The sequence below is a fragment of the Kitasatospora sp. NPDC096140 genome (assembly GCF_040303045.1).
Taxonomy (GTDB): Bacteria; Actinomycetota; Actinomycetes; order Streptomycetales; family Streptomycetaceae; genus Kitasatospora.
In genome coordinates this window covers 113,974-162,135 of record NZ_JBEOUW010000020.1, presented here as the reverse complement: position 1 = coordinate 162,135, position 48,162 = coordinate 113,974, and the positions used below count along the sequence as shown (strand labels likewise).

The following is a 48,162-nucleotide window of genomic DNA, read 5'->3' as shown; positions in this document are numbered from 1 at the left end:
GGCCCCCGCACCGGGCCCCCCCCCACCGGGGGGTATTTTGCCGTTCCCCACCCCCCCCCCCCGGCGCCGGGGGGGGGGGGGGGGGGGGGCCGCGGCCCCCGCCCTCCCCGCGCCCTGCGCCGCCCGCTCCGCCTCGGCCGCCAGCTGCGCCAGCTCGGCCCGCTCAGCCGCCGCCCGCTCGGCCTCGGCGACCGACTCCGGGTCCGGCTCGATGTCGCGCGGGGTGAACTCCACCGGCAGCGCCGTCAGATGGCGGGAGATCCAGGCCGAGGTCCAGGTCAGGTCCTCCTCCTCGACGGCGAGCCGGAGGTCCGGGAGCAGGGTGAGCAGGATGTCGATGCCGGCCTCGGCGACGTGCCGTCCGATGTCCTGGCCGGGGCACTCGTGCGGCCCCGCGCCGAAGGACAGGTGCGAGCGGTTGCCGTACAGCGGGGTGGCCAGGTCCGGGCGGACCACCGGGTCGACGTTCCCGGCGGCGAGCCCGAGCAGCAGCAGGTCCCCGGCCTTGATCTGCTGCCCGCCCAGCTCGGTGTCGGCGGTGGCCCAGCGGCCGGCCACCAGGGACATCGGCGGGGAGTCCCACAGCACCTGGTCCAGCGCCTCGCCCAGGGTCATCTGGCCGCCGGAGAGGTGGGCGCGGAAGCGCGGGTCGGTGAGGACCATCTTCAGCGAGTCGGCGATCAGGTTGACGGTGGTCTCGTTGGCGGCGAGCAGCACCACCCGCAGGTGCTCCATCACCTCGTCCTCGGTCAGTCCGGCCGGGTGCTCCAGCAGACGGCTGGTCAGGTCGTCGCCGGGGGCCTCGCGCTTGATCGCGATGGTCCGGCGCAGACCGGCCACCACGTACTCGTTGCTGGCGATGGCCGTCTCGGTGCCCTTCATCAGGTCCCGTGCGGCGTCGACCAGTTGCGGCCCGTACTCGTCGGGCATGCCGAGCAGCTTGGTCATCACCAGCATCGGCAGGTGCTCGGCGAACTGGGTGATCAGCTCGGCCCGGCCGGTCGGCCCGACGACCTGGACCAGGTCGGTGGTGAACCGCCGTACGTGGCGGCGGATGCCGCGCCGGTCGAAGCGGTTCAGGCCGTCCAGGACGGCGCCGCGCAGCCGGCGGTGCTCCTCGCCGTCCGCGAACACGCAGATCGGCTGCCAGGCGATCACCGGCAGCAGCGGGGAGTCCATCGGCAGCTCGCCGGAGCGCATCGCCGTCCACAGGCGCGAGTCGCGGGAGAAGAGCGACGGGGTGCGCATCGCGGTGATGTTGGCGCCGTGGCTGAGGACCAGCCAGGCCCGGTGGTCGCCGTGCAGCAGCACCGGGGCGACCTCGCCGTACTCGGCGCGCAGCTTCTCGTAGAGGCCGGCCGGGTCGGCCTCGGCCTCCGGTCCGTAGAGGCGCCGCAGGCCGCCGGGGCCGATCGGGCCGGGCGTCCCGATCGGGCCGGGCGTCCCGGGGGAGGCGGTGGGTCCGGAGGGGCCGGTCGTCGCGGCCGGCGCGGCGGCGCGGTCGTGCGCCGGGCAGCCGGGCGGCGGGGTGGGGACGGCGTCGTCGGGGAGCGGGGTGGTCACAGGATCTCCGGTCACGGGGGTCGGTCGAGGCGTTCGCCAACGGGTTCGGGACGGGCGGGCGCCGGTCGGGAGCCGGGCCACGGGCGGCAGCCGGGCCGCGGCCGGGCGCCGGGCGTCGGTCCGACGCCGGTCGGGGCGGCGTCAGCGGACGGGCGGCGCGGCCAGCTCGTACAGGTAGTGCATCAGCGTCATCAGGGTGTCCCGGCTGGACTGGCGGCTGCGCGCGTCACAGGCGACGATCGGCACCTCGGTCGGCAGGTCGAGCGCCCCGCGCAGCTCCTCCAGGGGGAAGCTCGGTGCCTCGGGGAAGCCGTTGACGGCCACCACGAAGGGCACGCCGCGCTCCTCCAGCCGTCCGATCACCTCGAAGCTGACCTCCAGCCGGCGGGTGTCCACCAGGACCACCGCGCCCAGGGCGCCCTCGAACAGGCCGTTCCAGAGGAACCAGAACCGCTCCTGTCCGGGGGTGCCGAAGACGTACAGCACGAGCCGGTCGCTGATGCTGATCCGGCCGAAGTCCATGGCCACGGTGGTGGAGGTCTTGGCCTCGACGCCGGTGGGGTCGTCCACGCCGACCCCGGCCTGGGTCATGGTCTCCTCGGTGGTCAGCGGGCGGATCTCGCTGACGGAGCCGACCAGCGTCGTCTTGCCGACGCCGAAGCCGCCCACGATCACCACCTTGACCGCCGTGCTGACGCTGTCCGGCAGCAGGTCCGCGCCGGCCGGCCCCACCACCGTGTCAGAGCCGCTGAAGTCCATGGATCACCGCCTCCAACAGGGCCCGGTCGGGAAGTTCCGCCGCCGGTACGGCGGCGCGGGCCTCGATCAGTTCGTCGTCGAGCAGGTCCGCCAGCAGGACGATGACCACGCTCGTGGGCAGCTCCAGGTAGGCGGAGACCTCCGCCACCGAGAGCGGGGAGCGGCACAGCCGCAGGATGGCCGCGTGCTCGGGCTGCAGGGCGGGCGTCGGCTCCCCGCGGGAGACGATCAGGGTGACCAGGTCGAAGACGCCCGGCCCGGACGGACCGCTGCGGCCGCGGGTGATCACGTACAGGCGGTCGGGCTCGGGGCCGTCCCAGCCGCCCTGGTCTGCCGTCATGCAAGCGCCTCACTGTGCTCGTTCATGCGGCCGTCCCGCCGCCGGGCCGGTCCGGGGTCCGGTTCACGCGACCACCTCGGGGTTGCGCGGCGGCGTGGACAGGTGCTCGCCGATCCGGGCCACCAGGTCGCGCATCTGGTGGCTCACCAGCCCGGCGTCCACGCCCTCGTCGGCGAGCACCGCCAGGTAGGCGCGGTCGCCGGCGGCCATCAGGTAGAAGTAGCCGCCGTCGACCTCGATCACCACCAGCCGCATCGAGCCGTCGCCGTGCGGGAACTCGTGCCCGACGGCGGCGGCCAGGCTCTGCAGCCCGGCGCAGGCGGCGGCGAGGCGGTCGGCGGTGTCCGGGTCGGCGCCGTACTGGGCGATCCGCAGCCCGTCGGCGGACAGCACGATGATGTGGCGTACGTACGGGACACTGTCCGCGAGGTCGTTGAGGATCCAGTCCATGTTGCTCCGGTGCGGAATCACTGCCAATCGCCCTTCCCTGCAGTCTCTTCACTGGTGTGTCCGGTCGGACCGGTGGCCGGGCCGTCGCCGTCGGGGGCCGTCCCGGTGCCCTTGTAGCCGTCCATGAACGCCTCCAGCCACAGGCCCGGCTGCTTCGGCTCCTTGGCCGGGCGGGGCGCCCGGGCCGCCGGTCCCGCCATCGGTCCCGAGGTCGGCCCGGCCGGCTGGGCGGCGGTGCGCGCCGGTCCGGCGGGGCCGGTCCGCGGCACCGGCCGGTGGCGGCGGCGCTGCGGGAGCCCGTTGGCCGTCCGCTCGGTCACGATCACCTCGTCGTCCCCGGCGGGCGCCGCCGCGGTGGACGGGGACCCCCACGGGTTGGTCGAGCCGTAGGACGGGCCGACGCCGGCCGAGGTGGTCGGGGCGCCCCAGGGCCGGGCCGGAGCCGCGTGCCGGGGCGGGTTCGCCGGGAGCGGGCGCGGGCCGGAGAAGGCGCCGATGCCGTGCGCCCGCCCGGTCGGGGGAGCGGTGGTGAGCAGCTCCTGCGGCACGACCAGCACCGCGCGCACCCCGCCGTACGCGGAGCGGCGCAGCGACACCTGGAAGCCGTACGCCTGGCAGAGCCGGCCGACGATGGCGAAGCCCAGCCGGGGGGACTCGGTGAGGTCGTCGAAGTCCTTGGAGACCATGGCCTCGCGCATCGCCTGCTCGGCGCGGGCGCGGGCCTCGTCGGTGAGGCCGAGGCCGCCGTCCTCGATCTCGATCGCCATCCCGCTCTGCACCTCGGACGCGCTCAGGTGCACGTGGGTGTGCGGCGGGGAGTAGCGGGTGGCGTTGTCGAGCAGCTCGGCGACGGCGTGGATCAGCGGTTCGACGGCCGGTCCGGTGACCGAGATCTGGGCCACCGGGTGCAGGTCCACCCGCTGGTACTCCAGGATCCGGGACATGCCGCCGCGCAGCACGCTGTAGAGCGCGATGGGCCGGGTCCACTGGCGGCCGGGGCGGGCGCCGGACAGGACGGCGATGCTGTCGGCGAGGCGGCCGGTCAGCGCGTTGCCGTGGTCCAGGCGCAGCAGGTCGTCGAAGACGGCCGGGTCGTTGCCGTGCCGGTCCTCCATCTCCCGCAGGTCCTTGGCCTGCCGGTGGATGATCGCCTGGACCCGGCGGGCGATGTTGACGAAGGCGCGCTCGGCGGAGTCGCGCCGGCTGACCTCGTCGTCGACGGCGACGGCGATGCCGTGCGCCACGGACACCAGGGACTTGCGGAACCGCGGCGAGACGGACGCGTCGCCCTGCTCGATCGGCTTCAGCAGGATGTCCATCGAGTACCCGTACCGGGACCCGGAGACGACCCGGCGCAGCTCGACCTCGGCCAGCCGCGCGAGCTCGTTCTCCTGCCCGGCCAGCCGGCGTTGCAGGTCCTCCGCCTGTCGGGCGCTGCGGTCCCTCAGCTCGGTCAACGCACGCCCCCGGCGGGCCGATTCGGCGGCCACCACGGCCACCAGCACGGTGCCCGTCGCCCCGCACCACAGCACCCCGGCCCGGGCCCCGGCGCCCACCACCGCCGCGGCGACCGCGACGGCGGCCGCCATCACGGCCGTCGGCAGCAGCCAGCCGAGCAGGGGCGCGGGGCGCCGTCTGGCGGGTGACGATCCAGGTCGAAGCATTCAGCATCCTCAAACGATCGGAACAGTACGGGGACGGACGGCGACCGGCTCCGGAGGCGTGGTGCTGCAGCATAGCCAAGTTCAGGACAATCCTGATCAAGACTCAAAAATACTGTCTCTCAACCGACTTGTGGCAACTTGCCGGACATGCCCGACATCTCGCACACCAGTCCCACACCCGGCGGATCGCCGCCCCGCACCAGGCTTCTCGCCCTGCCGCCCGCGCACCGGCAACCCGGCCCGGATTCGCCCATGTGAAGGGTTTCCGGCCCAAGTCCCCGCGCGGCGAACCGAGTTCGTGCTACAGGACGCCGATGTCGGTCAATGTCACGCCAGTTGATCACCCGGACGAGGGGTCGTCGGCGGTGTGGTGCGCTCCGGCGCGGCCCGGAGCTGTTCGGTGCCGTCGTCGAAGCGCGGATTCGTCTGCGTGTCGAGTGCCTCGCCTCCTAGGGTCATCGCATGACCGACCACGGACACCGAAGCCCGGACCCGCTGGGCCAGACCCTGTGCCACCTCATGGGCCACGGGGTCTGGACGGACATGCTGGAGGACGCGTTCGAGCGCCGGCACCCGATCGGCGCCACCCTGCTGCGGCAGGGCGAGCCGGGCACCCATGTCCTCGCCCTGCTGGCCGGGGTCGCCAAGGTCTGCCGCCGGGAGCGCAACGGCGACGTCCGGCTGCTGGCGTTCCGCGGCCCCGGCGAACTGCTCGGCGAGGTGGCGGTGTTGGACGACGGCGCCCGCTCGGCGAGCGTGCACGCCATATGCCTCGCGGCCAAGCCCGTCTGCCGGTTCCTGCGTACCCGCGGCCTGCTCATCGACGACCCCGACCTGCACCGCGACCGCGACCTGGTCTGGATCGACAGGGTGCTGGCCGCGCTGCCGCAACGTGTCGCCGAGGAGGTCCGGACGTGGGCGGACGTGCTGCGCACCCAGGGCCCGCGGGAGGACGAGCCTCGCAGCTGGGAGAGCATCCGCAGCTACCTGACCCACCTGCGGCCGGCCCTGACCGCCTGGGCGCAGGCCGGGATGACCAGCCTTCGGGAAGCCACCGCCGACCACCTCCAGGACGCGCTGGACGACCTGGACGGAGCCGCCCGGCGCCAGCTCACCATCGCGTTGCGCAGCCTGTTCAAGGCGCTCAAGCGCGAGCGCCTGGTCTTCCGCGACCTGGCACGCCACCTTCCCGTGGGAGATCTGACGGGCATTCCGCGGCCGGTCCCTCCGACGTGCCGGCCGGCCTGCTCGACCACGCCACCACCGCGTTCGCGCGGCTCGCCATCGCACTGGCCGCTGTCCACGCCGTCCCGGCCTCCGAGATCCGCACCGCGCTCGCCGCCGATCTGAACCTCTCCCGCGGCACCCTCGTACTGCGCCGCGGCATGCGGCGGCACACCCTCTACCTGGAGGAGTTCACCCACCGCCTGGCCGCCGACTGGCTCACCTACCGCCACCGGCGCTGGCCCACCAGCGTCAACCCCCACCTGCTGGTCACCCAGAAGACGGCCCTCGACCCGGACCACCCAGCTGTAGGCCGGATCACCATGCAGCTGAACCTGGTCCTGCCCAAGGGGCGCACCCTCGACAAGCTCCGCCAGGACCGCATCCTCGACGAGGCGTTCGCCACCGGCGACCCGCTCAAGCTCATGCGGCTCTTCGGCATCACCGAAGACACCGCCATGCGCTACGTCACCACCGCCCACCCGGAACGCACCACCAAGCTGCCCCGGTAGCCTCACCGCCACCAGCTGCTCGGCCGGCGCGCCGACTCAGCCGGCGGTGTCGGGGCCGGCGCGGGTCGCCCGCCGCCACCCGTCAGTGATGTGGGCCCCATCCCGTGGCCGGCGAGGTGGCGCTGAAGGCGCTGGCCGCGGAGGCCGCGGCGAACGAGGCCCGCTACCGGGCGCGGGTGCGCACGGTGCTGCGCTCGTCGTACTCGGGGCACTGGCGGCGGATGCTCTCCCCGCTGCTCGGGGCGCTGGAGCTGAAGTGCAACAACACCGCCTACCGGCCGGTGATGGACGCGATCGACCTGCTGAAGCGGTAAGCAGACTCGGTAGAGCTTGAGATCGCAGGCCCGCGAGCGGCCGGTCGATCAGCGGGGCAGGATGCGCATTACTGCCTCGCGTTCGCCGCTGAGCCGCAGGCCTTGCTGTACTGCGGCGCTCAGATCGAGGTCGCCGAGCAGAGTCGCAGCCAGCAGGTGCGGCGGTCCGGTCAGTGACGCGGTGGGGTGGTCGACCCGGCCGGCGTGTGTGTGCACCGAGCCGTCCTTGACTTCGATGACCAGGTCCTCGCTGCCGTCGGCGTGCAGTTGCAGGGCGATTGCCGGCTGGTCGGGGCGGTGGTCGGTCAGTGCCCGGGCGGGCACGTCCAGCCAGTGGGTGCGGAAGGTCTCGTTGCCGCCCGGCTCACGCAACAGCGGCACGCCCCACCGGCTCAGCTCCTGCAGCACCGGCTCCAGCGCGCGGCCACGCTCGGTGAGGGAGAACAGGGTGCTGGCCACCGGCGGCGGGGCGGCCTCGCGGTGGATCAGGCCGGCTTCCTCGAGTTCGCGGAGCCGGTCGACCAGCAGGTTGCTGGCGATCCCGGGCAGCCCGTTGCGCAGGTCGGTGTGCCGGCAAGGACCCAGGGCGAGCAGTTCACGGACGATCAGCAGGGTCCATCGGTCGCCGATGGTGTCCAGTGCTTTCGCGATGCCGCAGTACTGCCCGTAGGTGCGCATGCCACCATTCTACATCGTGGTGTTGAGATTCAAAACTCTCTTGTTGACTTTCTCAACAAGGTCGGTCTAGCGTCGCTGCCCATGACCTCCACCCTTTCCGTGCGTCGGCTGGCCTGGGCCGGCGTCGAGATCCGTCTCGGCGACACCCGCCTGCTGATCGACCCGCTTGAGAACGTCGCTCCGCTGGCGCCGGTGATGGGGCCGCCGCACCGGCCGGTCGACCCGGTCGATACCCCGCCCGGCACCCACGCCCTCATCACCCACCTGCACCCCGACCACTACGACCACGACCTGATCGCCCGGATCGCGGCCACCGGCACGATCGGCTGCCACACCCCGAGCGCGGCGGCGCTGCACGAGGTGGGCATCACCCCCGTCGCCCAGGACCTGGGCCAGTCACGCCGCATCGGAGAGCTGACCGTCACCCCGGTGACCTCGCTGGACTGGCGCGGCAACGACTGTGACCAGGTCGCCTGGGTCGTCGAAGGCGCCGGCCGGCGGGTCATCCACTGCGGCGACACCCAGTGGCACGGCAGCTGGTGGCAGATCGCCCGCGACCACGGCCCGTTCGACGTCGCGTTCGTCCCGGTCAACGGCGTCATCGCCCACTTCGAGGGCTACGCGGCCAACGTCCCGGCGACCATGACCCCCGAGCAGGGCGTCGAGGCCGCCGTCGCACTCGGCGCCGGCACCGTCTGCGCCATGCACTACGGCCTGTTCCACAACCCGCCGTTCTACACCGAACAACCCGACATCGAGCAGCGCTTCCAGCATGCCGCCGACGAGCGCGGCATCACCGCGGCCATCATCGCCGACGGCCAGCCCGTCCTCTGACCATCAGAAACAAGGAGCAACACATGAAGATCGTCCTGTTCGGTGCCAGCGGCAACATCGGCCGGCCCACCACCGAGGAACTACTGCGTCGCGGCCACACCGTCACCGCGGTCACCCGAGCCGGCCACATCGACGGACTCAAGCACAAGGCCCTGACCGTGACCACCGGTGACGTCACGGACGCCGCCGCGGTCGCCGGCCTCGCCGCCTCCCACGACGCCGTACTGTCGGCCGTCGGCCCCCGGATCGGCCAGGAGAACGACCGCGCCACGATCCTCGGTGCCGCCCGTGCGCTGATCGACGGACTCCGCCGAGCCGGTGTCACCCGCCTGGTCACCATCGGCGGTGCCGGTAGCCTACGCACGCCGACCGGCGCCCGGGTCATGGACGACCCGGACTTCCCCGCGCTGTGGAAGGCCAACGCCGAGGCCCAGTCCGAAGCGCTCGACCTCTACCGCGGCGTGCACGACCTCGACTGGACGTACGTGTCGCCCGCCGCAGTCATCGGAGCGGGCGAGCGGACCGGGGCCTACCGCAGCGCCGGGGACACCCTGCTCACCGACGACGACGGCAACAGCCGCATCTCGTACGCCGACTACGCGATCGCCTTGGCCGACACGATCGAGAGCGGCACCGCGATCCGCCGCCGCATCACCGTGGCGTACTGAGCCATGAGCAACGACGCCGCCGGCCGGCAAACCCGATTCATCGTCCTGCTCGCAGCGCTCGTGGCCCTGGGACCACTGTCCATCGACGGCTACCTGCCCGGACTGCCGGACCTCGCCGGCGACCTGCGCGCCAGCGCCGCGGCCACCCAGCTCACCATCACCGCCTGCCTGGCCGGGCTGGCCATCGGGCAGCTGATCGCCGGGCCGCTGAGCGACACCTACGGCCGGCGGCGTCCGTTGCTGGCGGGCCTCGCCCTCTACACGATCGCCAGCGCGCTCTGCGCGGTGGCGCCCGACGTCCGGACCTTCGTCGGCCTACGCCTGGTCCAGGGCATCGGCGGGGCGTTCGGCATCGTCATCGCCAACGCCATGGTCCGCGACCGCACCTCCGGAACCCGCACCGCACGTCTCTTCTCCGCACTGACCTTGATCACCGGCCTGGCGCCGGTGTTCGCGCCGGTCCTCGGCGGCCAGCTACTGCGCGTCACGGCCTGGCCGGGGATCTTCGTGGGCCTGGCCGTACTCGGCGCCGTGATGCTGGCGGCCTCCGCCACAGGACTGCCGGAGACCCGGTCCTCCGCGGCACGCCAGCCGCTGCCGGCTGTCGTCGGGCAGCTGCTCAGCGACCGGGTCTTCACCGGGTACGTCCTGGCCAACGGCCTGGTCTTCGCGGCGATGTTCGCCTACATCTCCGGCTCGCCGTTCGTCCTGCAGGAAATCCACGGCCTGTCACCGCAGCAGTACAGCGCCGTGTTCGCCGTCAACGCCGCCGGACTCATTGCGGCCGCGCAGATCAGCGGCCGGCTGGTGGCCCGGGCCGGCGCCCGCGTGCTGCTGCTCGCCGGTCTGCTGGGCGCGACAGCCGGTGGCACCACGGTCCTGGGCGCCGTGCTGACACGGGCACCCCTGCCCGCGCTCCTGATCGGCCTGTTCGTCCTGGTCTCCAGCGTGGGCCTCGTCATGCCGAACGCCGCGGCCCAGGCCCTGGCCGACCACGGCGGACACGCCGGGTCGGCCGCCGCTCTGCTCGGCTTCAGCCAGTTCATGATCGGCGGGGCACTTGCTCCGCTGGCCGGCGCGGGTGGCGCCACCGACGCCTTGCCGATGGGAATCATCGTCGCCGTGCTGCCGGCGCTCGCTCTGCTCACACTCGGCGTCCTCACCCGGTCGGTGCCCGGTGAGCGCACTCGCAGGCCGGCTCGCCAAGGACCTGCCGGGCACCGGCGACCGCGCCGGCACATCGATCGCAGACGCGGCAAGGTCCACTAGCAGCTGAAGGGTCGGTGGCCCAACCGTCGCGAACCGCGCCTGCCTGGCACACCCTCCGCCAGGCCGAAGTTTGACGCGCGGTGGATAGAACACCACCGGCATTCGGACTGACACTACTCAAGAACGGTGTCGTCTGCGCTGAAGATCAGATGTCGTTCAACGGAAACGAGCCCCCAGGACCCTCAACAACTCCTTCAAAAAACCCGCCTCTTCAAGAACCTCGCAACACCCTTTGATGAGGAAATCCCGGGACGATCGGGCCGCAAGGCATGACCGAACGTCACCTCAGTTACAGAGCGCTACTTGTCACTTCGCCGTAGCTTCGGGAGGACAGGGCCTGGACGCAGGGCACGGCGTCCAGCCAGGGCACGGTCTTGCGGTCGGTGAACCAGCACACTTCGATCCCGTCCGCCCGGTAGCGGGCGGTGCGCGCCTCGATGCCGGTGATGGCGATGGCTGCCATCTGGGCTTCCAGGGCGGCGCTTGCCGTCCGGGGAGGTGGCCAGCACGTCCGCTCGCCAGGAGCCGTCGGGTGAGGGGACCTCGGACTCGGCGTTCCAGCCGGCCGCGCGGGCGTGGTGGGCCAGGTCGAGCTTGAGGAGGTGGTGCTGCATGCCCTCGCCGGCGGCCTTGGCCTCGCAGTGGGGCGCGTTGTTGGCGTGGCACAGGAACCATAGTTCGTAGGCTCCGTGGGTGCGGTGGACCAGGTGCAGCCGCCACTCGCACTCGTAGCAGGTCAGCGGCGAGGGCGTTTTGGTCTTGTAGATGCTCTCGCGGTCCTGGCCGCAGCCCAGGTCGGCCTGGGTGACGTCGACGCGGCCCCACTGGCCGTGGACTCCGACGAAGACCATCGTGTTTCCTTCCTTGTCGAAGGGGCCGGTGAGGTGCCGCTGCTACAGCCGCCCGGAGGGTCAGACCGGCCGTAGCGGCGGACGCTCTTCCTGCCGTGCCGGGCCGTGGCCTCCGCCAGGTGCGGCACGCATGTGCTGGCACTGACGGGCATTGGCGGTGAAGGCGGCGCTGGTGGTCCGGGAGTAGGACTCGCAGCCGCGCATCGCGCGGACCAGCATGCGGGTGGCGTAACCGCGGCGCTGCCAGCCGTCGGTGACCCGGATCTTCACAACGAGTCCGAGTTCGCACTGCTGGCAGATCTTCCAGGTCAGGCGCGCGAAGTCGTAGCCAGTGGCGTCGACGACGCGGATCTGCTGCCAACCGCTGTCGCTGATTGACGGCAGGTAGAGCCAGCGCTCCTGCTGAGGTTCCGGAGCGCGGTCTGGGACGGCAACGTCGACTTCGTCGCGTCGGCCGGTGAACGCCGCGCGCAGGCGCGACACCAGGTCTGCCACGCTCCGCATCGTCCCATCCGGACAGCCCTGGTGGGGGCGGATCCTCAACTATCGACTGGGCGAGTATCGAACCCGTATGCGTGTCTGGATCGATCCGCAGATCACGGGCGGGTTCCGCCGTATCCATGTCCAGGATTTCGCGAACCCGCGCGCTTCCGTGCGGGCCGACACCAAGGCGGCGGTGTTCCTGGCGTTCACGGGCGCGGTGCTCGCGACCTTCATCCCCTTGGACACCGGCGGCACCGCTCCCGGGGGCCGGCTGCTGCGGTGGACCGCCGTGGCGAGCGCGCTGCTGGCCGTCGCCTGCTTCGTCTCCGCGCTCGTGCCGCGTCACCGCAAGGGGCGTGGCGGAGACCCGCCCGGCCCGGGGTACTTCGAGCACATCGCCCCGGGCGCGGGCCCGGACCGTCTGCGCCGCGCGTTCGCGCGGGCCGGGCGCGACCCGGCCGGCCCGCTGCTCGCCGCGCTGGCCGGGACCAGCGCGATCATCCGGGCGAAGTACCGCTGGATCGAGGCGGGGACCGTCCTGCTCCTCCTGGCGCTTCCCCAGTTCGCACTGACCCTCCGGCCGTTGTAGAGCGGAGGCCCCGGCCGCACCACGGCCGGGGCCGCGGCGGCCCGCCGAGGCAACAACTGTTGCGTTCCGTGGCAACAGTCATTGACGGACCGCGGCAGCGATCCCTACAGTGCGGTCCCATGGAGACGGACGATCTTGGTCGGCGGGTGGCGGAGGACGTGGCCGGTGGGGGCGGGGTGGCGGGGTTGCGGCGGCTGTCGGGGGTGATCGAGGCGTTGGAGGAGCGGCGGACCGAGCTGGTGGAGGAGTTGCGGCGCGGGCAGGAGGCGACCTGGGAGGAGATCGGGCGGGCCTGCGGGATGACCCGGCAGGGGGCGACGCGGCGGTGGGCGGGGCGGCTGCGGGCGCGGTCGTTCGGCGTCGCGGCGGCCGCGTACCAGGCCGGGCGGCCGGGGTACCCGCAGGCGCTGATCGGATCGGCGGTGCCCCGGGAGGCCCGGCGGGTGCTCGACCTGGGCGCCGGCACCGGCAAGGCGACCCGGCTGCTGGTGGAGGCGGGCCTGGACGTGGTGGCGGTCGAGCCGGACGCGGGCATGCGGGCTCAGCTGGCCGCGGCGGTGCCGAAGGCGGCCGTGCGCGCCGGTTCGGCGGAGCGCATCCCGCTGCCGGACGGGAGCGTGGACGCCGTCGTGGTGGCACAGGCCTGGCACTGGTTCGACCCGGCGGCCGCCGTCCCGGAGATCGCCCGGGTGCTCGCCCCCGGCGGGACGCTCGCCCTGGTGTGGAACGTCCGGGACGAGTCCGAGCCCTGGGCCGCCGAACTCGGGGCGCTGATGCACCGTCCGGCCCGGCAGCGGATCGACACCCGGCCCGTCCTGCCGGCGCCGTTCGGGCCGCCCGAGCGGCTGGAGATCGGCTGGGAGCACGAGACCACGCCGGCCGGGATCGTCGAGATGGTCGCCTCGCGCAGCTACGTCATCGCGCTGCCGGAGGCCGAACGCGCCCGCCTGCTGGCCGACGTCGGGCACCTGCTCGCCACCCACCCGGACCTGGCGGGCCGGGACGTCATCCGGCTTCCGTACCTGACGAGGTGCACCCGTGTCCGCCTCGGCTGAGCCCGTCGCCGGGAGCGCCCCGGCGACCGTCGCCATCCGCCGCCTGGGGCGCGCGGACGCCGAACCGTACCGGGCGTTCCGGCTCACCGCGTTGCGCGAGACGCCGAGCGCCTTCACCTCCGGCTACGCCGAGGAGTGCGCCAGACCGATGGCCGCGACGCTCCGGCGCCTGGCCGAGGCCGAGGACGGGCCGGGCGCGCTGCTCGGGGCCTTCGACGCCGACGGCACCCTGGTCGGCACCGCCGGGCTCACGGTGGCGCGGCGGAGCCGGGAGCGGCACAAGGGCACGCTGTACGGCATGGCGGTGGCCCGCGGCGCGGCCGGGCGGGGGACCGGGCGGGCCCTGGTGCGCGAGGTGCTGCGGACCGCCGCCGCGGACCCGTGGCTGCAGCAGGTGCTGCTGACCGTCTCGGAGGGCAACGAGGCGGCCCTGCGGCTCTACACCGCCTGCGGGTTCGAGGTGTGGGGGCGGGAGCCGAGGGCCGTCCTGGTGGACGGGCGCGCCGTCGCCAAGCTGCACATGGTCCGGCTGCTGGACACCGGGCCGACGGACGAGCGCGGCCGGCTCTGAGCCCGGGACGGGGCCCGGCCCGGGCGATTGTCGGTGCGAGGGCATAGTTTGGGGTCGTCGGAGGGCCTGAGCCGCCCCCGCGCTTCCATCTCCGTTGCCCGAAAGGGGTCTTCGCCGTGTCCGTCGCCGTGGGAGAGCAGGTCACCTACCTCGAACTGTCCGAGGACGAGGGGAGTGCGCACAAGTTCTACGAGGTGCGCATCGCCGGTGCGGTGGTGACGGTCCGGTACGGGCGGATCGGCGAGCCCGGTCAGAGCAAGGCCACCAGCTACCCCAGCGCCGAGAAGGCGGCCGCCGCGGCCGCGAAGAAGATCGGCGAGAAGGTCCGCAAGGGCTACGCCCCCGCCGTCCAGGGCGTGCGCCAGCGCCGCGCGGTGACCAGGCGGCAGATCGTCAGCACCCGTTCCACCGCCCGCCAGGCTCCGCTGCTGTGGCGGTTCCGCTCCGGCTCGCCCGCCTTCGGGATCTTCGTCGGGGAGGAGCACGCCTGGGTCGGCAACGAGCGCGGCGACGTCTACACCCTCACCCACGACGGCGAGGTCACCGCCCGCTACGGCCTGCCGGACGGCGTCAAGTGCATCGTCGCGGACGACTGGTGGATCTACGCCGGCTGTGACGACGGCAAGGTGTACGACCTGGGCGGCAAGGTCCCGCGGGTCGCCTACGAGATAGCCCAGGACGTCGACATCTTCTGGCTCGACATCCACGACGGCGTGCTCGGCGTCGCCGACGAGCGCGGCGGCCTGACCACGGTGGACCACGAGGACGAGTTCCAGTGGCGCCGCCAGGCCGACGGCCGGGCCGGCTGGATGGTGCGCTGCGACGCGGACGGCGTCTACCACGGCCACTCGCGCGGCGTCGCCCGCTACGACAACCGCAGCGGCGACCCGCGGTGGCACACCCCCACCAACGGCGAGGTGCTGTTCGGCTGGCAGGAGGCCGAGGAGGTGTTCGCCGGCACCGGGCGCGGCTGGGTGCACCGGCTGCGCAAGTCGGACGGCGCCGAGGTGGCCGCCTACCGCTGCGACGCCGCCGTGTTCTCCTGCGCGGCCTCCCCGGACGGCGAGTACGTCTTCGCCGGGGACAACCACTCCTCGGTCTACTGCTTCGCGGCCGACGGCACCCGGCTGTGGAAGCTCGCCACCGGCTGCGGCTCGGCGTACAGCATGCAGTACCGGGACGGCCGGCTGTACCTGGTGACCACCGACGGCTCGCTGGCCTGCCTGGACGCGAGCGAGCAGGCCGTCCGGGCGGCCGAGGGCGGCACGCTGCCGAGCACCGCCGAGGTCGGGAGCGCGGGCTGGGAGCCGGTGCTGGCCGGCGCGGAGCTGGAGACTGTCGTGGTGGCCCCGGGTGCGGGCACCGGCGGCGGGATCGAGGTGGAGTGCGTCCAGGACGGCGCCCGGCTGCGGGTGCGGGTGCTCTCGCAGGGCTACGACCCCACGTGGCGGGTGCAGTTCCCGAAGGACATCCGGGTCCCCGGGGCGCGCTACGTGGTCGCCGAGGTGCGGGAGTCCGCGTCCGGCGGCTTCTACCGGGCGCGCGGCGAGATCAAGCGCCTGCTCTGACAGCCGGGCCCGGGCCCCGGGCCCCGGGCACGGGGCCGGAGCCGCTGTCCGGGGCGCCGACTGCGGGGCGCCGACTCCGGGGCCCCGGCGCGGGGGCCCCGGGCGGCCGCCCGGGGGAAGCGGCCGCCCGGGGAGTCTCCTCGCGCGGGGCTGATCCGTGGCAGCGGATCAGCGGAGGCGGAGCACCAGCTTGCCGGTGTTCTCGCCGCGGAACAGCATCTGCAGGGTCTCCGGGAAGTCGTCCACGGTGCCCTCCACCACCTGCTCCTTCACCTTGATGCGGCCGTCGCCGATCCAGCCCGCGATCTCGGCGGCCGCCTCCGCGTACCGGCGGGCGTAGTCGAACACCACGAAGCCCTCCATCCGCGCCCGCCGCACCAGCAGTGACAGGTAGTTGGACGGGCCCTCGACGGTGCTCTCGTTGTTGTACTGGCTGATGGCCCCGCAGATCACGACCCGGGCGTGCATCGCGAGCCGGGTCAGCGCCGCGTCCAGGATCGGCCCGCCGACGTTGTCGAAGTAGACGTCGATGCCGTCCGGGGCGTGCGTGCGCAGCGCCTTGCGGACGTCCTCGGCGCGGTAGTCGATCGCGGCGTCGAAGCCCAGTTCCCCGGTGAGCAGCGCGCACTTCTCGGGACCGCCGGCGATGCCGACCACCCGGCAGCCCTTGACCTTGGCGATCTGCCCGACCATGGTGCCGACCGCCCCGGCGGCGCCGGAGACCACCACGGTCTCGCCCTCCTTGAGCGCCCCGACGTCCAGCAGCCCGAAGTAGGCCGTCATGCCGGGCATCCCGAGGGCGCCGAGGTAGGTGGACAGCGGCGCGAGCGCGGGATCGACGGTGATCGCGCCCTTGCCGTCCGACACCGCGTACTCCTGGACCCCGAAGGCCCCGACCACGTGGTCACCGACCCGGAACTTCGGGTGGTTCGACGCGACGACCTCGACCACCGACCCCGCCCGCATCACCTCGCCCAGCGCCACCGGCGGCAGGTATGACGGCCGGTCGTCCAGCCACCCGCGCATCGCCGGATCCAGCGACACGTACCGGGTCCGCCCCAGGAACTCGCCGTCCCCGGGCACCGCCACCGGCTCGCTCCCGTGCGCCCAGTCCTCCGCCCGGACCTCCCCGACCGGCCGACGGCCGAGGCGGATCTGGCGGTTGACTCCGGTGTCTTCGGTGTCTTCGGTCATGACGTCTCCTGGGTGCGCACTCGGCTCGGGAAGTTCGACGGCCCGATTCTAAGCAAGCGCTTATTCATCTGACCAGAGCCTGCCACCTCCCGGAGTCCGGCAGCAGCCGGCGCCGGCGTCGGTCAGTAGCGGTCGAGGAGGTGGCCGTAGCCGCCCGTCTGCCAGACGATGCGGCGGAACTCCCGGAGGTCGAGGGCCGCCGTGCCCAGGCCGACGGCGGCCGGGAAGTGGACGGTGCCGCAGCGGGCGCAGTACCAGGCCTTGGCCCACAGGCGTTCGGCCTGGGGCCGTCCGGCGAGTTGCTCGTTGGCGGACACGTGGAGCAGCGTTGCGGTCAGGAAGAGGATGCCCGCGAGGATCAGGGCGACGGCGGGCACCATGGGGGAGATCTCGAAGGCGTGGTGGTCCTGGAAGGTGGAGAACTGCGGGTCGTCGTCATTGAACTCGCCGGCGAAGGTTCCGGCGAGGAAGGTGAAGACGGCGATCATGAGCAGGGCGACCCCGACGCCCACCGCGGTCCGGACGGGCGCCCGGTTGTCGATCGGCGCGGGCGCCAGGGCGCGGGACAGGTCGGACACGATCTCCCGGGTCCGGGAGTGGTGGTGGTCACCGTGCGGGTGCCGGGACGTCACGGTGCTGCGCCCGGCGTGGTACACCGCCGGGACGCTGCGGACCTGGTCGGTGAGCCCGCAGCGCGGGCAGGGGCGCAGGGCCGGTTGTGGCGGCGGCGGTGGCGGTGTGGGTACGGCGTCGTGGGTCCCCATCGTGATCTCCCCCGTGGCGGCGTCCGGCCGGGGCGGCCGTCCGTCCGTACCGGCTCAGGACGCCGAAGCTGCCGCCGTGGTTGCGGTCAACTCGCGCCGAGTGCAAGCTTGTTGGAGATACCCGGCGGGTGACGGGTCCAGTCGGCCGGGGCGGGGGTCGCTCGGTCGGGGCAGGTCGGTCACCCGGTCGCCCGGTCACCCGGTCACCCGGTCACCCGGTCGCGTCCTCGTCGGCCGCCGGAGCGGGGTGGCCCGGCTGCCAGCCGAGCGCGGGCCCGAGGCGGGTCGCCAGATCGGTGAGGATCTGCACGTAGTCCCGGTGTTCGAAGGTGAACGGCAGGGCGAAGGCGACCTCGTCGACCTCCCGGTACCCGGCGTGCGCGTGCAGTCGTTCGACGAGCTGCTCGGACGTGCCGACCAGGTCGGGGGCGAACAGCAGCCGGGCCGGTCCCTGCGGGGCGAGCGTGCGCGGGGTGCGGGCGAGGGCGTACGCCTCGTACCGGGCGCGCTGTTCGGGCGTGGCGCTGTCGGTCGGGATGACCACCAGCCCCTGGGAGACCCGGGCCCGCTCGCCGTCGGGGTGGCGTTCGCGGAAGGCGCGGATCTGTTCGGCCTGGATCGCGGCGAAGTCGGGCGGCCCGTCGTCCGTCCCGGCCTTCACCACGCTGCTGGTGAGCAGGTTGATCCCCTGTTCGCCGGCCCAGCGGGCGGAGCGCAGGCTGCCGGCGCCGTACCAGAGCCGGGCGGCGAGGCCGGGGGAGTGCGGCTGGACCCTGCGGGAGTACGCCTCGATGCCCTCGGTGCCCTCGAAGTCGGAGGCGTCCTCGCCGCGGAGGAGGGCGAGCAGGCGTTCGGCGCGGCGGGGGCTGAAGTCCTCGTGCCCGCCGGTGTCGGGGTAGAGCGCGTCGCGCACGTGCTCGTAGTGGACGGGCGGGCCGACGGAGAAGCCGGGGTTGAGCCGACCGTCGGACAGGACGTCCAGGGTGGCGAGGTCCTCGGCGAGGCGCAGCGGGTTCTCCCAGCCGAGCGGGGTGACGGCGGTGCCGAGCCCGATGCGGCTGGTGCGCTGGCTGGCGGCGGCGAGCACGGCGACGGGGGAGGAGATGCCGTACTGGAGGTGGCGGTGGCGCAGCCAGGCGTGGTCGAAGCCGAGCTGCTCGCCGAGGGTGATGAGGTCCAGGGTGGATTCGTGGCCGCGGCGCGGGTCGGCCTCGTCGAAGAGCCCGATGGTCAGGAAGCCGAGCTTCCGCAGGGGGCGAGGGTCCGGCGACATGGTGGGCGGCTCCGCGGGTTGTGGGACGGCCCGGGGGAGGGCCGGAGCGGTGGTGCCCCTCGAACGTAGGCGTCCCGGTCCCGGTCCGACAAGATCGGCACGCGATCCGGACACCCGACCGCAACGGGCCCGCAACGGCGGGCAACGCCGCGCGACACGGCGTCGTGCGTTGCGGGGCCCGCGCCCGGGTGCGGCGCGGGCCCCGCGTGCAAACGCCGGTCAGCAGCTGCGCAGCTCCGGGCTCTGGTTGCGGATCTGGTTGCGCAGCGAGGTGAACTCGCGGTACGCCTCGCTGTCCTCGGCGCCGGGCCGGAAGGCGCCGACGCGGTGGCAGTTGACGAAGGCGAGCTTCACGCCGAAGTGGTCCTCCAGGCTGCCCCGGATGGCGTTGCTGGCGAGCGCGCGCAGCAGCTGGGCCCGCTGCTCGTCGCTGGGCGTGGTGTTGTCGGTGGTGAACTCGTCGTCGCCGGCGGCGAGTTCGGTGCTGAGCCCGGCGACGACCTGGTAGGCGTACGGGAGCGAGTCGCGGACGGTGGCGAGGAAGTCGGCCTGGTCGACGCGGCCCTCCCGGGCCTGGGCGAGGAGGGCGGGGGAGACGTCGAGCGACATGGGTGTCCTCTTTCGGGGGTGTGGGGCGTGTCCGGGCGTCGGTGGGCAGCAGCCACCGGCCATGGTTATCGAAGATGAAAACCATTACGGGTAAGCGTTGCGCCCACCCTGATGCCCTGTCAAGCACCGCCCCCCGAAGGGCTGACGTCCGCCGCCGGTCGGCGGACCTTGATGACCAGCGTGGCGATCACGACCGCGAGCGCCGCGAAGACCAGGCCCATCTGGAAGGCGCTGGCGATGCCGTGCACCAGGACCTGTGAGGAGTAGGGCTCGGGGAGCTGTCCGGTGGCCTTGAAGCGCAGGGCCTCCTGCGGAGTCGCCTGCTGCAGGAACGCGCTGACCTGCTTGCCGGCCTCGTTGCGGCTGGCGGTGCCGTAGACCGTGACCAGGATCGACAGACCCAGGGACCCGCCGACCTGCTGGGTTGTGTTGAGCATGCCGGTGGCGGCGCCGGTCTCGTGCGGGGCGACGTGGGAGACGGCGGTGAGCATCACCGGGACGAAGATCGAGCCCATGCCGAAGCCGAAGAGCAGGGTCGGGCCGAGGATGCCGCCGACGTAGGTGGTGTTGATGTCGATCTGGGTCGCCCAGGCCACGCCGGCCAGCACCAGGACGGAGCCGGTGACCAGGAACGGCTTGGGGCCCCACCGCAGTTGGTTGCGGGCGGCGAACTGGGCGGCGGCGATGATGGCCACGCTGATCGGCAGGAAGGCGAAGCCGGCCCGCAGTGGGCTGAACCCGAGGATCTCCTGCACGAACAGGGTGATGAAGAAGAAGATGCTGAACATCGCCGCGGCCACGCAGAGCATCAGCCCGTACGCGCCGGAGCGGTTGCGGTCGCGGAACAGGTGCAGCGGGGTGATCGGTTGCGGCACGCGCCGCTCGTTGAGCAGGAAGGCGGCCAGCAGGACGACGGCGAGGCTGAACGCGGTCAGCGTCACGGGGTCCGTCCAGCCGTGCTCGGAGGCGCGGATGAAGCCGTACACCAGGGAGACCATGCCCGCGGTGGCGGTGAACGCACCGGTGAGGTCGAAGCGGCCGGGGTGCCGTTCGGACTCGTTGATGTAGAGCGGCGCCAGCAGGGCGATCGCGATGCCGATCGGCACGTTGACGAAGAACACCCAGCGCCAGGACAGCCAGGACGTCAGCATGCCGCCGAGCAGCAGCCCGATGGCACCGCCCGCGCCCGCGACGGCGGAGAACACGCCGAAGGCCCGGTTGCGCTCCGGGCCCTCCTTGAAGTTGGTGGCGATCAGCGCGAGCGCGGTCGGCGAGGCGATCGCGCCGCCGAGGCCCTGCAGGGACCGCGCGGCGAGCAGCCAGGCGGAGGACTGCGCGACGCCGCCGAGCAGCGAGGCCAGGCTGAAGACCAGGACACCGACCATGAACACCCGGCGCCGGCCGAGGATGTCGCCCGCCCGGCCGCCGAGCAGCAGCAGCCCGCCGAAGGTCAGGGTGTAGGCGTTGATGACCCAGGACAGGTCGGTGGTGTTGAACCCCAGCGCCTGCTGGATGTGCGGCAGCGCGATGTTCACGATCGTGATGTCGAGGACGACCATGAGCTGGGTGGCCGCGATGACGGTGAGGGCTATCCCTGGGTGCTGGCCCCGACGTGCGGTCGCGGGCGGAGTCTTGGCCAGGGCGCGCGAGGTGACCATGGCAGGTTCCCCAATGACTCGGGGGTGAACGAGGGGAGGGGACGGATTCGTTCACCTCCACCGACACTAGTCCGGGGAGATAGGGAACACAACCGTTCATTACGGACAAGCGGCGATTTCCGGACACCGGGGACGAACGCCCACCGACCGCTCGACCCGGGTCTCCGGCCGGCCCGTCCCCGGGTCTCCCGTCCTCCCGTCCCCGGGTGTCCGGTCGTCCCGACCCCGGGTGTCCGGTCGTCCCGCTCAGACCAGCCCCGCACCCCAGGCGCGGGCGCGGTCGAGCTCGCCGGCGCGCAGCGGGCCGTCGTTGTCCTCCACGATGAAGCCCTCGGGTTCGGCGACCACGTCGAAGTGGCGGTGGGCGAGCCGGTGGGCGATGCCCTCGGCCGCTCCGCCGGACCGGGCCATGTCGACCCTGGTGTCGAACGCGGCCGCGTGGGTGCCCGGTTCGGTCGTCGGGAGGTCGTGGAACCAGGACCGCAGGCCGGGGCCCGCGGCGGTCTCCCGTGCCTCGGCCGCCGCCGTCTCGCGACCCTCCTGGCGCCCCTCGACCGCCGCGGCCATCCGGCGGCTGAGCCCGGAGGACATGCCGTGCATGTGGGTCGGGCCGCCGACCACCAGCAGGTCCGCGGACCGGGTCTGCTCGGCGTCGGCCTCGGCCACCGCGAGGCAGTCCACGGCGGCCCCGGGGTCGGCCCGGCGGACCCCCTCGGCGATCGCCTCGGCGATCTCCCGGGTGTTGCCGTACATGCTCTCGTACACGATCACGGTGTGCATGGTCTCCACCTTTCGTCGCCTCCAGCCTCGCGCCGGAGGCGTCCGGCGGCGGTGGGCCGTTCGGCCCGGATCGGGGCCGTCAGGCCCTCGTGGGGACGGCGGTTCGGCCCGGCGGCCGCACCGGGCGCACCGGCCGCACCGGGCGCACCGGGCGCAGTGCAGGCGCGCAGGCAGGCAGCCAGGCGGGCGCCGAGGGCCGCGCGCCCGTCAGAGGTGGAAGCGCCGGGTCTCGCCGGGCCGGATCGTCGCCTCGGTGCCGCGCAGGCGGACGCGGACCGGCTCCTGGCGGTCCGCGCGCAGCCGCACCGTGACCGTGCGGCGGTCGACGGCGATGCCGAGGCCCCAGTGGCCCCGGTAGCGCAGGTCCAGCTCCAGGCGGCCGAGCGCGGAGGGCAGGTGCGGGTCGAGCCAGAGCGCGTCCTCGCGGACCTCCAGGCCGGTGTAGCAGCGCTGCAGCAGGTCCACCGCGCCCGCCATGGCGCCCAGGTGGACGCCCTCCGCCGTGGTGCCGTGCTGGCTGTCCCGCAGGTCGGCGACCAGGGCGTCGCGGAAGTACCGCCAGGACGCGCGGCGGTCGGAGCGGGTGAGCACCCAGGCGTGCACCACCGAGCTGAGCGTCGAGCCGTGGACGGTGCGCCGCAGGTAGTAGTCGGTCGTACGGCGCAGCAGCTCGTGCCCGGCCGGGTGGCCGAGGCGCCGCAGCAGGTCGCGCACCTCGCGGGCGGAGAACAGGTACCAGAGCATCAGGGCGTCGGCCTGCTTGGAGGCCTTGTAGCGGTTGACGCTGTCGCCCTCGGCCTCCAGGATCCGGTCGAGCCGGCGCAGGTCCGGGTAGCGGCGCCGGTAGCCCGCCCAGTCGAGCTCGGCGAGCCGCTCGTAGCCGTCGAACTGGCTGAGGACGCCGTCGTGGAAGGGCACGTGCAGGTGCCGGCCGACGTCCTGCCAGCGCTCCAGCTCCGCGGTGTCGAGGGCCAGGCGCTCGCGCAGCTCGTCGCGGCGGTAGCCGGGCAGGGCGTCGAGGGCGTCGCGGGCGCGGGCCAGCACCCAGGAGGCCAGCATGTTGGTGTAGGCGTTGTCGTCCAGGCCCGGCCGGTCCGCCCAGGGGTAGGCGTCGTGGTACTCGTCGGGGCCGAGGACCCCGCGGATCGACCAGCGCTCCCGGGCCCGGTCGTAGTCGGCGGCGGAGGACCAGTAGCGGGCGATCTCCAGCAGCATCTCGGCGCCGGCCGAGGCGAGGAAGTCCCGGTCCCCGGTGGCCTGGTAGTACTGCCAGACGTTGTAGGCGACGGCCGAGCCGACGTGCCGCTGCAGGTGGCTGTGGTCCGGCAGCCAGCGGCCGGACAGCGGATTGAGGTGCAGCTGCTGGGACTCCTCCCGGCCGTCGCCGGCGCTCTGCCACGGGTAGACCGCCCCCCGCAGGCCGAGCGCGCGGGCCTGCCGCCGCGCGGCTTCCAGGCGGCGGTGGCGGTGGCGCAGCACGGCCCGGGCGAGCTCGGGGAAGCGGAGGTCGAGCAGTTGCAGCACGAACAGCTCGTCCCAGAAGACGTGCCCCCGGTACGCCTCGCCGTGCAGCCCCCGGGCCGGGATGCCGACGTCCAGGTCGACGGAGTGCTCGGAGTACGTCTGGAGCAGGTGGAACAGGTCCAGGTGCAGCGGGCCGGCGCCGTCGAAGTCGGCCTCGATCCCGCAGCGGCGCCACAACTCCGCCCAGCGCAGGGCGTGTTCGGCGAGCAGCTGCCCGAAGTCGGCGGCTTCGGCGGCGAGCAGCCGGGAGGCGCGCAGCGGGGTCCCGGTCGCCCGGTCGCGGGAGGTGTGCACGGCGACCGTCTTCGTGACGGTGACGGGCCGCCCCGCAGTGGCCTCCAGGGCGAGGAGGTGGGCCGTCCAGCCCTCGCGCTGCTCGGTCGTCACCGTGTGCGCGCGGTCGGCGCTCGTGCGGGCGCACAGGGCGATCCGCAGCGGCGAGTGGAGCGCCTCGGCTTCGAGCCGGAGCAGCCCCGTGCCGTCCACCCCCTGACCGGCCGGGACGAGGTGGCGCCCGGCCAGCCCCCGGTAGCGGGCGACCCCGGTGTTGGCGACGTCGCCGTCCAGGCCCGAGCGCACCTCCAGCAGGCCGGACCAGTTCTCCGGGGTGAAGGTGCTCTCCAGGGCCAGCAGGTGCGGCCGGGCCTGGCTGGCCAGGCGGCGCTGCACCAGCCTGGTCCGCCGCCCCTGCCCGTCGACGACGAGGGCGGTGCGGGTCAGCAGTCCCCGGCGCAGGTCCAGCTCCAGCGTCTGCTCGGTGGGCGGCCCGGTGAACCACGCCCCGCCCGCCGGGCGGAAGGTCAGCGGCAGCCAGTTCGGGCAGTTGACCAGGTCCTCGTTGGTGACCACGCGCCCGGCGACGGCCGACTCCGCCCGGTCGTAGCAGCCCGCCAGGTACGTCCCCGGGTAGTGCACCCCGTCCGCCACCGCCTCAGGCGCGGCGCCCCGGCTGACCACGTACCCGTTGCCGACCGCGCACAGGGCCTCCCGCAGCCCCTCCTCGGCCGGGTCGAAGCCCTGGTAGCGGAGGGTCCACGGGTCCGGCATGTCGGGATGCTCCGCTGGTGGGTCCGCTGCCACGAGGTGACCTCCGTGCCGACCGGTGTGCCTCCAGTCTGCGCATCCCGCCGCCGGGCCGCCCGCCTGCCGCCTGCCCGCGGCCGGGCCGCCCGCCACCTGCCGGCTGCCGCCCGCCCGCCGCCGTCCGGCCCGCGGGCGGGGCCGATCGGTCCTTCCCCGGGCCGGGGCGGGGTGGCGAGGCTGGATGACGGAGACAGGAGGTGCGCCATGACCGCTGCCCACCCGTCGCTCACCACCGCGGAAGCCCTGCTGGCCGACGGCACCACCGTGGAGCTGCGGCCACTGGGGCCGGACGACCACCGGGCGGTGCTCGACCTGCACGCCGCCGGGATGTCCGAGGAGAGCCGCCGGATGCGGTTCTTCGGGGTCAGCCGCAACGCGCCCGCCCAGGCCGCGGACCGGCTGTGCGGGCCGTCGCGCACCGGCGTCCTGGCGCTCGGCGCCTGGGCGGGGGACGAACTGGTCGGGGAGGCGGACTGCGAACTGCTGGACGAACCGTCGCGGACCGCGGAGCTGGCCCTCGCGGTGGCCGACCGCTGGCACCACCGGGGCGTGGCCACCCTGCTGCTGGAACACCTGGTGCACGCCGCCCGGGCCGCCGGGATCCGGTTCTTCGAGGCCGACACCCTCTACGGCAACCAGGCCGTCCACCAGGTCTTCGCCGACCTCGGCCTGCCCGTCCGCCGGCACCACGCCCGGGGCGAGGTGAGGATCCGGGTGCCGCTGGACGAGGGCGACGAGCACTACCGCTCGGCCGTCGACGAGCGCGGGCGCCGCGCCGACGTGGCGAGCCTGGCCGCGCTGCTGCGCCCGGCCTCGGTCGCCGTGGTCGGGGCGTCCCGGCGGGAGGGCTCGGTCGGCGGGACCGTCCTGGCGAAGATCCGGCAGGGCGGGTTCGCCGGCCCGCTCTGGGCGGTCAACCCGCACGCACGCGAGATCGGCGGCGAGCTCGCGTACCCGTCCGTCTCCGCGCTGCCCGCCGTGCCGGACCTCGCCGTGCTGGCCGTGCCCGCCGGAGCCGTCCCCGGCGTGGCCGAGGAGTGCGGCGAGGCGGGCGTGCGGGCACTGGTGGTGCTCACCTCGGGCCTCGGGCCGCAGGAGGCCGGCCGGCTGATCCGGGCCTGCCGCCGGCACAGCATGCGGCTGGTCGGGCCGAACAGCCTGGGCCTGGCCCAGACCGATCCCGCCGTCCGGCTGGACGCCGAGTTCGGCGGCGCCTTCACCCGGCCCGGCACCGCCGGGGTGGCCGTGCAGAGCGGCGGCGTGGGGATCGCCCTGCTGTCGCGGCTGACCTGGCTGGGCATCGGGGTGTCGAGCTTCGTCTCGCTCGGCGACAAGTACGACGTCAGTGGCAACGACCTGCTCCAGTGGTGGGAGGCGGACGGCCGCACCGACCTCGCGCTGCTCCACCTGGAGTCCTTCGGCAGCCCGCGCGCCTTCGCCCGCACCGCCCGGCGGGTCACCCGCACGATCCCGGTGCTGACCGTCGACGCCGGCCGCTCGACCGCCGGCCGCCGCGCCGCCGCCTCGCACACCGCCGCGGCCGCCACCCCCACCGTCACCCGGGAGGCGCTGTTCCGGCAGGCCGGCATCACCGCCACCCGCAGCATCGACGAACTCGTCGCGGCCGCCGCCCTGTTCCACGCCCAGCCGCTGCCCGCACCGCGCGGGGCGGTCGCCGTGGTGTCCAACGCGGGCGGCATCGGGATCCTCGCGGCGGACGCCTGCGCCGAGGTTGGTCTCGCGCTGCCCGAACTCCCGCAGGGTCTCGCCGAACTGCTCCCCGCCGGCGCGTCCGTGCGGAACCCGGTGGACACCACGGCGGCCGTCACTCCGGTCGAACTCACCCACCTCCTCCGGGCGTTGGAGGAGGAACCGGCCGTCGACGCGATCCTGGTGTGCCTGGTGCCGACCGCGCTGGGCGCCGCCACCGGCGAGGACCCGGTACGCGCCCTGGTGGAGGGCCCGGCCCGCCGCCGCGTCCCGGTCGTCGCCGTGCTGCTCGACCAGCAGGTGCCCGTCCGGTACCGCAGCTGCGCCGACGGCGGCGTGCTGCCGGCCTACTCGGACGCGGTGGCCGCCGCCCGGGCCCTCGTCCACGCCCGGGACCGCGCCCGCCGACTCGCCGAACCGCCGTCCGCACCCGTCGCCGCCCCGGACTGCGACCGGCAGGCGGCCCGCAGCCTGGTCGACGGCTACCTGACCGCCCACCCCGGGGGCGGCTGGCTGGACCCGCTGTCCACCGCCGACCTGCTGGCGGCCTACGGGCTGCCGCTCACCACGACCGTCTGGGTCCGGGACGAGCAGGCGGCGGTGGCCGCAGCCGACGGGCTCCGCGGGCTCGGGCACGACGCGAAGGTCGCCCTGAAGGCGTACTGGCCCGGGCAGGTGCACAAGAGCGCCGTGGGCGCCGTCCGCACCGGCCTCGCCACGGACGCCGACGTGCGCGAGGCCTACCGCGAGTTCACCAAGCGCTTCGGCGCGGAGCTGGTCGGCGCCGTCGTCCAGCCGATGGCCGCGCCCGGGCTGGAGCTGCTGGCGGGCGTGGTGCAGGACCGCGTCTTCGGCCCGCTCGTCGTCCTCGGACTGGGCGGCACCGCCACCGAGGTCCTGGCCGACCGGGTGGCCCGGCTCGCCCCGCTGAGCGAGCGCGACCTGACCACCATGGTCACCGAACTGCGCAGCGCCCCACTGCTGTTCGGCCGGCACGGCGGGGCGGCCGTCGACCTCGCCGCCGTACGGTCCGTCCTGACCGGGCTGTCCCTGCTCGCCGAGGACCTCCCGGAACTCGTCGAGGCCGACCTCAACCCCGTCATCGTCCGCCCGGACGGCGCGGTCTGCGTGGACGCCCGGGTGCGCCTCGAACGCAGGCCGTCCTTCGACCCCTACCTGCGGCGGCTCCGGCGCCCCGCGGCCGCCGGGCCGGCCTTCGAGGAGGAGTGACCCCGGAGCGGCGCCGCACGGGGCCTGCGGGCCGGGTCGGCAGCCGCGGCCGGAGGCGCCGCCGCCCGTGCGCAGCGCTTCGCGGCGGCGCAGAATCGGTGGTGTCACCGCCCGCGCACCCCCACGGAGCAGGCCATGGACACGCCCCGGCCCGTACGCGTCTTCCTCCTGGACGACCACGAGGTGGTCCGGCGGGGCGTCCGGGACCTCCTGGAGGCCGAGGCGGACATCGAGGTCGTCGGCGAGGCCGGCACCTGCGCGCAGGCCCTCGCCCGGGTGCCCGCGCTGCGCCCGGACGTCGCCGTGCTCGACGTACGGCTCCCGGACGGCGACGGCGTGAGCGTCTGCCGGGAGCTCCGGGACGGGCTGCCCGGCCTCGCCTGCCTGATGCTGACCTCCTTCGACGACGACGACGCCCTGCTGGACGCGATCATGGCCGGCGCGGCCGGTTACGTGCTCAAGGAGATCAAGGGCGCGGACCTGGTCGGCGCGGTGCGTACGGTGGCTTCCGGCCAGTCGATGCTCGACCCGGCCACCACCCGCAAGCTGATGGAGAGCCTGCGCCACCACGACGAGCAGAGCGAGAGCGACGCGGCCCTCGCCGGTCTGACGCCCCGCGAGCGGGAGATCCTCGTCCTGGTGGGGGAGGGCAAGACGAACCGGCAGATCGGCCGGGAACTCTTCCTGGCCGAGAAGACGGTGAAGAACCACGTCTCGCGGCTGCTCGCCAAGCTGGGCGTCGAGCGCCGCCTCCAGGCCGCCGTCCTGGCCGCCCACGCCGAGCCGCCCGAGCAGCACCATCCCGGCCCGCACTGAGCCCGCCGGGCCCGAACCCGACCCCGTCCGGGCCCCGGAGACGGAGCCGAACGGCCCAAGCGGCGCGCCGGCCCCCGGCCGCATGCTGGAGGTGATCCATCTCCCTGGAGGCGGCCATGCCCACCCTCACCCTCGACGCCCCCGCGCTGGAGAAGCTCGTCTCCGCCGCGGTGGCGGCACCCTCGATCCACAACAGCCAGCCCTGGCGCTTCCGGCTCCAGCCGGACACCTCGACGCTGGAGGTCCGGGCCGACCCCAGCCGGGCCGTCCCGGCCGTCGACCCGCAGGGCCGGGCGCTGCACATCTCCGTCGGCGCGGCCGTCCTCAATCTGCGGGTCGCCGCCCGCCACCTCGGCTGGGCGCCCGAGGTGAGGCTGCTCCCGGACCCGGCCGAACCCGGACTGCTGGCCGCCGTCGAGCTCGACACTCCGGCCGGCGCACCGGTGCCGGGCACCGAGAAGCTGTACGAGGCGATCTGGCGCCGCCACTCCAGCCGCACCCCGTTCACCGGCGAGCCCGTTCCCCCGGCCGTCCTGGACGAACTGGCCACCGCCGCCCGGTCCGAGGACGCCCTGCTCCACCTGCCCGACCACGCGGAGACCGCCCGACTGCTGCACCTCACCGCCGAGGCCGAGCGCCGCAACACCACCGACGAAGCCCAGCGCACCGAGAGCCGCAGCTGGATCCGCAGCGGCGAGGCACCGCCGTACGGCATCCCGGTCGGCGCGCTCGGCCCCCAGGACGCGGCCGGCCGGCTGCCGATGCGCGACTTCTCCGCCATCCACGCCGACGAGCACCGGGCCCCCGCGCGCTTCGAGGCCGAGCCCCGCATCGCCGTCCTCGCCACCGAGCACGACGCCCCGCGGGACTGGCTGCAGGCCGGCCTCGCCCTGGAACACGTCCTGCTCGCCGCCACCGTCCACGGCGTCCGCGCCTCCCTGCTGCACCAGGCCATGGAGTGGCCCTACCTGCGCTGGGAGGCCCGCGACCCGCACCGCGGCCCCGGCCACGTCCAGATCCTGATCCGCCTCGGCTACGGCCCCGAAGGCGCCCCGACACCCCGGCTGGCCCCGGGCGAGGTGCTGGACCGGCCCTGATCCCGGAGCCCTGGGACCCGGCGTTGAAGACGGACCCTAGGACAGCGGAACCCGCCAGACCAGCTCGGTGCCGCCCTCGGGGCGGGCCCGCGCGGTGAAGGCGCCGCCCAGGGCGGTGGCGCGGTCGGCGAGGTTGGCCAGGCCGCTGCGGCGGCCGCCCTCGGGCAGGCCGACGCCGTCGTCGGTCACGGTGACGGTCACGTCCGGGCCGGCCGCGATGGTGGCCTCGACTGTGGTCGCCTTCGCATGGCGGGCCGCGTTGGACAGCGCCTCCTCCAGGACGGCGACGGCCGCGTCCGCGACCTCGGCGGGCACCGTGACGTCGAGCAGGCCGGTCATCCGCAGGGCCGGCGCGAAGCCGAGCGAGCGGGCCGCGCGGTCGACCACCTCGACGACGCGGCTGCGCAGTCCCTCCGCCGCCGGGCCGCGCTCGCGCAGCCGTAGGCCGAAGATGGTGGCGCGGATGGTCCGGACGGTCTCGTCCAGGTCGTCGATCGCCCGCAGCACCCGGTCGGCCGCCTCGGGGTGGTCGATGAAGCGGGTCGCGCCCTGCAGGGTCATCCCGGTGGCGAACAGCCGCTGGATGGCCAGGTCGTGCAGGTCGCGCGCGATCCGGTCGCGTTCCCGCAGCAGCGCGACCTGCTCGGAGTCCCGGCGCCGCTCGCCCAGTTCCATGGCCACCGCCGCCTGCCCCGCGAAGCCCAGCAGCGGCCCGGACCCGCCCTCCTCGAACAGCGCCGCCCCGGCGGCCCTGGCCAGCATCAGCACCCCGCGGATGCCGCGCTCGGCGGTCCCGACGGGGACGGCCACGGCCGGGCCGAGGCCCTCCCAGCGCGGCGGCCCGGCGGTGATCCTCGGGTCCCGCCGGACGTCGGGACTGACCACCAGCCCGCCGGTGCGCACGGCGGAGCCGACGAACGACCCCTCGACCGGCAGCACCAGACCGCGGTGCTCCTCCGCACGCAGCCCGACGGCGATCCGCACCTCCAGCTCGCGGGCCTGCGGCACCGGCACGGCGAACACGGCGAGGTCCGCGCCGGCGATCTCGGCCGCCCGGGCGAGCAGCAGGTCCAGCACCTCCTGCTCCGCGCTGCCCGAGAGCAGGCTGCTGGTCACCTCGGCGCTCGCCTCCAGCCAGCGCTGCCGCTGCCGGGCCCGGGCGTACAGCCGGGCGTTGTCGATGGCCACGCCGGCGGCGACGGCGAGGGTGGCGAGCACCGCCTCGTCCTCGGCGTCGAAGTCGTCGCCGCCGCGCTTCTCGGTCAGGTAGAGGTTGCCGAACACCTTGTCGCGGATCCGGATCGGCACGCCCAGGAAGGTCCGCATCGGGGGGTGGTCGGCCGGGAAGCCGTAGGAGGCCGGGTGGTCGGAGAGCCGGGAGAGCCGCAGCGGCTCGGGGTGGCGGATCAGCTCGCCGAGGATGCCGTGCCCGGACGGCAGGGCGCCGATCAGCGCGACCTGTTCGTCGGTGACCCCGACCGGGATGAACTGCGAGAGGCGCTGGTCCTCGCCGATCACCCCGAGCGCGCCGTACTCGGCGTCCACCAGGGTGACGGCCGCCTCCACGATGTGCTGCAGCACCTGGGTCAGCTCCAGGTCGCGCCCGACGGCCAGCACCGCCTCCAGCAGGCTGTGGACGCGGTCGCGGGTGCCGCGGGCGGCGTCCAGGCGGGCCTGGAGTTCGTCCAGGAGCTCGTCCAGCCGCAGCTTCGGCACGGGGGCGCCCGGCTGCGACGCACCGGCCTCCGACGCGCTGTCCAAGGGAACCTCCCTGGCTCGCCCCCGATGGCCCACGGACCAGCGTAGGCGCGCGGCCCGGGCCGCGTCGGGCGGAAGGGGGGTCCAACGGCCCCGTCGGAGCACCCCAACGGCCCCCTGGCGGCGGGTGGGGCCGCGGATGACGCTGGAAGGGCGAGCGGGACCGCCACGGCTCCGCCGTCCGAGAGGAGCGACCGCAGCATGAAAGCGCTCACCTACCACGGACCCGGCCGCCGCACCTGGGGCGACGTCCCCGACCCGGTCGTCCGCGACCCCGAGGACGCCGTCGTCCGGGTGGACGCGGTCACCATGTGCGGCACCGACCTGCACATCCTCAAGGGCGACGTCCCGGAGGTCGAGGAGGGCCGCGTCCTCGGCCACGAGGCCGTCGGCACCGTCACCGAGACCGGGCCGGGCGTGCGCACCGTCGCACCCGGCGACCGCGTCCTGATCTCCTGCATCTCCGCCTGCGGCCGCTGCGCCTACTGCCGCGCCGCGAGCTACGGCCAGTGCACCGGGGGCGGCGGCTGGATCCTCGGACACCTGGTCGACGGCTGCCAGGCCGAGTACGTCCGCACGCCCTTCGCGGACACCTCGCTGTACAAGCTGCCCGACGGGGTCCGCGACGAGGACGCGCTGCTGCTCGCCGACATCCTGCCCACCTCGTACGAGGTCGGCGTGCGCAACGGCCGGGTCGGGCCGGGCGACACCGTGGCGATCGTCGGCGCCGGGCCGATCGGGCTCGCCGCGATCCTCACCGCCCGGCTGTACAGCCCGGCCCGCATCATCGCGGTCGACCTCGCGCAGAGCCGCCTGGACGCCGCCAAGCGCTTCGGCGCCGACACCACCCTGACCGTGGCCGAAGCCACCCCGGAGGCCGTCCGGGGCCTGAGCCGGGACGGGCTCGGCGTGGACGTCGCGATCGAGGCGGTCGGGGTGCCCGAGTCCTTCGAACTCTGCACCCGACTGGTGCGCCCCGGCGGCCGGGTGGCCAACGTCGGCGTGCACGGCAGGCCCGCGACGCTCCACCTGGAGGACCTCTGGATCCGCAACGTCACCGTCACCACCGGCCTGGTCGACACCCACAGCACCCCGATGCTGCTCGACATGCTGGCCGTCGGCCGACTGGACGTCGGGGGTCTGGTCACGCACCGGTTCGGCCTCGGCGAGATGCAGGACGCGTACGACGCCTTCGCGGACGCGGCCGGCACCGGGGCGCTCAAGGTCGCCCTCTTCCGGACCTGACCCGCCTCCCTCCGTCGACTCCCGCCCCGTCCCGGCCACGCCGAGTGCCGGGCGTGGGCAGGGCACGCGCCGCCGCCCCGGAAGCCCGTTCCGGGGCGGCGGCGCGAGTCGCGAGGGGCTCAGCCCGTGATCGCCTTCATGGCGGCGGTCATCGTCGCGGCCATCGTGGAGGTGCCGTTGTAGGAGCCGACGGTGGCGTCGTTGAGGGCGTTGACGATGTCGTCCCCGGCGACCTGGTTGTTGTCGCCGACGATCACCGTCCCGTAGTTGCCGCCGGTGGCCTGGGCGGCCTCCATGGCGCCGGTGGCGACCCCGGCCGTCGTCCCGCTCGCGCCGTTGTGGGAGCCGACGGTGGCGTCGTGGCCCGCGTTGATGATGTCGTAGCCGGCGACCTGGTTGTTGTCGCCGACGATGACCGTCCCGTGGTTGCCGCCGGAGACGACCTCGGCGCTCGCGGCGGTCGGCACGGCAGCCAGGCCGGCGGCGGCGAGCAGGATCAGCGTCCGGGTGAGGCGACGGTTCATGGGTGTTTCTCCGCTTCTGTCGGTTTTCGTCCCCGGTCGGGGCGAAGGCGACAGTAGGCGTCGCCCCCCGGGGCGGCGGGCGATGGTCCGCCGCCCGTGGCGTGTCGGACCCGGGCGGAGGATTCCCGGTCGCCACGACGCACCGCCCCGGGTGGCGGCCTCGTGCGCCGCGGCCGGTGACCCCGGCCGGGGTTCACCCGTCCGGATGGCCGGCGGCGCGGCACGCCGGGGAGCGGCGGTGGCGCAGGGCTAGGGTCGGCGGGGCCGGTCCGCCCCACCACGGGAGAACGATGCCGAGGGTCCCCAGTCTCCGCTCACGGTGGGCGAGTGCCGCCGCCGGGCTGGCCGTCGTCGCGTCCGCCCTGACGGGCTGCGGGAGCAGCGGGCAGAGCGGCCAGGCCACCCTGAACTGGTACAACTTCCCGGACGACTCGGGCGCCCTGCAGCAGGCCGCCGACCGCTGCGGGCAGCAGTCCGGCGGGCGCTACACGATCCGCTACAACAAACTGCCCCGCGGCGCGGACGGCCAACGCCAGCAGCTGGTGCGCCGGATGGCCGCGCACGACACCGACGTGGACATCCTGGGCCTCGACGTCACCTGGCCCGCCGAGTTCGCCGAGGCCGGCTGGATCCACGAGTGGACCGGGCAACTGCGCGACCGGGCCACCGCCGACACCCTCGACGCGGCGGTGCGCACCGCCACCTGGCAGGGCCGGCTGTACGCCGCGCCGTACAACTCCAACACCCAACTGCTCTGGTACCGCGACGACCTGGTGCAGACCCCGCCCGGGACCTGGGCCGAGATGCTGGCCAAGGCGGACGAGCTGGCCCGCGCCGGCAAGCCGCACTACGTGGAGATCCAGGGCGCCCAGTACGAGGGACTCACCGTCTGGTTCAACACCCTGATCACCAGCGCCGGAGGCTCGATCCTCACCCCCGACGCGCAGGCCCCCTCGCTCGGGGCGCCCGCGGTCACCGCCGCCACCGTGATGCACGACCTGGCGACCTCACCCGCCGCCGACCCGTCGCTGCCGAACCAGATGGAGGACCAGAACCGGCTCGCCATGGAGTCCGGCACGGCCGCCTTCGAACTCAACTACCCCTTCGTCTACCCCTCGATGAAGGCCAACCAGCCCGAGCTGTTCCAGCACTTCCGCTGGGCCCCGTACCCCGCCGTGATCCCCGGCCGCCCCGCCAGCGTCACCATCGGCGGGATCGACCTCGCGGTGGGCGCCTACAGCCGGCACCCCGACCTCGCCTTCGAGGCCACCCTGTGCCTGCGCGACCGGGAGAACCAGCTGACCAACGCGCTGAAGGGCGGCCTCCCGCCCTCCCTGCGCAGCCTCTACCAGGCGGCGGAGCTCACCCGGAGCTACCCCTTCGCCGCGGACGTGCTCGCCGCCCTGGACTCCGCGAGCATCCGGCCGAAGACCCCGGCCTACCAGAACGTCTCCATCGCGATCTCGCACACCCTCTCCCCGCCCGCCGACATCCGCCCGGAGAAGGACGTGGCCGACCTCCACGGGCAGATCCAGGACGCCCTCGGTTCGAAGGGGCTGATCCCGTGACACCGTCCACCGCCTCCCGCGCCACGGCCGGCAAGGCCCCGGCCGGGCCGTCCCGCGGCGCCCGCCAGGAACGCCGGCTCGGCCTGCTGCTGTGCGCCCCCGCGGTCGTCGTGATGCTCGCCGTCACCGCCTACCCCATCGGCTACGCCGTCTACCTCTCGCTCCAGCGCTACGACCTGCGCTTCCCCGAGCAGGCGCACTGGGTCGGGCTCGCCAACTACGGCGCGGTGCTGAGCTCGCCGTACTGGTGGCAGGCGCTCGGCGTCACCGTGCTGATCACCGTCGTGTCGGTGGCCGTCGAGCTCGTCCTCGGTCTCGCCCTCGCCCTGGTGATGCACCGCGCCGTCTTCGGCCGCGGCACCGTCCGCACCGCCGTCCTGGTGCCGTACGGGATCGTGACCGTCGTCGCCGCCTACTCCTGGCAGTACGCCTGGACACCCGGCACCGGCTACCTCGCCGCCCTGCTGCCCGAGGGCAGCGCCCCGCTGACCGAGCAGTGGCCCGCCATCGGCCTGATCATCCTCGCCGAGGTGTGGAAGACCACCCCGTTCATGGCCCTGCTCCTGCTCGCCGGACTCGCCCTGGTGCCCGACGAGACCGTCCGGGCGGCGATGGTGGACGGCGCGAGCTTCGGGCAGCGGCTGCGCCTGGTGATCCTGCCGCTGATGAAGCCGGCCATCCTGGTCGCCCTGCTCTTCCGCACCCTGGACGCCTTCCGGATCTTCGACAACATCTACGTGCTGACCGGCGGTTCCAACGGCACCGGCTCGGTGTCGATCCTCGGCTACGACAACCTCTTCACCGCGCTCAACCTGGGCATCGGATCGGCGATCTCCGTCCTGATCTTCGTCTGCGTCGCACTCATCGCCCTGGTCTTCGTCAAGCTGTTCGGCACGGCGACGCCGGGCGCGGAACCGGAGAGCCGATGAGCACCCGACACGCCCGGACGCTGACCGGCTGGGGCGTCGCCAACCTGGTCGTCGTCCTGTACGCGCTCTTCCCGGTGTGGTGGATCGTGGCGCTCTCCTTCAAGGACCCCGCCACCCTCACCGACGGGAACTTCGTGCCGCGCGAGTGGACCTGGGCCAACTACCGCGGCATCTTCCAGACGTCGGAGTTCACCCGGGCCCTGGTGAACTCGATCGGCATCGCGGTGATCTCCACCGCCATCGCCGTCGTCCTCGGCACCATGGCGGCCTACGCGGTGGCCCGGCTGCGCTTCCCCGGCAAGCGGCTGCTGATCGGCATCTCCCTGCTGATCGCGATGTTCCCGCCGATCTCGCTGGTCTCGCCGCTGTTCAACATCGAGCGGGTGCTCGGCCTCTTCGACACCTGGGCCGGGCTGATCATCCCCTACATGACCTTCTCGCTGCCGCTGGCGATCTACACCCTCTCCGCGTTCTTCCGGGAGATCCCGTGGGACCTGGAGAAGGCGGCCAAGGTCGACGGCGCCACGCCCTGGCAGGCGTTCCGGCTGGTCATCGCACCGCTGGCGGCACCCGGCGTGTTCACCACCGCGATCCTGGTCTTCATCTTCTGCTGGAACGACTTCCTCTTCGCGATCTCGCTGACCTCCACCACCTCGGCCCGGACGGTGCCGGCCGCCATCGCCTTCTTCACCGGGAGCTCCCAGTTCGAGCAGCCGACCGGCTCGATCGCGGCCGCCGCCGTGATCATCACGATCCCGATCGTGGTCTTCGTGCTGCTGTTCCAACGCCGCATCGTCGCCGGACTCACCGCCGGCGCAGTCAAAGGTTGAGACCGCCCCACCCGGCGGACCAGGAAGGCGGACCGTGGCCGAGATCGTCCTCGACGGCATCACCAAGCGCTACCCCGACGGCGCCCTCGCCGTCCGCGACGTCAACCTCACCATCGCCGACGGCGAGTTCGTGATCCTGGTGGGCCCTTCCGGCTGCGGCAAGTCCACCACGCTCAACATGATCGCCGGGCTGGAGGACATCACCGACGGCACCCTGCGGATCGCCGGGGAGGTCGTCAACGACCGCGCGCCCAAGGACCGCGACATCGCCATGGTCTTCCAGAGCTACGCCCTCTACCCGCACATGAGCGTGCGCGAGAACATGGGCTTCGCGCTGCGGCTGGCCAAGACCGACAAGGCGACCATCGCCGCCAAGGTGGAGGAGGCCGCCCGCATCCTGGACCTCACCCAGCACCTGGACCGCAAGCCCGCCAACCTCTCCGGCGGCCAGCGCCAGCGGGTCGCGATGGGGCGGGCCATCGTCCGCGACCCCAAGGCCTTCCTGATGGACGAGCCGCTGTCCAACCTGGACGCCAAGCTCAGGGTCCAGATGCGCACCCAGATCGCCGCGCTCCAGCGCCGTCTGGGCACCACCACCGTCTACGTCACCCACGACCAGGTGGAGGCCATGACGCTCGGCGACCGGGTGGTGGTCATGCGGGCCGGCGTCGTCCAGCAGGTCGGCTCGCCGCAGCACCTGTACGACGAGCCGGTCAACCTGTTCGTCGCCGGGTTCATCGGCTCGCCCGGCATGAACTTCCTCGGCGCCGCGCTGGAGGAGAACGCGCTGCGCACCTCGCTGGGCGCGCTGCCGCTGGACGACCGCACCCGGCGCGCCCTGGAGCGCGCGGACGCGCCCCGCGAGCTGATCGTCGGCATCCGCCCCGAGGACTTCGAGGACGCCGCCCTGGCCGAGCACACCGGCGGCGTCACCTGCACCGTCACCGTCGAGGTCCGGGAGTCCGTGGGCTCCGACGTGTACGTCCACTTCGCGGAGGAGGGCGGGCCGGCGCCGACGGAGGAACTCGCCGAACTCGCCGCGGACTCGGGCCGGGCCGACACGGGCATGCAGGAGCACCGCGTGGTCGCGCGGCTGAACACCGCGACCCGCGCCGCCGAGGGCCACCCGCTGGAGCTGTGGGTCGACACCGCCCGGATCCACGTCTTCGACCCCCGCGACGGCGCCAACCTGACCCACCCGGAGCGCCAGCCGGGGTGAGCCGGGCGGGGGCTGTTACGGGGTGCCGCCCTCCTGGCGGGCCATCCACTCCATGATGGCCCGTTCGGTGACGGCGAGGTCGTCGGTGGGGCTGAACTGCAGCAGCTCGGTTCCGGCGTCGACGTACGGCCGGTGGCCCGGCGGCTGGTAGAACGCGTCGCCGGCCTCGTACACCTCCTCGTGGTCCCCGAAGACGTAGCGCATGCGTCCGGCGATGACGTAGCCCCAGTGCGGGCAGTGGCACATCCCGCCGGGCAGTGCTTGCAGCGGACCGTCCAGGTCGGCCTCGGCGGCGAAGGAGACGAACTCGACCGTGTAGCCGTTCATCTCCGCGCGGCGGTCGGTCACCGGCCCGAACTCCTGGACCTGCGGCGCCGACTGCTTGGATACCTTGGGCATCGGTACGGCTCCTCCCGGTGGCAACCCCGAGACTTCCCCTCGTGTCGAGTCGACCACTTCGCGCCCCGGGCCGCATCCGGGCCGGACGCCGGAACGCGCGCCGCCGGTCCGGAGGAGGTCCGGACCGGCGGTGCGCGCGGGTGGGGTGCGGGTGTCAGGGCGCGGGTGTCAGGGCGTGGGTGTCAGGGCGCGGCCGGGGCGGCCGGCGCGCGGCGGGACAGCGCGTCGGAAGCCTTGACCGTGCCGTACAGGGAGACGGCGAGGGCGAGGACCAGGGCGGCGCCGGCGGCGAAGAGACTGCCGGAGGAGACGGCCTTGGCGCTGCCGGCCTCGGTACGGGCGGAGCCGGCGAGGAACGGCACGACCGCCAGCACCGCGACCCCGAGGACGACCTCGCCCCAGACGACCTTCGGGAAGTGGTGCAGCGTGAGGTGGCGGAGGGAGGCGGTGTCGTCGGCGCGGCGGGCCCGGGCGATGCGAGGCATCAGCCAGAACTGGTTGAAGGCGCCGGCGGTGACCAGGGCGAGGACGAGGAGGACCTTGACGAGCAGGGCGAGGCCGTAGCCGGTCGTCCACAGCTGGGACACCGCGCCGACGTGCTTCCAGGTGAGCCAGAGGCCGGAGACGACGACGGCGCCGACGCAGACCATGGCGACGAGGCTGAAACGGCGCCACAGGTCGGCCCACAGCGGGCCGGCCGCGTCACCGAGGCGGCCGCGGGCGCCGGCGAGGGCGACGAGCAGGGCGAGGCCGCCGAGCCAGACGGTGCCGGAGACGATGTGGACCTGGTCGAGGACGAGGTCGAGCCAGCGGTCGAGGTCGGCGGGCGCGGTGGTCGGGACGGCGGCGATCAGGGTGACGGCGAGGGCGGCCGGCAGGGCGGCGAGCGCGACGCGGTCGGTGTGGCGGCGGACGGCCGGGACGAACAGGGCGGTCAAGGCGGCGGCCGTGGCGAGCAGGACGGCGTTCTGGACGAGGTAGACCGTGCCCTGGGAGATCCAGGCGCCCTTGGCGGCGGGGGCCCGGAGGAAGTCCAGGATCCGGTCGGGGGCGAGGGCGTCGCCGAAGGGCATGCCCTTGCCGGAGCGGGCGACGCGGGCGGCGAGCTGGAAGTAGCCGGTGACCAGCAGCACCACGCCCGCCCAGGCGAGGTACACCGCCGATCTGGATCTCAGGACGGCCGCGTCGTGCGTGCCGTCCTCGCCGCCGGTGCGTTCGGCGGCCCGCAGGGACGGGAGGACGGTGGTGGCGTAGGTGACGGTGGTGCCGATGGCTCCGCTGAGGCCGATGAAGTAGCCCGTCTTGGTGAGGATCCGCCAGAGCTGGGGCGTGGTGTATCCGGCCGTGTTCGCGGCCAACAGCAGACTGTTCATGAGGGAAGGCTAGCCTTAGGAAGGTTAGCCTTCCCTCATTCTTGGCCCTCGGCTGTCCTATCGTCATGAATCCGTGATGAACCTTCGGGAACCGGTGTGGGTCGAGGTGCGTACGCGCCGGCGGGGGCGTTTCGTGGAAGCAGCGCGGGAATCGCGTCACGACGAGTCGGCAAGGGAGCGGTGACATGGCTGTGGTGATGTCGATGCGGTGGGTCGGGGCCACTCCGGAGCAGTACGACACGGTGCGTGACGAGGTCCGCTGGGAGGAACTCGAACCGGCGGGTGCGCAGCTGCACGTCGCCTGGTTCGACGCGCAGGGCCTGCACGTGACCGACGTGTGGGATTCCCAGCAGGCGTTCGAGACGTTCTTCGCCGAACGGCTGGCCCCGGCGGTCGAGAAGGCCGGCATCCCCGGCGCACCGGAGACGACGTTCAGCCCGCTCCACCGGCGCTTCGTCGTCCCGGGCGTCAGCGGCGCCGCCTGACCGGACCCGGCGGGTGCGGACGGCACACGGCGGGTGCGCCGTAGCCCGGCGCACCCGCGCGGGGGTCAGGGCCGGGCCTCCAGGAGGATGTTGAGCGGGGCGCTGTCCTCGGCGATCCGCCGCACCCGGGTGAGCCCGCCCGCCGCCAGGACCTCCCGCAGCCGGGCCTCGCCGGCCATCGTGCCGAGCGCGGCCGCGCCGGTCTGGGCGAGCGAGGACGGGGTGCACACCAGGGTGGAGATCGCGTAGCCGACGCGGGCGTAGGGATTGGCGAAGTCGTCGGCGAAGCGGTCGGCGGCCAGCGGCTCGACGACCAGGACGGCGCCGTCCGCCGCGAGGGCGGCCCGGGCGTGCGCCACGGCGGCGACCGGATCGCCCATGTCGTGCAGCGAGTCGGTGAAGGTGATCAGGTCGTAGCCGTCGCCGGGGTAGCCGGCGGCGTCGGCGACCTCGAAGACGGCCCGCCCGTCGAGCCCGGCCTCGGCGGCGGACGCCCGGGCCCGGGCGACGGCGGCGTCGTCGGGATCGAAGCCGACGACGGTGCTGCGCGGCCACCGCTGGGCGATCAGGATCGAGGAGAGGCCGTGGCCGCAGCCGACGTCGGCGACCCGGGCACCGGCGTCGAGCCTCGGCACGATGCCCTCGACGGCGGGGATCCAGGCGGCGATCAGGCCGTGCACGTACGCGGGGCGGGTGAAGCGCTCCTGCGCCAGGCCGAGGGCCGGGTGGTGCTCGCCCCAGCCCATGCCGCCGCCGGTGCGGAAGAAGCCCTCGACGCGGTCGAGGTCCGCCCAGAGCGCGATCAGGCCGGGGAAGACGCCGATCAGCGCGGTCGGGGAGCCGTCGTCGGCGAGGACGGCCGCGTACTCGTCGGTGAGGGTGAAGCCGTCCGTCGCCGGGTCGTGGTCCAGGTAGCCGGCCACGGCGACGCCGCGCAGCCACTCCCGGACGTAGCGCTCCACCAGGCCGGTGCGGGCGGCCAGTTCGGCGGACGTGAGCGGGCCGGCGCCGGCCATCGTGCGGAACAGGCCGAGCCGGTCGCCCAGCACGATCAGCGGTGCGGTGCAGTTGACGCCGAGCTCGCCGAAGACGTGGCCCACGGCGGCTTCGAGTCGGTCGGGGTCGACGGTCGGGGGCGTGGAACCGGTCGGCGACGCGTGTTCGGTCGGGGTCGGGGTCGGGGTCGGGGTCGGGCTCGGCGTTCCGGCTTCGGCCGGTGCTGCGGTTTCGGTGGCGGGTGCCATCTCGATCACCTCTTCGGAAGTGCTGGTGACCGAGAGGCGTGGGAAACCGCCTCACAGACTGTGGGACGGGCGCCCGCCGGGCCGTCGGGCGGTTGCCGTCGGGCGGTCACAGCTGCCAGTGCACCGGCTGCGCGGGGCGGTAGGCGCACGCCCGTCCGGTGGTGACCGACGCGGCGAGGTGCCGGCCCAGCTCGGGGTGCTCGCGCTCGATCCGGCGCATGGTGTCCCGGATCCGGGCGGTGACGGTGGTGCGCGCCCGCTCCCCGGCGTCGCCGAGGCGGCGCGGGCGCCCGCCGAGGCCGTACGCGCCGCGCAACTCGGTGACCAGCGCGTCGCGTTCCTCCTCGGCGCGGGCCAGCCGGGGGACGTCGTCGAGCTCGCGGGCCTCGGCGATCTCCCCGTCGAGGCGGTCCAGCCGGGCCCGGTAGGCGGCGCGCGCCCGTTCGTCCGCGCGCTCGTCGCTGCCGGAGGGCGGTTGGTCCGGGCCGCCCAGCAGCCGGGTGGCGGAGACCTCCCGGCCGGGGGAGGACAGCAGCAGCGCCAGGTCGTGCAGGCCCTTGGCGTCCTTGAGGACCACCGTGCGGCCGCGGTACCCGAGCGTCCACAGCTGGCCGTCCCGGTGGAACACGTGGTCGCTGTCCGCCCGTGCGAGGGTGGCCCGGGCGTCGTCGCGCAGCCAGTCCAGGCCGAGCTCCTCGGCGGCGGCCAGCGCCTGGGCGAGCAGCAGGCGACCGCGTTCGCCCGCCGGATCGCGGGCCAGCAGCGCCCGGCCGAGTTCGAGCCGGGCCCGGACGGCGACGGGCCGGGCGCCGAGGCGGTCGGCGCCGTCCATGGCGTCCGTCAGGTGCCGGACGGCCTCCGGCCCGGTGGCGGCCAGGCCCAGGTAGAGCGCCACCGGGCCGAGGACGGCGACACCGCCGCCGATCACGATGGTCTCCCGCTCGTACGGCAGCAGCCGCCGGTAGCGGTCCTCGCGCACCTCCGGAACGCCGGCCGCCACGGCGATCTCCACGTCGAACGCGAGGCCCGCCAGCGCCCGCCACCGGTAGCGGGACAGCACCTCGGCGGCGGGCAGCGCGCGCAGCACGGCGGCGGCCGCCCCGGGCTCGTCGGCCGCCAGGTGGTCGAAGCAGCGCCAGTGCGGCAGGAACTCCGGGGGCAGCCCGGCGTCGCCGCACTCCGCCAGCGTGGCCGCGACCCCGGCCGGCCCCTCCCGGGCCAGCGCTCCGGCGATCCGCTGGGTGGCGCTCACCCCGGCGCCGTCCGGTTCACCGATCGCCTCGGCCAACTCGGATGCCTCGGCGGACAGTTGATCGGCCTCGCGGTAGCGGCCGCGGAGCAGCGCCCAGGCGGCGTCGCGGGAGCGGACCAGGTAGCGGGCGCGCGGCAGCCGGGACCGCTCGGCCGCGTCGGCCGCGCGGCGCAGCGCGTCCGCCGCGCCCGGGTCGGCGAGTTCCAGCAGCGCCACGAAGCGGCACAGCGTGCCCTCGAACTCCAGTGCCGTGTCGCGCGCCGCCACCGCCGCCGCCACCATGCCGTCGGCGAGGGCCAGCCGGTCCTGCGCGGTGCCCGGCGCCCAGGTGACGTCGTGCTGCGCGAACAGCGCAGTGGCCAGGGCGTGCGGATCGCCGGCGGCGCGGGCCCGGTCCGCGGCCCGCCGGGCGAGGTCCCGGGCCCGGGGGGTGTCCCGCTCCGGCCCGTCGGCCAGCTCCCGGGCCAGGGCCGCGAGCACCTCGGCGTGCACGGCCGCGTGCGGCCCGCCGGCCAGGGCGGCCTCGGCGCGCTCCAGCCGGTCGACCACCTCGCGCGGGGAGTCGTCGCTGCGGACGCCCGCCTCGTGGAGCCCGAGCGCGGCCGCCGCCAGCAGCTCCGGCCGGTTCGCCGTCAGGGCGGCCTCGGCCACCTCGGCGAACCGGCGGGCGGCCGAATCCCTCGCCCCGGCGCGCAGTTCGGCCTCCGCCAGGTCGGTGCGCAACCGCAGTGCCGCGGGATCGTCCGGGGCGGTGAGCCGTACCGCCTGCTGCCACCACCGGGCGGCCTGCTCGTACGCGAGCAGGGCCATCGCCTCCTCGCCGGCCCGGACGGCGTGCCGGACGGCCGGTTCGACCGGGCCGAACGGCAGGGCCTGGCCGTGGTGCCAGGCCAGCTCGGCCGGGCCGGCGGTGTCGGCCAGGGCCCGGGCGGCGGCGAGGTGCAGTTCGGCGCGGCGGGCCGGATCGAGCCGGTCCACCAGCTCCGCCCGGAAGAGGTCGTGGACGAACCGGTAGCCGTCCGGGTCGTCCCGGGCGACGATCCGCGCGCGCAGCGCAGGCTCCAGCAGGCCGGGGACCTCGGCCCGGGGCACGGCCGCGACGCCGGCGAGCCGGTCGGCGGTGAAGGCGCGGCCCAGCACCGCGGCGGTGCCGAGCGCCCGGGCCGTCCGGTCCGGCAGCCGGGCCAGGCGCCGGGCCACCGTCTGCCCGACGGCCGTGGGCACCGTCGGGTTGTCGCTGCCGGCCGGGTTGTCGGCGGCGGCGGCGCGCAGCCGGGCGACCTGCTGGACGAAGAACGGGTTGCCGCCGGTCCTCCGGTGCACCAGGGCCGCCGCCTCCGGCGTCGCGGGCGGCCCGAACCGCTCCAGCAGCGTGCCGACGCCGGTCGGGTCCAGGCCGCCGAGCACCACCACCTCGGCGCCGGGCAGCGCGGGCAGGGGGTGGTCGTCGGGCAGCTCGACGTCCCGGTAGGTGCCGATCAGCAGCAGCGGCTCGTGCCGGGAGCGCCGGCCCAGGTGGCCGAGCAGCAGCACCGACGCCGGGTCCGCCCACTGCACGTCGTCCAGGACGGCCACCAGCGGGCGGCCGTCCCGCAGCAGCAGGCCCGCGATCCGGTCGAACAGGGCGAGCCGGGAGTCCGCACCGCCGGCGGGAGCCGCCGTGCGCCGCGGTGGATCCTCCCCGGGGAGCTCATCCCCGGGTGACTGTTCCCCGGGTGACTGTTCCCCGGGGGGCTGTTCCCCGGGCGGCTCCGGGGCGAACGGCCCGGCCCGTCCGGTGACCGCGCGCACGATCTGCTGCCAGGGCCACAGCGCGGGTGCGACACCCCCGTCCTCGCACAGGCCCCACACCGCCGTCACACCGCTGCTCCGGGCGTACCGCACCACCTCGGCGGCGAGTGCCGTCTTCCCGATCCCCGGCTCCCCGGCCAGCAGCACCAGTCCGCCGCGGCCCGCCGCGGCGCCGTCCACCGCGCGGCACAGCGACGTCAGCAGCGCGGCCCGGCCCACGAGCTCCGACTCAACCGGCGGCCCCACACCGGCATTCTCCCACCGGGCCGGGCCCGTCACCCCGTGCGGATCACTGCGCGCGCACGATGACCACCGGGCAGGTGGCGTGTTGCGCGCAGCGCGTGCTGACCGAGCCGAGCAGGGCCCGGGTGAAGCCGCCGTGGCCGTGGCTGCCGACGACCAGGACCTCGGCGCCCCGCGACGCGTCCAGGAGCACGTCCGAGGCGTCGCCCATCACCAGTGCCGGGCGGATCTCCACCGGATGGTCCTCGCCGAGCACCGACTGGAGCTCGTCGGCGAACTTCCGGTCGGCCACGTCCCGGTCGAGGGCCATGTCGACCACCGGCGCCGACCAGCCGAAGTGGCTCGGCGGCTCCCAGGCGCCCACCGCATCGACGACCCCGCCGATCAGCGTGGCGTGCCGGATCGCCCAGCGCAGCGCGGCGTGCGACGACGGCGAGCCGTCGACGCCGACCACGACGCGGGGAGCGGATTCGTTCGCGTCCATGTGCACCGTCCTGTCGGTCGTCGCCCCCTCCACCACGGTGCGCGCCGCCCGGGGCCGCCGCCAGTACTTACCGGCAGCCGGGTGACGGCGGCCCGGCGGCGGGCCCGGCGGCGGGGCCGGCCGCTCAGCCGGCCAGGCCCGGCAGCACCTGGGCGCCGGGCAGCCGGGCCAGCGCCCGGCCCGGGAGGATCAGCTTGCCCCGGCGCCGGCCGCTGCCGACCAGGACGTACGGGGCCGCGGCCACCGCCTCGTCGATGAGCAGCGGCCAGGCGGCGGGCAGGCCGACGGGGGTGATGCCGCCGTACTCCATGCCGGTCAGCTCGACCGCGACGTCCATCGGCGCGAAGGACGCCTTGCGCGCCCCCAGGTGCGTACGGACCGCGCGGTTGACGTCCACCCGGGTCGTGGCCAGGGCGAGGCACGCGGCATGGGTGACCTCGCCGGCGCGTTTGGCGGCGACCACCACGCAGTTCGCGGAGAGCTCCGGCGGCGTGTCGTACGCGGCGCAGAAGACCGCGGTGTCCGCCTGCTCCGGGTCGGTGTCCACGTAGAGCACGGACGCGGCCGCGTCCCGGGCGTCCCAGTTCTTCAGGGCGTCGGCCACGGGGGCGGCCAGGTCGTCGCACACCTCCAGCGCGGCGAAGGCGGTCGGGAAGCTGCCGAAGGGCGGGGGCACGGGCTCGCTCATGGGACGGACTGTAGCGCGGCCCGCCGCCCCGCCCGGCTATCCCCAGTAGCCCGCGTGCACCGCAGCCGCCTCCTCGAACAGGTGCGGGCCCGACACCTCCACGGTGTCGCCGCCCGCGGCGAAGACCCGTCGGCACGGCAGGTCGAGCACCGGCTCCTCCGGGTCGGCCCCCGCGATGGCGATCAGCTCGGACGCGCCGAGCGCGTAGACGACCTGCCGGATGCCGCTCCAGTAGATCGCGCCGGCACACATCGCGCACGGTTCGGTGCTGCTGTACAGGGTGGCCGCGGTCAGCTGCGCCGGGTCGAGGGTCCGGGAGGCCCGGCGGACCAGGTTGATCTCCGCGTGGGCGGTGACGTCGCGGTCCGTCAGCACGGTGTTCTCGGCGGTGAGCAGGACGTTCCCGGCGGCGTCGGTCAGCACCGCGCCGAAGGGGTGGTTGCCGCGCTCGCGCGCGCTGTTCGCGAGCCCGATGGCGGCGAGCAGGTGGGTGCGGGTGTGGTCGGCCATGGCGGGCTCCTCGGGGTGCGGGACGGGTGCGGTCGGGTGGTGGGTCGCGTGGCGGGTGGGGCGTCGGATCGGGTGGCGGATCGGGTGGCCGGGTCGGGCCGTGGGGTCAAACGTATGACGGCGGGCGTTCGACGGAAGCGGCCCGGCAGCGGGCGCCCGGGTGACAGGATGCCCGGGTGAACGAGATCACGCGTGCCGCCGAACGCCTCCTGGCCACCCGGTTGTCCGATCCCGTCGACCTGGGCGGGAGCACCCGCACCACCGTGCTGCGCTGCCGGACGGCGGAGGGGCGGAGCGTCGTCGTCAAGGCCTACACCGGCGGGCGGGACGCCCTGCGCGGCTTCACGGCCGAAGCGGCCGGGCTCGCGCTCGGCCTGGCCGGCCCGGAGGTGCTCGGGGTGGACCGCGAGGTGCCGCTGCTCGTCCTGGCGGACCTCGGCGACGCGCCGACGCTCGCCGACCTGCTGCTCGGGGACGACCCCAAGGCCGCCGAGGAGGGCTTGCTGGCCTGGGCGGTCGGGCTCGGCCGGCTGGCGGCCCGCTCGGTGGACCGCCGCGCCGACCTCACCCGGCTGTGGGCGCGGTACGACACGGGCACGCCCACCTGGGCGGAGGACCCGTGGATCGCCCGCGCCGCCGCCGCCCTGCCCGGCGTGCTGGAGGCGGCCGGCGTCGCCGTACCGGACGGCCTCGGAGCGGAGCTCGCGCGGATCGGCACGGCGGGCGGGGAGGAGTACCCGGCCTTCACCCCGGGGGACACTTGCCCGGACAACAACCTGCTCACCCCGGACGGGCTCCGGCTGCTCGACTTCGAGGCCGCCGACTTCCAGTCGGTGTTCCTGACCGCCGCCTACTGCCGGATGCCGTTCTCCTCGTGCTGGTGCGTGTTCGCGCTGCCGGACGGGCTCGCCCGGCGGATCGAGGCGGCGTACCGGGCCGAGGTCGTCCCGGTGTACCCGGCGCTGGCCAAGGACGCGGTGTGGGAGGACGGGATGCGGCGGGCGGTGGCCGTGTGGACGGTGCACGCCACCCTGGGGCTGCTGCCGCGCACCGCCGAGGACGGCCCGATGCACCGCACCCGGCGGCCGGTGCCGACCCGGCGCCAGGTGCTCAGGCACCGCTGGGAGACGGCGGCGCGGCTGGACGGGCTCCCCGCGTTCACGGAGACGATGCGGCGCCTGCTCCGCGAGGTCGCCGACGGCTGGCGGGTGGACCCGCTGCCCGGCTACCCCTGCTTCGGGCGCGGGGGCGCCGACCTCGGCTGACGGGCCGCGACGGCCGCCACTCCATCCGGCCGGTCAGCCGTACGGGACGACCGCGACCGGGCAGTGGACGTGGTGGATCGCGGCGTGCGCGACCGGGCCCAGGTGGTGGTGGCGCAGCGGCCGGTGGTGACTGCGGCGGCCGACCACGAGCAGCCGGGCCGTCGCCGCCGCGTCCACGAGCTCGACCGCGGGCCTGCCCCGGACCAGGTCGGCCGTCACGGCCACCTCGGGGTGCCGGGCCCGCCAGGACTCCAGCGCCTCCGAGAGGTCGGCCCGCTCGTCGCCGGACACCTCGCCCTCCAGCCCGCCGATCGCGCCGTAGGACATGTGCTCGCTGCCGGCCGGCGGGGACCAGACGTGCACCACGCGCAACGGCGCCGAGCGGAGCGCGGCGGCCTCGAACGCGAAGGCCAGCACCGGATCGGCCGGGTGCGCCAGATCCAGGCCCACCGTCACCGGGCCGTCCGGCTCCTCCTCGCCCGCCCGGACGAGCACCACCGGGCAGGCGGCCCGGCGCAGCACCTCCTGGCTCACCGAGCCGACCAGGAAGCCGCGGACGGTGCTCAGCCCGCGTGAGCCGAGCACCAGTACGGAGGCGCTCCCGGCGGCGGCCTCCAGCGCCTCGGCGGGCGCGGCGGACTCGGTCGCGGAGGAGACCTCCACCCCGGGCGCCAGGGCGCGCAGGGCGGCCTCGCGGGCGGCGAGTTGCGACCGGACGTGCCGGTAGCTCTCGTCGCTGCCGACCACGTCCCGCTTCGGCAGCGGCCACGCCTGGAGGATCCGGAGCGGCAGGCCCCGGCGCTGCGCCTCACGGGCGGCCCACTCGGCGGCAGCCAGGCTCTCCGGCGAGCCGTCGAAGCCGACGACCACGGATCCGGTCATGGCGTCCTCCTCGGTTCCGCGCTGGATCGGGGCGGCGGGGGCGGGGCCCGGCCGCCCGGGTGCGGTGCCCCGCGGCCCCGGGCTCGGTGCCCGGCGGGCCCGGGTGCCGCCCCAGTATCGGCAGTGGACGCGGCCGGCGCCTCCCGGGGCGTTCCGCCGGGTGCCGGCCTCGCCCCGGCGGAGCGGTGCCGCCGCCCGCCCGTACCGGCTGAGCAGCGGAAACGCCCCTCGGGTGAGCGGATATCCTGATCACATGAGCGACAACCTTCCCGCGTGCCCGCAGTGCGGCGGCGAGTACACCTATGAGATGGACGCCCTCATGGTCTGCCCGGAGTGCGGCCAC

General features: G+C 74.5%; 46 protein-coding genes (1 of these 46 only partly in view). 21 read left to right on the top strand and 25 right to left on the bottom strand.

Annotation, left to right across the window (positions count from 1 at the left end):
- From ABT048_RS22205 to ABT048_RS22185, 5 genes are all read right to left on the bottom strand, one after another.
- The coding region (locus ABT048_RS22205) for a cytochrome P450 family protein (RefSeq protein ID WP_502894052.1) at positions 1-1,563 on the bottom strand (1,563 nt) is incomplete at its 3' end.
- 141 nt (positions 1,564-1,704) lie between these two features.
- Entirely contained in the window at positions 1,705-2,322 is a 618-nt protein-coding gene (locus tag ABT048_RS22200; protein ID WP_350523175.1) for a GTP-binding protein, read from the bottom strand.
- Positions 2,303-2,662, bottom strand: coding sequence for a DUF742 domain-containing protein (locus tag ABT048_RS22195; protein ID WP_350523174.1), 360 nt, complete (start codon positions 2,660-2,662; stop codon positions 2,303-2,305). The genes ABT048_RS22200 and ABT048_RS22195 overlap by 20 nt, the downstream gene beginning before the upstream one ends.
- 63 nt (positions 2,663-2,725) lie before the next feature.
- Positions 2,726-3,112: a roadblock/LC7 domain-containing protein gene (locus ABT048_RS22190; protein WP_396545994.1), complete on the bottom strand. Its 387-nt coding sequence runs from the start codon at positions 3,110-3,112 to the stop codon at positions 2,726-2,728.
- Positions 3,113-3,129: 17 nt separating this feature from the next.
- Positions 3,130-4,776: an ATP-binding protein gene (locus tag ABT048_RS22185; RefSeq protein WP_350523173.1), complete on the bottom strand. Its 1,647-nt coding sequence runs from the start codon at positions 4,774-4,776 to the stop codon at positions 3,130-3,132.
- Positions 4,777-5,238: 462 nt separating this feature from the next.
- On the opposite strand from ABT048_RS22185, the gene ABT048_RS22180 reads away from it, so the two are divergent.
- From ABT048_RS22180 to ABT048_RS22170, 3 genes are all read left to right on the top strand, one after another.
- Complete coding sequence (locus tag ABT048_RS22180) at positions 5,239-6,126, top strand: cyclic nucleotide-binding domain-containing protein (RefSeq protein WP_350523172.1); 888 nt, start codon at positions 5,239-5,241, stop codon at positions 6,124-6,126.
- Complete coding sequence (locus tag ABT048_RS22175) at positions 6,009-6,512, top strand: hypothetical protein (protein WP_350523171.1); 504 nt, start codon at positions 6,009-6,011, stop codon at positions 6,510-6,512. Before ABT048_RS22180 ends, ABT048_RS22175 begins: the two co-directional genes overlap by 118 nt.
- 104 nt (positions 6,513-6,616) lie before the next feature.
- Positions 6,617-6,826, top strand: coding sequence for a hypothetical protein (locus tag ABT048_RS22170; RefSeq protein ID WP_350523170.1), 210 nt, complete (start codon positions 6,617-6,619; stop codon positions 6,824-6,826).
- Between the two features lie 48 nt (positions 6,827-6,874).
- Here the strand turns inward: ABT048_RS22170 and ABT048_RS22165 are convergent, their stop codons facing one another.
- Positions 6,875-7,504, bottom strand: coding sequence for a winged helix-turn-helix transcriptional regulator (locus tag ABT048_RS22165; RefSeq protein ID WP_350523169.1), 630 nt, complete (start codon positions 7,502-7,504; stop codon positions 6,875-6,877).
- 81 nt (positions 7,505-7,585) lie between these two features.
- On the opposite strand from ABT048_RS22165, the gene ABT048_RS22160 reads away from it, so the two are divergent.
- Genes ABT048_RS22160 through ABT048_RS22150 form a run of 3 tightly spaced genes read left to right on the top strand, consistent with a single transcriptional unit; the run spans position 7,586 to position 10,275 of the window.
- Positions 7,586-8,338, top strand: a complete 753-nt coding sequence (locus tag ABT048_RS22160; protein ID WP_350523168.1) for an MBL fold metallo-hydrolase — start codon at positions 7,586-7,588, stop codon at positions 8,336-8,338.
- Between the two features lie 23 nt (positions 8,339-8,361).
- Positions 8,362-9,006, top strand: a complete 645-nt coding sequence (locus ABT048_RS22155) for an NAD(P)-dependent oxidoreductase (RefSeq protein WP_350523167.1) — start codon at positions 8,362-8,364, stop codon at positions 9,004-9,006.
- 3 nt (positions 9,007-9,009) lie between these two features.
- Positions 9,010-10,275 (top strand): multidrug effflux MFS transporter, encoded by a 1,266-nt coding sequence (locus ABT048_RS22150; protein WP_350523166.1) that lies wholly within the window; start codon positions 9,010-9,012, stop codon positions 10,273-10,275.
- A 289-nt stretch (positions 10,276-10,564) separates the two neighbouring features.
- Here the strand turns inward: ABT048_RS22150 and ABT048_RS22145 are convergent, their stop codons facing one another.
- Both ABT048_RS22145 and ABT048_RS22140 read right to left on the bottom strand, forming a co-directional pair.
- The gene (locus tag ABT048_RS22145) at positions 10,565-10,750 is read right to left on the bottom strand and encodes a hypothetical protein (protein ID WP_502894054.1); all 186 of its coding nucleotides are present in this window, start codon (positions 10,748-10,750) and stop codon (positions 10,565-10,567) included.
- A 436-nt stretch (positions 10,751-11,186) separates the two neighbouring features.
- Positions 11,187-11,621, bottom strand: a complete 435-nt coding sequence (locus ABT048_RS22140; RefSeq protein ID WP_350523164.1) for a hypothetical protein — start codon at positions 11,619-11,621, stop codon at positions 11,187-11,189.
- A 76-nt stretch (positions 11,622-11,697) separates the two neighbouring features.
- Here ABT048_RS22140 and ABT048_RS22135 point away from each other — a divergent pair, with 76 nt between their 5' ends.
- The 4 genes from ABT048_RS22135 to ABT048_RS22120 all read left to right on the top strand — a co-directional run bounded on the left by ABT048_RS22135 (position 11,698) and on the right by ABT048_RS22120 (position 15,392).
- Positions 11,698-12,198, top strand: coding sequence for a Pycsar system effector family protein (locus tag ABT048_RS22135; RefSeq protein ID WP_350523163.1), 501 nt, complete (start codon positions 11,698-11,700; stop codon positions 12,196-12,198).
- A 119-nt stretch (positions 12,199-12,317) separates the two neighbouring features.
- Positions 12,318-13,253 carry a class I SAM-dependent methyltransferase gene (locus ABT048_RS22130; protein ID WP_350523162.1) on the top strand — a complete coding sequence of 312 codons (936 nt, stop codon included), beginning with the start codon at positions 12,318-12,320 and terminating at the stop codon, positions 13,251-13,253.
- Positions 13,237-13,824: a GNAT family N-acetyltransferase gene (locus ABT048_RS22125; RefSeq protein WP_350523161.1), complete on the top strand. Its 588-nt coding sequence runs from the start codon at positions 13,237-13,239 to the stop codon at positions 13,822-13,824. The genes ABT048_RS22130 and ABT048_RS22125 overlap by 17 nt, the downstream gene beginning before the upstream one ends.
- A 116-nt stretch (positions 13,825-13,940) precedes the next feature.
- Complete coding sequence (locus ABT048_RS22120) at positions 13,941-15,392, top strand: WGR domain-containing protein (protein ID WP_350523160.1); 1,452 nt, start codon at positions 13,941-13,943, stop codon at positions 15,390-15,392.
- Between the two features lie 168 nt (positions 15,393-15,560).
- Here ABT048_RS22120 and ABT048_RS22115 read toward each other — a convergent pair whose 3' ends face one another.
- From ABT048_RS22115 to ABT048_RS22085, 7 genes are all read right to left on the bottom strand, one after another.
- The gene (locus ABT048_RS22115) at positions 15,561-16,586 is read right to left on the bottom strand and encodes an NADP-dependent oxidoreductase (protein WP_350523159.1); all 1,026 of its coding nucleotides are present in this window, start codon (positions 16,584-16,586) and stop codon (positions 15,561-15,563) included.
- Between the two features lie 122 nt (positions 16,587-16,708).
- The gene (locus ABT048_RS22110; protein ID WP_350523158.1) at positions 16,709-17,350 is read right to left on the bottom strand and encodes a hypothetical protein; all 642 of its coding nucleotides are present in this window, start codon (positions 17,348-17,350) and stop codon (positions 16,709-16,711) included.
- A gap of 211 nt (positions 17,351-17,561) precedes the next feature.
- A complete protein-coding gene (locus tag ABT048_RS22105) occupies positions 17,562-18,623 on the bottom strand; it encodes an LLM class flavin-dependent oxidoreductase (RefSeq protein ID WP_350523157.1) in 1,062 nt (353 codons plus the stop codon).
- 219 nt (positions 18,624-18,842) lie between these two features.
- Complete coding sequence (locus ABT048_RS22100) at positions 18,843-19,232, bottom strand: SCO5389 family protein (RefSeq protein WP_350523156.1); 390 nt, start codon at positions 19,230-19,232, stop codon at positions 18,843-18,845.
- 119 nt (positions 19,233-19,351) lie between these two features.
- Positions 19,352-20,890 (bottom strand): MFS transporter, encoded by a 1,539-nt coding sequence (locus ABT048_RS22095; RefSeq protein ID WP_350523155.1) that lies wholly within the window; start codon positions 20,888-20,890, stop codon positions 19,352-19,354.
- A gap of 246 nt (positions 20,891-21,136) precedes the next feature.
- On the bottom strand, positions 21,137-21,670 hold the full coding sequence (locus tag ABT048_RS22090; RefSeq protein ID WP_350523154.1) for a flavodoxin family protein: 534 nt from the start codon (positions 21,668-21,670) through the stop codon (positions 21,137-21,139).
- A 207-nt stretch (positions 21,671-21,877) separates the two neighbouring features.
- The gene (locus ABT048_RS22085; RefSeq protein WP_350523153.1) at positions 21,878-24,241 is read right to left on the bottom strand and encodes a glycoside hydrolase family 65 protein; all 2,364 of its coding nucleotides are present in this window, start codon (positions 24,239-24,241) and stop codon (positions 21,878-21,880) included.
- A 240-nt stretch (positions 24,242-24,481) separates the two neighbouring features.
- Here ABT048_RS22085 and ABT048_RS22080 point away from each other — a divergent pair, with 240 nt between their 5' ends.
- From ABT048_RS22080 to ABT048_RS22070, 3 genes are all read left to right on the top strand, one after another.
- Positions 24,482-27,217 carry a bifunctional acetate--CoA ligase family protein/GNAT family N-acetyltransferase gene (locus ABT048_RS22080; protein ID WP_350523152.1) on the top strand — a complete coding sequence of 912 codons (2,736 nt, stop codon included), beginning with the start codon at positions 24,482-24,484 and terminating at the stop codon, positions 27,215-27,217.
- A gap of 135 nt (positions 27,218-27,352) precedes the next feature.
- Positions 27,353-28,033, top strand: coding sequence for a response regulator (locus ABT048_RS22075; RefSeq protein ID WP_350523151.1), 681 nt, complete (start codon positions 27,353-27,355; stop codon positions 28,031-28,033).
- A 116-nt stretch (positions 28,034-28,149) separates the two neighbouring features.
- Positions 28,150-29,130, top strand: a complete 981-nt coding sequence (locus ABT048_RS22070) for an Acg family FMN-binding oxidoreductase (protein ID WP_350523150.1) — start codon at positions 28,150-28,152, stop codon at positions 29,128-29,130.
- Between the two features lie 36 nt (positions 29,131-29,166).
- Here ABT048_RS22070 and ABT048_RS22065 read toward each other — a convergent pair whose 3' ends face one another.
- On the bottom strand, positions 29,167-30,891 hold the full coding sequence (locus tag ABT048_RS22065) for a sensor histidine kinase (RefSeq protein ID WP_350523149.1): 1,725 nt from the start codon (positions 30,889-30,891) through the stop codon (positions 29,167-29,169).
- Between the two features lie 198 nt (positions 30,892-31,089).
- On the opposite strand from ABT048_RS22065, the gene ABT048_RS22060 reads away from it, so the two are divergent.
- Positions 31,090-32,133 (top strand): alcohol dehydrogenase catalytic domain-containing protein, encoded by a 1,044-nt coding sequence (locus tag ABT048_RS22060; RefSeq protein WP_350523148.1) that lies wholly within the window; start codon positions 31,090-31,092, stop codon positions 32,131-32,133.
- Positions 32,134-32,252: 119 nt separating this feature from the next.
- Here ABT048_RS22060 and ABT048_RS22055 read toward each other — a convergent pair whose 3' ends face one another.
- Complete coding sequence (locus ABT048_RS22055; protein WP_350523147.1) at positions 32,253-32,657, bottom strand: hypothetical protein; 405 nt, start codon at positions 32,655-32,657, stop codon at positions 32,253-32,255.
- A gap of 290 nt (positions 32,658-32,947) precedes the next feature.
- On the opposite strand from ABT048_RS22055, the gene ABT048_RS22050 reads away from it, so the two are divergent.
- The 4 genes from ABT048_RS22050 to ABT048_RS22035 are packed head-to-tail and all read left to right on the top strand — an operon-like array spanning position 32,948 to position 37,203.
- On the top strand, positions 32,948-34,225 hold the full coding sequence (locus ABT048_RS22050; protein WP_350523146.1) for an ABC transporter substrate-binding protein: 1,278 nt from the start codon (positions 32,948-32,950) through the stop codon (positions 34,223-34,225).
- A complete protein-coding gene (locus tag ABT048_RS22045; protein WP_350523145.1) occupies positions 34,222-35,154 on the top strand; it encodes a carbohydrate ABC transporter permease in 933 nt (310 codons plus the stop codon). The genes ABT048_RS22050 and ABT048_RS22045 overlap by 4 nt, the downstream gene beginning before the upstream one ends.
- A complete protein-coding gene (locus ABT048_RS22040; protein ID WP_350523144.1) occupies positions 35,151-35,984 on the top strand; it encodes a carbohydrate ABC transporter permease in 834 nt (277 codons plus the stop codon). The genes ABT048_RS22045 and ABT048_RS22040 overlap by 4 nt, the downstream gene beginning before the upstream one ends.
- A 34-nt stretch (positions 35,985-36,018) precedes the next feature.
- Positions 36,019-37,203 (top strand): ABC transporter ATP-binding protein, encoded by a 1,185-nt coding sequence (locus ABT048_RS22035; protein WP_350523143.1) that lies wholly within the window; start codon positions 36,019-36,021, stop codon positions 37,201-37,203.
- 15 nt (positions 37,204-37,218) lie between these two features.
- Here ABT048_RS22035 and ABT048_RS22030 read toward each other — a convergent pair whose 3' ends face one another.
- Together ABT048_RS22030 and ABT048_RS22025 are read right to left on the bottom strand one after the other, a co-directional pair.
- Positions 37,219-37,602 carry a hypothetical protein gene (locus ABT048_RS22030; RefSeq protein WP_350523142.1) on the bottom strand — a complete coding sequence of 128 codons (384 nt, stop codon included), beginning with the start codon at positions 37,600-37,602 and terminating at the stop codon, positions 37,219-37,221.
- A 182-nt stretch (positions 37,603-37,784) separates the two neighbouring features.
- Positions 37,785-38,975, bottom strand: coding sequence for a CopD family protein (locus ABT048_RS22025; protein WP_350523141.1), 1,191 nt, complete (start codon positions 38,973-38,975; stop codon positions 37,785-37,787).
- A gap of 185 nt (positions 38,976-39,160) precedes the next feature.
- Between ABT048_RS22025 and ABT048_RS22020 the strand changes: the two genes are divergently transcribed.
- Positions 39,161-39,460: a hypothetical protein gene (locus ABT048_RS22020; RefSeq protein ID WP_350523140.1), complete on the top strand. Its 300-nt coding sequence runs from the start codon at positions 39,161-39,163 to the stop codon at positions 39,458-39,460.
- Positions 39,461-39,525: 65 nt separating this feature from the next.
- On the opposite strand, the gene ABT048_RS22015 is transcribed toward ABT048_RS22020, so the two are convergent.
- From ABT048_RS22015 to ABT048_RS21995, 5 genes are all read right to left on the bottom strand, one after another.
- Positions 39,526-40,704, bottom strand: a complete 1,179-nt coding sequence (locus tag ABT048_RS22015; RefSeq protein ID WP_350523139.1) for a class I SAM-dependent methyltransferase — start codon at positions 40,702-40,704, stop codon at positions 39,526-39,528.
- A 106-nt stretch (positions 40,705-40,810) separates the two neighbouring features.
- Positions 40,811-43,993, bottom strand: a complete 3,183-nt coding sequence (locus ABT048_RS22010; protein ID WP_350523138.1) for an ATP-binding protein — start codon at positions 43,991-43,993, stop codon at positions 40,811-40,813.
- A gap of 43 nt (positions 43,994-44,036) precedes the next feature.
- Complete coding sequence (locus ABT048_RS22005; protein WP_350523137.1) at positions 44,037-44,474, bottom strand: universal stress protein; 438 nt, start codon at positions 44,472-44,474, stop codon at positions 44,037-44,039.
- 124 nt (positions 44,475-44,598) lie between these two features.
- Positions 44,599-45,162, bottom strand: coding sequence for a YbaK/EbsC family protein (locus ABT048_RS22000; protein ID WP_350523136.1), 564 nt, complete (start codon positions 45,160-45,162; stop codon positions 44,599-44,601).
- Positions 45,163-45,198: 36 nt separating this feature from the next.
- Positions 45,199-45,672: a nucleoside deaminase gene (locus ABT048_RS21995; protein ID WP_350523135.1), complete on the bottom strand. Its 474-nt coding sequence runs from the start codon at positions 45,670-45,672 to the stop codon at positions 45,199-45,201.
- A 176-nt stretch (positions 45,673-45,848) separates the two neighbouring features.
- Here ABT048_RS21995 and ABT048_RS21990 point away from each other — a divergent pair, with 176 nt between their 5' ends.
- Positions 45,849-46,937, top strand: coding sequence for a hypothetical protein (locus ABT048_RS21990; RefSeq protein WP_350523134.1), 1,089 nt, complete (start codon positions 45,849-45,851; stop codon positions 46,935-46,937).
- A 33-nt stretch (positions 46,938-46,970) separates the two neighbouring features.
- Here ABT048_RS21990 and ABT048_RS21985 read toward each other — a convergent pair whose 3' ends face one another.
- Positions 46,971-47,819 carry a universal stress protein gene (locus tag ABT048_RS21985; protein WP_350523133.1) on the bottom strand — a complete coding sequence of 283 codons (849 nt, stop codon included), beginning with the start codon at positions 47,817-47,819 and terminating at the stop codon, positions 46,971-46,973.
- 253 nt (positions 47,820-48,072) lie between these two features.
- Between ABT048_RS21985 and ABT048_RS21980 the strand changes: the two genes are divergently transcribed.
- Positions 48,073-48,162, top strand: partial view of a zinc ribbon domain-containing protein YjdM gene (locus tag ABT048_RS21980; protein WP_350523132.1) — the 5' end (the start) only. It continues 267 nt past the right edge of the window; only the first 90 of its 357 coding nucleotides appear in the window; the start codon lies at positions 48,073-48,075; its stop codon lies off the right edge, out of view.

Coding starts and splice junctions, on each gene's coding strand:
- ABT048_RS22115 (WP_350523159.1), bottom strand. CDS start 16,586: ATGACCGAAGACACCGAAGACACCGGAGTCAACCGCCAGATCCGCCTC.
- ABT048_RS22155 (WP_350523167.1), top strand. CDS start 8,362: ATGAAGATCGTCCTGTTCGGTGCCAGCGGCAACATCGGCCGGCCCACC.
- ABT048_RS22020 (WP_350523140.1), top strand. CDS start 39,161: ATGGCTGTGGTGATGTCGATGCGGTGGGTCGGGGCCACTCCGGAGCAG.
- ABT048_RS22075 (WP_350523151.1), top strand. CDS start 27,353: ATGGACACGCCCCGGCCCGTACGCGTCTTCCTCCTGGACGACCACGAG.
- ABT048_RS22180 (WP_350523172.1), top strand. CDS start 5,239: ATGACCGACCACGGACACCGAAGCCCGGACCCGCTGGGCCAGACCCTG.
- ABT048_RS22040 (WP_350523144.1), top strand. CDS start 35,151: ATGAGCACCCGACACGCCCGGACGCTGACCGGCTGGGGCGTCGCCAAC.
- ABT048_RS22200 (WP_350523175.1), bottom strand. CDS start 2,322: ATGGACTTCAGCGGCTCTGACACGGTGGTGGGGCCGGCCGGCGCGGAC.
- ABT048_RS22080 (WP_350523152.1), top strand. CDS start 24,482: ATGACCGCTGCCCACCCGTCGCTCACCACCGCGGAAGCCCTGCTGGCC.
- ABT048_RS22015 (WP_350523139.1), bottom strand. CDS start 40,704: ATGGCACCCGCCACCGAAACCGCAGCACCGGCCGAAGCCGGAACGCCG.
- ABT048_RS22055 (WP_350523147.1), bottom strand. CDS start 32,657: ATGAACCGTCGCCTCACCCGGACGCTGATCCTGCTCGCCGCCGCCGGC.
- ABT048_RS22060 (WP_350523148.1), top strand. CDS start 31,090: ATGAAAGCGCTCACCTACCACGGACCCGGCCGCCGCACCTGGGGCGAC.
- ABT048_RS22070 (WP_350523150.1), top strand. CDS start 28,150: ATGCCCACCCTCACCCTCGACGCCCCCGCGCTGGAGAAGCTCGTCTCC.
- ABT048_RS22135 (WP_350523163.1), top strand. CDS start 11,698: ATGCGTGTCTGGATCGATCCGCAGATCACGGGCGGGTTCCGCCGTATC.
- ABT048_RS22105 (WP_350523157.1), bottom strand. CDS start 18,623: ATGTCGCCGGACCCTCGCCCCCTGCGGAAGCTCGGCTTCCTGACCATC.
- ABT048_RS22000 (WP_350523136.1), bottom strand. CDS start 45,162: ATGAGCGAGCCCGTGCCCCCGCCCTTCGGCAGCTTCCCGACCGCCTTC.
- ABT048_RS21985 (WP_350523133.1), bottom strand. CDS start 47,819: ATGACCGGATCCGTGGTCGTCGGCTTCGACGGCTCGCCGGAGAGCCTG.
- ABT048_RS22025 (WP_350523141.1), bottom strand. CDS start 38,975: ATGAACAGTCTGCTGTTGGCCGCGAACACGGCCGGATACACCACGCCC.
- ABT048_RS22190 (WP_396545994.1), bottom strand. CDS start 3,112: ATGGACTGGATCCTCAACGACCTCGCGGACAGTGTCCCGTACGTACGC.
- ABT048_RS22090 (WP_350523154.1), bottom strand. CDS start 21,670: ATGCACACCGTGATCGTGTACGAGAGCATGTACGGCAACACCCGGGAG.
- ABT048_RS22165 (WP_350523169.1), bottom strand. CDS start 7,504: ATGCGCACCTACGGGCAGTACTGCGGCATCGCGAAAGCACTGGACACC.
- ABT048_RS21995 (WP_350523135.1), bottom strand. CDS start 45,672: ATGGCCGACCACACCCGCACCCACCTGCTCGCCGCCATCGGGCTCGCG.
- ABT048_RS22095 (WP_350523155.1), bottom strand. CDS start 20,890: ATGGTCACCTCGCGCGCCCTGGCCAAGACTCCGCCCGCGACCGCACGT.
- ABT048_RS22195 (WP_350523174.1), bottom strand. CDS start 2,662: ATGACGGCAGACCAGGGCGGCTGGGACGGCCCCGAGCCCGACCGCCTG.
- ABT048_RS22005 (WP_350523137.1), bottom strand. CDS start 44,474: ATGGACGCGAACGAATCCGCTCCCCGCGTCGTGGTCGGCGTCGACGGC.
- ABT048_RS22085 (WP_350523153.1), bottom strand. CDS start 24,241: ATGCCGGACCCGTGGACCCTCCGCTACCAGGGCTTCGACCCGGCCGAG.
- ABT048_RS22030 (WP_350523142.1), bottom strand. CDS start 37,602: ATGCCCAAGGTATCCAAGCAGTCGGCGCCGCAGGTCCAGGAGTTCGGG.
- ABT048_RS22150 (WP_350523166.1), top strand. CDS start 9,010: ATGAGCAACGACGCCGCCGGCCGGCAAACCCGATTCATCGTCCTGCTC.
- ABT048_RS22110 (WP_350523158.1), bottom strand. CDS start 17,350: ATGGGGACCCACGACGCCGTACCCACACCGCCACCGCCGCCGCCACAA.
- ABT048_RS22100 (WP_350523156.1), bottom strand. CDS start 19,232: ATGTCGCTCGACGTCTCCCCCGCCCTCCTCGCCCAGGCCCGGGAGGGC.
- ABT048_RS22160 (WP_350523168.1), top strand. CDS start 7,586: ATGACCTCCACCCTTTCCGTGCGTCGGCTGGCCTGGGCCGGCGTCGAG.
- ABT048_RS22185 (WP_350523173.1), bottom strand. CDS start 4,776: ATGCTTCGACCTGGATCGTCACCCGCCAGACGGCGCCCCGCGCCCCTG.
- ABT048_RS22050 (WP_350523146.1), top strand. CDS start 32,948: ATGCCGAGGGTCCCCAGTCTCCGCTCACGGTGGGCGAGTGCCGCCGCC.
- ABT048_RS22130 (WP_350523162.1), top strand. CDS start 12,318: ATGGAGACGGACGATCTTGGTCGGCGGGTGGCGGAGGACGTGGCCGGT.